Annotated in this window: 50 protein-coding genes (2 of these 50 cut by a window edge); 14 read left to right on the top strand and 36 right to left on the bottom strand. The window is 72.9% G+C overall.

Annotation, left to right across the window (positions count from 1 at the left end):
• The 5 genes from AOA12_RS05510 to glf form a co-directional block, all read right to left on the bottom strand.
• Nucleotides 1-1,800: the 5' portion of a glycosyltransferase gene (locus tag AOA12_RS05510; RefSeq protein ID WP_231637235.1), read on the bottom strand. Its footprint begins 99 nt before the window's first position; the window shows 1,800 of its 1,899 coding nt (coding positions 1-1,800); it begins with the start codon at nt 1,798-1,800; the stop codon falls past the left edge of the window.
• Nucleotides 1,801-1,908: 108 nt separating this feature from the next.
• Nucleotides 1,909-2,652, bottom strand: a complete 744-nt coding sequence (locus AOA12_RS05505; protein ID WP_054681010.1) for an ABC transporter ATP-binding protein — start codon at nt 2,650-2,652, stop codon at nt 1,909-1,911.
• On the bottom strand, nt 2,652-3,455 hold the full coding sequence (locus AOA12_RS05500; RefSeq protein ID WP_054681009.1) for an ABC transporter permease: 804 nt from the start codon (nt 3,453-3,455) through the stop codon (nt 2,652-2,654). The genes AOA12_RS05505 and AOA12_RS05500 overlap by 1 nt, the downstream gene beginning before the upstream one ends.
• A 43-nt stretch (nt 3,456-3,498) precedes the next feature.
• A complete protein-coding gene (locus AOA12_RS05495) occupies nt 3,499-5,520 on the bottom strand; it encodes an acyltransferase family protein (RefSeq protein WP_054681008.1) in 2,022 nt (673 codons plus the stop codon).
• On the bottom strand, nt 5,517-6,653 hold the full coding sequence (gene glf / locus AOA12_RS05490) for a UDP-galactopyranose mutase (RefSeq protein ID WP_054681007.1): 1,137 nt from the start codon (nt 6,651-6,653) through the stop codon (nt 5,517-5,519). The genes AOA12_RS05495 and glf overlap by 4 nt, the downstream gene beginning before the upstream one ends.
• A gap of 75 nt (nt 6,654-6,728) precedes the next feature.
• Between glf and AOA12_RS05485 the strand changes: the two genes are divergently transcribed.
• A complete protein-coding gene (locus tag AOA12_RS05485; RefSeq protein ID WP_082405986.1) occupies nt 6,729-7,178 on the top strand; it encodes a GtrA family protein in 450 nt (149 codons plus the stop codon).
• A complete protein-coding gene (locus tag AOA12_RS05480) occupies nt 7,171-8,169 on the top strand; it encodes a glycosyltransferase family 2 protein (protein WP_082405984.1) in 999 nt (332 codons plus the stop codon). Before AOA12_RS05485 ends, AOA12_RS05480 begins: the two co-directional genes overlap by 8 nt.
• A gap of 231 nt (nt 8,170-8,400) precedes the next feature.
• Here the strand turns inward: AOA12_RS05480 and AOA12_RS05475 are convergent, their stop codons facing one another.
• The 7 genes from AOA12_RS05475 to AOA12_RS05445 form a co-directional block, all read right to left on the bottom strand.
• On the bottom strand, nt 8,401-10,353 hold the full coding sequence (locus AOA12_RS05475; protein ID WP_054681004.1) for a DUF6541 family protein: 1,953 nt from the start codon (nt 10,351-10,353) through the stop codon (nt 8,401-8,403).
• A gap of 21 nt (nt 10,354-10,374) precedes the next feature.
• Nucleotides 10,375-11,667, bottom strand: a complete 1,293-nt coding sequence (locus tag AOA12_RS05470) for a nucleotide sugar dehydrogenase (RefSeq protein WP_054681003.1) — start codon at nt 11,665-11,667, stop codon at nt 10,375-10,377.
• Between the two features lie 96 nt (nt 11,668-11,763).
• On the bottom strand, nt 11,764-12,828 hold the full coding sequence (wecB, locus tag AOA12_RS05465) for a non-hydrolyzing UDP-N-acetylglucosamine 2-epimerase (RefSeq protein WP_054686811.1): 1,065 nt from the start codon (nt 12,826-12,828) through the stop codon (nt 11,764-11,766).
• 138 nt (nt 12,829-12,966) lie between these two features.
• Complete coding sequence (locus AOA12_RS05460; RefSeq protein WP_054681002.1) at nt 12,967-15,114, bottom strand: acyltransferase family protein; 2,148 nt, start codon at nt 15,112-15,114, stop codon at nt 12,967-12,969.
• Nucleotides 15,111-16,103 carry a Gfo/Idh/MocA family protein gene (locus AOA12_RS05455; RefSeq protein WP_082405982.1) on the bottom strand — a complete coding sequence of 331 codons (993 nt, stop codon included), beginning with the start codon at nt 16,101-16,103 and terminating at the stop codon, nt 15,111-15,113. The genes AOA12_RS05460 and AOA12_RS05455 overlap by 4 nt, the downstream gene beginning before the upstream one ends.
• 1 nt (nt 16,104) lies before the next feature.
• Nucleotides 16,105-17,202: a DegT/DnrJ/EryC1/StrS family aminotransferase gene (locus tag AOA12_RS05450; protein ID WP_054681001.1), complete on the bottom strand. Its 1,098-nt coding sequence runs from the start codon at nt 17,200-17,202 to the stop codon at nt 16,105-16,107.
• Nucleotides 17,199-17,789: an N-acetyltransferase gene (locus AOA12_RS05445; protein ID WP_054681000.1), complete on the bottom strand. Its 591-nt coding sequence runs from the start codon at nt 17,787-17,789 to the stop codon at nt 17,199-17,201. Before AOA12_RS05445 ends, AOA12_RS05450 begins: the two co-directional genes overlap by 4 nt.
• A gap of 744 nt (nt 17,790-18,533) precedes the next feature.
• Here AOA12_RS05445 and AOA12_RS05440 point away from each other — a divergent pair.
• Nucleotides 18,534-19,754 carry a cell wall-binding repeat-containing protein gene (locus AOA12_RS05440; RefSeq protein ID WP_054680999.1) on the top strand — a complete coding sequence of 407 codons (1,221 nt, stop codon included), beginning with the start codon at nt 18,534-18,536 and terminating at the stop codon, nt 19,752-19,754.
• Nucleotides 19,755-19,932: 178 nt separating this feature from the next.
• Complete coding sequence (locus tag AOA12_RS05435) at nt 19,933-21,120, top strand: cell wall-binding repeat-containing protein (protein ID WP_054680998.1); 1,188 nt, start codon at nt 19,933-19,935, stop codon at nt 21,118-21,120.
• A gap of 345 nt (nt 21,121-21,465) precedes the next feature.
• Here AOA12_RS05435 and AOA12_RS05430 read toward each other — a convergent pair whose 3' ends face one another.
• The gene (locus tag AOA12_RS05430; protein ID WP_054680997.1) at nt 21,466-22,539 is read right to left on the bottom strand and encodes a glycosyltransferase family 2 protein; all 1,074 of its coding nucleotides are present in this window, start codon (nt 22,537-22,539) and stop codon (nt 21,466-21,468) included.
• 2 nt (nt 22,540-22,541) lie between these two features.
• Nucleotides 22,542-23,522 carry a hypothetical protein gene (locus tag AOA12_RS05425; protein ID WP_054680996.1) on the bottom strand — a complete coding sequence of 327 codons (981 nt, stop codon included), beginning with the start codon at nt 23,520-23,522 and terminating at the stop codon, nt 22,542-22,544.
• A gap of 73 nt (nt 23,523-23,595) precedes the next feature.
• On the opposite strand from AOA12_RS05425, the gene AOA12_RS05420 reads away from it, so the two are divergent.
• The 3 genes from AOA12_RS05420 (at nt 23,596) to AOA12_RS05410 (ending at nt 26,965) form a co-directional block, all read left to right on the top strand.
• Nucleotides 23,596-24,747: a hypothetical protein gene (locus tag AOA12_RS05420; RefSeq protein ID WP_054680995.1), complete on the top strand. Its 1,152-nt coding sequence runs from the start codon at nt 23,596-23,598 to the stop codon at nt 24,745-24,747.
• A gap of 73 nt (nt 24,748-24,820) precedes the next feature.
• Nucleotides 24,821-26,611, top strand: coding sequence for an ABC transporter ATP-binding protein (locus AOA12_RS05415; protein WP_054680994.1), 1,791 nt, complete (start codon nt 24,821-24,823; stop codon nt 26,609-26,611).
• 138 nt (nt 26,612-26,749) lie between these two features.
• Entirely contained in the window at nt 26,750-26,965 is a 216-nt protein-coding gene (locus AOA12_RS05410) for a hypothetical protein (RefSeq protein WP_054680993.1), read from the top strand.
• Here AOA12_RS05410 and AOA12_RS05405 read toward each other — a convergent pair.
• Genes AOA12_RS05405 through AOA12_RS05380 form a run of 6 tightly spaced genes read right to left on the bottom strand, consistent with a single transcriptional unit; the run spans nt 26,952 to nt 33,044 of the window.
• The gene (locus tag AOA12_RS05405; protein WP_082405980.1) at nt 26,952-28,130 is read right to left on the bottom strand and encodes a glycosyltransferase; all 1,179 of its coding nucleotides are present in this window, start codon (nt 28,128-28,130) and stop codon (nt 26,952-26,954) included. The genes AOA12_RS05410 and AOA12_RS05405 overlap by 14 nt on opposite strands.
• The gene (locus tag AOA12_RS05400; RefSeq protein ID WP_082405978.1) at nt 28,127-28,585 is read right to left on the bottom strand and encodes a DUF2304 domain-containing protein; all 459 of its coding nucleotides are present in this window, start codon (nt 28,583-28,585) and stop codon (nt 28,127-28,129) included. The genes AOA12_RS05405 and AOA12_RS05400 overlap by 4 nt, the downstream gene beginning before the upstream one ends.
• Nucleotides 28,582-29,337: a glycosyltransferase family 2 protein gene (locus AOA12_RS05395; RefSeq protein WP_054680992.1), complete on the bottom strand. Its 756-nt coding sequence runs from the start codon at nt 29,335-29,337 to the stop codon at nt 28,582-28,584. The genes AOA12_RS05400 and AOA12_RS05395 overlap by 4 nt, the downstream gene beginning before the upstream one ends.
• A gap of 42 nt (nt 29,338-29,379) precedes the next feature.
• On the bottom strand, nt 29,380-31,374 hold the full coding sequence (locus tag AOA12_RS05390) for a DUF6541 family protein (RefSeq protein ID WP_054680991.1): 1,995 nt from the start codon (nt 31,372-31,374) through the stop codon (nt 29,380-29,382).
• Nucleotides 31,375-32,142, bottom strand: coding sequence for an ABC transporter ATP-binding protein (locus tag AOA12_RS05385; protein ID WP_054680990.1), 768 nt, complete (start codon nt 32,140-32,142; stop codon nt 31,375-31,377).
• Nucleotides 32,139-33,044: an ABC transporter permease gene (locus AOA12_RS05380; RefSeq protein ID WP_231637186.1), complete on the bottom strand. Its 906-nt coding sequence runs from the start codon at nt 33,042-33,044 to the stop codon at nt 32,139-32,141. The genes AOA12_RS05385 and AOA12_RS05380 overlap by 4 nt, the downstream gene beginning before the upstream one ends.
• A 132-nt stretch (nt 33,045-33,176) precedes the next feature.
• Here AOA12_RS05380 and AOA12_RS05375 point away from each other — a divergent pair, with 132 nt between their 5' ends.
• Nucleotides 33,177-34,244 carry a glycosyltransferase family 4 protein gene (locus tag AOA12_RS05375; RefSeq protein WP_054680989.1) on the top strand — a complete coding sequence of 356 codons (1,068 nt, stop codon included), beginning with the start codon at nt 33,177-33,179 and terminating at the stop codon, nt 34,242-34,244.
• A gap of 43 nt (nt 34,245-34,287) precedes the next feature.
• Here AOA12_RS05375 and AOA12_RS05370 read toward each other — a convergent pair whose 3' ends face one another.
• From AOA12_RS05370 to AOA12_RS05340, 7 genes are all read right to left on the bottom strand, one after another.
• Complete coding sequence (locus tag AOA12_RS05370; RefSeq protein WP_054680988.1) at nt 34,288-36,279, bottom strand: cell wall-binding repeat-containing protein; 1,992 nt, start codon at nt 36,277-36,279, stop codon at nt 34,288-34,290.
• 87 nt (nt 36,280-36,366) lie between these two features.
• Nucleotides 36,367-37,479, bottom strand: coding sequence for a glycosyltransferase (locus AOA12_RS05365; RefSeq protein WP_054680987.1), 1,113 nt, complete (start codon nt 37,477-37,479; stop codon nt 36,367-36,369).
• Nucleotides 37,480-37,481: 2 nt separating this feature from the next.
• Nucleotides 37,482-38,951 (bottom strand): LCP family protein, encoded by a 1,470-nt coding sequence (locus AOA12_RS05360; protein WP_054680986.1) that lies wholly within the window; start codon nt 38,949-38,951, stop codon nt 37,482-37,484.
• Entirely contained in the window at nt 38,948-39,415 is a 468-nt protein-coding gene (gene purE / locus AOA12_RS05355; protein ID WP_054686803.1) for a 5-(carboxyamino)imidazole ribonucleotide mutase, read from the bottom strand. The genes AOA12_RS05360 and purE overlap by 4 nt, the downstream gene beginning before the upstream one ends.
• Before the next feature lie 312 nt (nt 39,416-39,727).
• Nucleotides 39,728-40,870, bottom strand: coding sequence for a 5-(carboxyamino)imidazole ribonucleotide synthase (locus tag AOA12_RS05350; RefSeq protein ID WP_082405976.1), 1,143 nt, complete (start codon nt 40,868-40,870; stop codon nt 39,728-39,730).
• Nucleotides 40,871-40,943: 73 nt separating this feature from the next.
• Complete coding sequence (locus tag AOA12_RS05345; protein ID WP_054680984.1) at nt 40,944-41,516, bottom strand: PH domain-containing protein; 573 nt, start codon at nt 41,514-41,516, stop codon at nt 40,944-40,946.
• Between the two features lie 93 nt (nt 41,517-41,609).
• Entirely contained in the window at nt 41,610-42,377 is a 768-nt protein-coding gene (locus AOA12_RS05340; protein ID WP_054680983.1) for a biotin--[acetyl-CoA-carboxylase] ligase, read from the bottom strand.
• A gap of 1 nt (nt 42,378) precedes the next feature.
• Here AOA12_RS05340 and AOA12_RS05335 point away from each other — a divergent pair, with 1 nt between their 5' ends.
• Both AOA12_RS05335 and AOA12_RS05330 read left to right on the top strand, forming a co-directional pair.
• Complete coding sequence (locus AOA12_RS05335; protein ID WP_054680982.1) at nt 42,379-44,004, top strand: acyl-CoA carboxylase subunit beta; 1,626 nt, start codon at nt 42,379-42,381, stop codon at nt 44,002-44,004.
• Nucleotides 44,001-44,252: an acyl-CoA carboxylase subunit epsilon gene (locus tag AOA12_RS05330; RefSeq protein ID WP_054680981.1), complete on the top strand. Its 252-nt coding sequence runs from the start codon at nt 44,001-44,003 to the stop codon at nt 44,250-44,252. Before AOA12_RS05335 ends, AOA12_RS05330 begins: the two co-directional genes overlap by 4 nt.
• Before the next feature lie 247 nt (nt 44,253-44,499).
• Here the strand turns inward: AOA12_RS05330 and AOA12_RS05325 are convergent, their stop codons facing one another.
• From AOA12_RS05325 to AOA12_RS05310, 4 genes are all read right to left on the bottom strand, one after another.
• Nucleotides 44,500-45,510 (bottom strand): hypothetical protein, encoded by a 1,011-nt coding sequence (locus AOA12_RS05325; RefSeq protein WP_054680980.1) that lies wholly within the window; start codon nt 45,508-45,510, stop codon nt 44,500-44,502.
• Nucleotides 45,507-46,718 (bottom strand): sensor histidine kinase, encoded by a 1,212-nt coding sequence (locus tag AOA12_RS05320; RefSeq protein ID WP_054680979.1) that lies wholly within the window; start codon nt 46,716-46,718, stop codon nt 45,507-45,509. The genes AOA12_RS05325 and AOA12_RS05320 overlap by 4 nt, the downstream gene beginning before the upstream one ends.
• Nucleotides 46,708-47,364 carry a response regulator transcription factor gene (locus tag AOA12_RS05315; protein ID WP_054680978.1) on the bottom strand — a complete coding sequence of 219 codons (657 nt, stop codon included), beginning with the start codon at nt 47,362-47,364 and terminating at the stop codon, nt 46,708-46,710. The genes AOA12_RS05320 and AOA12_RS05315 overlap by 11 nt, the downstream gene beginning before the upstream one ends.
• Nucleotides 47,365-47,496: 132 nt before the next feature.
• Nucleotides 47,497-48,867: a class I SAM-dependent RNA methyltransferase gene (locus AOA12_RS05310; RefSeq protein WP_054680977.1), complete on the bottom strand. Its 1,371-nt coding sequence runs from the start codon at nt 48,865-48,867 to the stop codon at nt 47,497-47,499.
• Between the two features lie 116 nt (nt 48,868-48,983).
• Between AOA12_RS05310 and AOA12_RS05305 the strand changes: the two genes are divergently transcribed.
• Both AOA12_RS05305 and AOA12_RS05300 read left to right on the top strand, forming a co-directional pair.
• Entirely contained in the window at nt 48,984-49,634 is a 651-nt protein-coding gene (locus AOA12_RS05305; RefSeq protein ID WP_054680976.1) for a Maf family protein, read from the top strand.
• Between the two features lie 78 nt (nt 49,635-49,712).
• Nucleotides 49,713-51,509: an acetyl/propionyl/methylcrotonyl-CoA carboxylase subunit alpha gene (locus AOA12_RS05300; RefSeq protein ID WP_054680975.1), complete on the top strand. Its 1,797-nt coding sequence runs from the start codon at nt 49,713-49,715 to the stop codon at nt 51,507-51,509.
• Here the strand turns inward: AOA12_RS05300 and AOA12_RS05295 are convergent.
• From AOA12_RS05295 to AOA12_RS05285, 3 genes are all read right to left on the bottom strand, one after another.
• Nucleotides 51,502-51,861 carry a DUF6907 domain-containing protein gene (locus AOA12_RS05295; protein WP_156366398.1) on the bottom strand — a complete coding sequence of 120 codons (360 nt, stop codon included), beginning with the start codon at nt 51,859-51,861 and terminating at the stop codon, nt 51,502-51,504. The genes AOA12_RS05300 and AOA12_RS05295 overlap by 8 nt on opposite strands.
• A 98-nt stretch (nt 51,862-51,959) precedes the next feature.
• On the bottom strand, nt 51,960-52,244 hold the full coding sequence (locus AOA12_RS05290; protein ID WP_054686801.1) for a helix-turn-helix transcriptional regulator: 285 nt from the start codon (nt 52,242-52,244) through the stop codon (nt 51,960-51,962).
• Between the two features lie 90 nt (nt 52,245-52,334).
• On the bottom strand, nt 52,335-53,771 hold the full coding sequence (locus AOA12_RS05285) for an NAD(P)H-quinone dehydrogenase (RefSeq protein WP_442922272.1): 1,437 nt from the start codon (nt 53,769-53,771) through the stop codon (nt 52,335-52,337).
• 96 nt (nt 53,772-53,867) lie between these two features.
• On the opposite strand from AOA12_RS05285, the gene AOA12_RS05280 reads away from it, so the two are divergent.
• Both AOA12_RS05280 and AOA12_RS05275 read left to right on the top strand, forming a co-directional pair.
• Nucleotides 53,868-54,701, top strand: coding sequence for a purine-nucleoside phosphorylase (locus AOA12_RS05280; RefSeq protein WP_054680972.1), 834 nt, complete (start codon nt 53,868-53,870; stop codon nt 54,699-54,701).
• The gene (locus AOA12_RS05275; RefSeq protein ID WP_054680971.1) at nt 54,701-56,350 is read left to right on the top strand and encodes a phospho-sugar mutase; all 1,650 of its coding nucleotides are present in this window, start codon (nt 54,701-54,703) and stop codon (nt 56,348-56,350) included. Before AOA12_RS05280 ends, AOA12_RS05275 begins: the two co-directional genes overlap by 1 nt.
• 85 nt (nt 56,351-56,435) lie before the next feature.
• Here AOA12_RS05275 and AOA12_RS23520 read toward each other — a convergent pair whose 3' ends face one another.
• Together AOA12_RS23520 and AOA12_RS05265 are read right to left on the bottom strand one after the other, a co-directional pair.
• Complete coding sequence (locus AOA12_RS23520) at nt 56,436-57,140, bottom strand: GntR family transcriptional regulator (protein WP_082405974.1); 705 nt, start codon at nt 57,138-57,140, stop codon at nt 56,436-56,438.
• Nucleotides 57,141-57,248: 108 nt separating this feature from the next.
• Nucleotides 57,249-57,671 carry the 3' end of a sugar ABC transporter ATP-binding protein gene (locus AOA12_RS05265; RefSeq protein ID WP_054680969.1) on the bottom strand. Its footprint extends 1,092 nt past the window's final position, so only the last 423 of its 1,515 coding nucleotides appear in the window; the start codon falls outside the window, past its right edge; the stop codon is at nt 57,249-57,251.

Below are 57,671 nucleotides of genomic sequence, written 5' to 3'. Positions count from 1 at the left end.
GCGCGCGTGCAGGCGCACGGTGTCGACGAGCATGCGCCGGTACTTCGCGCGATCGCGCGTGAAGATCGACTTGCCGCTGCCGTCGGCAGCGCTCACGAGCGCGCTGTCGTAGAGCGGCACGCGCCACCACTGCGCGTCGCCCTTGCCGAACTCGGCCTCGGGCTGCGTGAGGTTCTGCGGCTTGGGCGTGTGGAACCAGTGCGCGACGAGGGTCGTCAGCGTGAACCAGCGCAGCCCGAGGCCCGTCGGGCTGTCGAACTCGTTGCGCTTCTGGATCTTGAACACCTGACGCCCGCGCCGCGACCGCAGCGGGATGCCGGTGTCCTTGTGCACGACGGTCTCGGGGTACTCCGCGGCGAGCGCGCGCGCCTCGGGCATCGCGGTCGCGAGGTTCGCGCGCATGTGCTCGGGGCCCGACAGCACGTCGCGCAGCGCGCGGTGCCGCAGCGCGACCGCGTAGTACTGCATCATCATCAGGTGCTTGAGGTCGACGCGGCGGCTGTGCCGGAGCAGCGTGCCGCCGCGCGGGGCGCGCTGGTGCAGCAGCGCCCCGACGAGGCGGTTGCGAATGTGGAAGTAGGCCTGCCAGTCGATCGAGTCGTCCTTGCCCATCCACGACACGTGCCACAGCGCCACGCCGGGCACCGAGACGGTCGGGAAGCCCGCGTCGCGGGCGCGCACGCAGAACTCCGCGTCGTCCCACTTGATGAAGGCGGGCAGCGACAGCCCGACGGCGCGGATGACGTCGAGCGGGAGCAGGCACATCCACCAGCCGTTGTAGTCGGCGTCGAGGCGCATGTGCAGGATCATCGTCTGCCGCAGGTTCGCCGTCGAGAAGTCGTGCGGCATCCGCTCCTGGTACAGGTTGCGCCACATGAACGGCTCGTCGTCGACGACCTCCGCCCACGCGTGCAGCTTGGGCCGGTCGAGCAGGTCGAACATGTGCGCGCCGACGATCGTGGGGATCGTCGCGAACTGGCCGAAGGTGATCGACCGGCGCAGCGACTCGGGCTCGATGCGCACGTCGTCGTCGAGCAGCTGCACGAAGTCGCTCTCGGGACGCTGCAGCGACTCGAGCATCGCGCGCGAGAAGCCGCCGGAGCCGCCCAGGTTGGGCTGCCGGATGATCTGCAGCGTGTCGCCGAGACGGCCCGCCACCTCGTCGTAGCCGTCTTCGTCGACGACGTTCTGCGTGCCCTGGTCGATGATGAAGACGCGGTCGATGAGCGCGAGCGCCTCGGGCGCGTCGGCGAGGCTGCGCAGCGTCTCGACGCAGTAGTCGGGCTTGTTGTAGGTCGTGATGCCGATCGACGCCTTGCCGGTGCGCACGGGCTCGTGGTCGGTCGTCCACTCGGCGCCGACGAAGGTCGCCGTCTCGTCGTCGGCGGCGATGTCGAACCAGATCCACCCGCCGTCGCTGTACTGGTTGAGGGTCAGCGGGATGTGCTGCTCCGACACGCCGGAGACCTCGCGCGTCTCCAGGCGCTGCCGGGCGCCCGCGCCGTTAGAGCGGTAGACCAGGATCGTCGCCCTGCCCTCGGTGCGCACCGTGAGGGTGATCTCGCGCACCGACGTCCAGTGCTGCCAGTACGAGGCGGGGAAGCCGTTGAAGTACGAGGCGAACGACACGCGGCGCCCCGCCGAGACGCGCGCCGAACGGCGGCTGAGGATGTTTCCCAGCTGGGCGCGCGCCGACACCCGCACGGCCTCCTCGTCGACGGAGGTCCAGGTCTCCGGGTCGGCGTACAGGGGCAGCAGGTCAGGGTCGCGATCCAGCGGGAAGACGACGTACTGAAGCACGTGAGCCAAGGAAACTCATCCTTCGATTCGTGGATGCCGGGAGCTGTCCGGCGAGCCGGGAACGGCCCGGAAGAGCATACCCTGCAAGCCTCTGAAGCTGCCGCAAGCCTACGCGCGCGCGCTGGTGTCGGCGTTGTAGCGGTCGAGCACGTCGCCGATGGGGCCGTCGAGCACGAGCCGCCCGCCGTCGAGGTAGAGCCCGCGCGTGCAGAAGCGGCGGAGGTCCTTCTCGTTGTGGCTCACGAAGAACAGCGTGCGGCCGTCGCGCAGCAGCTCGTCGATGCGCCGGTAGCACTTCTCGCGGAAGCCGCGGTCGCCGACCGCCAGCACCTCGTCGACGAGCAGGATGGGCTCGTCGAGCTGCGAGACGACCGAGAACGCGAGTCGCACCTTCATGCCGTTGGACAGGTGCTTGTACGGGGTGTCGACGAAGTCGGCGAGCTCGGCGAAGTCGATGATGTCGTCGAAGCGGCGCGCGATCTCGGCCTTCGGCATCCCGTGCAGCCCCGCCGTGAGCCGCACGTTCTCGCGCACCGTGAGATCGCCGACGAACCCGCCGGTGAGCTCGATGAGCGGGGCGACGCCGCCGTTCACCTCGACGGTGCCCTCGTCGGCGAGCAGCACGCCCGCGACGAGCTTGAGCAGCGTCGACTTGCCCTGCCCGTTGCGGCCGACGACGCCGATCGACTCGCCGTGCGACACGGTGAAGCCCACGTCGCGCAGCGCCCAGAACTCCCCCGGCCGCGCCCGCCGGTGCCTGCCGCCGAAGAGGTCCTTCAGGCTGCGCCGGCCGCGGCGCCCGCGCCGGAACAGGATGCCGAGACCGTCGACCCGGATCGCGTCGCCCGTCATCACAGCTCCTTGAGCACGGCCGGCTCCAGCCGCCGGAAGACGAGGAGGCCGAGCACGAGCACGAGCACGCTGACGACGGCGCTCACCGCGACGGCGACGCCGTTCCAGTCCTGGGCGAACAGCCCCGAGCGGTAGAGCGTGAAGATGCCCGCGAGCGGGTTGAGCATGGCGAGCTGCTGGATGATGCCGGGCGGCAGGTCGACGACGCCGTAGATCACGGGCGACGCGTAGAAGAGGGCGCGCAGCACGAGCCGCGTCGTGCGCTCGAGGTCGCCCCACAGCACGCACAGCGGCGCGATGACGAGCCCGAGGCCCACGAGCAGCACGGTCTGCAGCAGCACCCCGACCGGGAACAGCAGCAGCATCGCGTTCGGCTGCACGTGCGGCGTGACGACGAGCGCGAAGATCGCGAGCACGGGCAGCGAGAGCAGGAACTCCGTGCCCTTGCTCACGACGATGCGCCCCACCCAGATGGTGCGCGGGATCGCGGTCGAGCGCACGAGACGGGCGTCCTTGCTGAAGGCGCGGGTGAAGTCCGACACGCACGCGTTGAACCACACCCACGGCAGCAGCCCGGCGATGAGGAACACGATGTAGGGCTCGGCGCCGATGCTGCCGCGGTCGAAGACGATCGTGAACACGAACCAGTAGATCGCGCTCATCACGAGCGGATCGAGCACCGACCAGAGGTAGCCGAGGGCGCTCGTCGCGTACCGCACGCGCAGGTCGCGGGCCGACAGCAGCCACAGCGAGTGCAGGTAGCGCCGCGGGGAGCCCGGGGCGCCGACGACGGCGGTGGTCACGAGTCGATCCTACGTGCCGCCGTTTCGCCGGCGCAGCGGCCGCTCACCAGCGCAGGGCGTGCTGCAGCGCCTCGCGCAGGATCGGCGCCAGGCTCTCGGCATAGGTGCGCGTGATGTGGTCGTGGTCGATGTAGATGACGACCCCGCCGATCACGGGCGGGCAGGTCAGGTCGGGACAGAGGTAGTCGGTGAGGTCGACGACGTGCACGTCGTCGCCCTCGAACACGTCGGCCGGGTTCCGCGCCGCGAGCACCGCGCTGCGGTCGCGCGAGCACTCCGCGGCATCCGGTCCCCCCAGCTCGACGCACGCGAAGATGTTCTCGGCGAAGCGCGGGTTGTCGCGCAGCAGCACGAGCGGCGCGCCCGCGGCGCTCAGGTCGCGGATCGACACGTCGAGCCCCTGCAGCGCGCGCTCGTCGGGCGACTCGGGAACGGTCTTGGTGCCCATCAGCACGATGAGGTCGGGCTTGGCCTCGACGGCGTAGGCCGCGGCGGCGGCGCGCCACTCGTCGCAGTCGTCGGCCCACGGTGCGGGCTCGTCGGCCGCGAAGGCGCAGCCGCCCCGGAGCAGGGTCGTCAGCTCCCAGCCCTCCTCCTCGGCGATCGGCGTGAGCGCGCCGCCCCACTGCTGCGCGTGCGAGTCGCCGATCACAAGCACCGACCTGCTCGGCTGCTCGGCCGCGCGGTGGCTGCAGGTCTCGACGAGCACCGAGGCGAGCGCGTCGGCGGGGCACTCGTCGTACCACACCCACTCGGCGTCGAGCGATCCCGCATCCGGCAGCAGCGGCACCGCGTCGTCGGGCTCGACGATCAGCGGGTCGAAGAGGATCGCGGCGCCGGGATTGGGCACCTGCCGCGCGGCCTCGGCGACGGTCTGCGCCTCGACGCGCTGCCAGATCGTGAGCGGCACCGTGGTGAGGCCGATGAGCACGACGACGAGCGCGAGCGCGGGCGTGTTCCTGCTGAGCGGCTGCCACCGCTGCAACGGCTGCTCGATGCCGTACGTGATGACGATCGCGAGCACGAGCGAGAGCCCGATCACGGTCGCGCCGGCCCCGAGGGTCACCGACGGCGGATCGAACAGCAGCAGATAGGTGATGAGGATCGGCCAGTGCACGAGGTAGAGCGCGTAGGCGATCGTCCCGAGCCGCTGGAACGGCCAGGCCGACAGCAGGCGCGCCGGCCCGCCGCGGGTGTCGCCCTCGCCCGCGATGATCACGGCGGCGGCGGCCAGCGTGGGCCACAGCGCGAGGTAGCCGGGGAAGCCCGCGCGCACGTCGAGCAGCAGGCCGCACGCGATGAGCGCCGCGATGCCGAGCCAGCCGACGACGGCGGCGAGCACGCGCGGCAGCCGCAGCCACGGCGTGAGCAGCGCGAGCAGCGAGCCGATCGCGAACTCCCACAGCCGCGCGCCCGTGTCGAAGTAGGCGAAGGCCTGGTTCTCGGCGGTGATGTGGATCGAGTAGGCGAGGGATGCCGCGAACACGACCGAGAACACGGCGATGAGCGCCGGCCGCGGCCGCACCCGCAGCAGGCGCGCGACGCCCAGCGCGACGACGATGAGCAGCGGCCAGGCGAGGAACACCTGCCCCTGCACCGACAGCGACCAGAAGTGCTGGAAGGGGCTCGGCAGCACGAGGTCGCGCGCGTAGTAGTCGACCTCGGCGGCGGCGAGCGCCCAGTTCTCGACGTAGAACAGCGACGCCCAGGCCTGCTCCAGCAGGTCCGACCACGTCGAGCGCGGGAACCACATCCAGATCAGCCCGAGCGTGCCGATGATCGTCACGGCCGCGGCGGGCAGCAGCCGGCGGAACCGGCCCAGCCAGTACCCGCCCAGCCGCAGCGGCCTCCCGCCCTCGGCCTTGCGCAGGAACGACGCCGTCAGGAAGTACGCCGAGATCATCAAGAAGACGTCGACGCCACCCGAGACGCGCAGAGACCAGACGTGATAGACGACCACGAGCGCGATGGCGAGCGCCCGCAGGCCGTCGATGTCGAGGCGACGCGCGACGGTTTCAGGACGGCCTGGCGTTCGGGTCGCCGGGTCGTCGAGGACCTGTGTCACGCCAACTGATTGTTCCACATCGACAGCGCCGATCCGATCGCCATGTGCATGTCGAGGTACTGGTAGGTGCCGAGGCGTCCACCGAAGTGCACGTCCTTCTCGCCCTTCGCCAGCTCGCGGTAGGCGACGAGGCCCGAGCGGTCCTCGGGCGTGTTCACGGGATAGTACGGCTCGTCCTCGCGCGTCGCGAAGCGCGAGAACTCGCGCATGATCACGGTGCGGTCGGCCGGGTAGCGGCCGGCGCGCTCGGGGTGGAAGTGCTTGAACTCATGGATGCGGGTGTAGGGCACCTCGGCATCCGCGTAGTTCATGACGCTCGTGCCCTGGAAGTCGCCCACCTCGAGTACCTCCTCCTCGAAGTCGAGCGTGCGCCAGCTGAGCTCGCCCTCGGCGAAGTCGAAGTAGCGGTCGACGGGGCCCGTGTAGACGATCGGCACCCGGCCCACGGTCGCCGCCTTGTTCAGCGGCTGCGTCGCGTCGAAGAAGTCGGTGTCGAGGCGCACCTCGATGTTCGGGTGGTCGGCCATCCGCTCCAGCCACGCGGTGTAGCCGTCGGTCGGCAGGCCCTCCCACGTGTCGTTGAAGTAGCGGTTGTCGTAGGTGTAGCGCACGGGCAGGCGGCTGATCACCTCGGCGGGCAGGTTCTTCGGGTCGGTCTGCCACTGCTTGGCGGTGTAGTCGCGGATGAACGCCTCGTACAGCGGGCGGCCGATGAGGCCGATGCCGCGCTCCTCGAGGTTCTGCGCCTGCTTGGGGTCGAACTCGCCCGCCTGCTCCTGGATGAGCGCGCGCGCCTCGTCGGGCGTGTGCGCCGACTGGAAGAACTGGTTGATCGTGCCGAGGTTGATCGGCAGCGGATACACGACGCCGCGGTGGTTCGTGTACACGCGGTGCACGTAGTCGGTGAAGGTCGTGAAGCGGTTCACGTACTCCCACACCGCCGGGTTCGACGTGTGGAAGAGGTGCGCGCCGTAGCGGTGCACCTCGATGCCGGTCGACTCCTCGTTCTCGCTGTACGCGTTGCCGCCGATGTGGTGACGGCGGTCGATGACGGTGACCTTGCGGCCCGCCTCCGCGGCGCGCTCGGCGATGGTGAGTCCGAAGAATCCGGAACCGACGATGAGAAGATCCATGCGCACAACGCTACCCGGCGCGGCACGCCGCACCGTGCAGCCGCCATCCAGAACTCTCTGCAAGACTGTCCGTCGATGTCCCACCCCGTTCTTCGACAACCGGCGCGCGCCTGGACCCGGCTCTGGGGCTCGTCGGCCGTGCGCTACCTCGTCGTCGGCGGGGTGGCGTTCCTGTTCGACCTGCTGCTGCTGTGGATCGCGCACGAGGTGCTGCGCATCCCGCTCGCGATCGCGAGCGCGATCGCCTTCCTGGCGTCGTTCGTCGTGACGTACACGCTGCAGCGGGTCGTCGCGTTCGCCTCGGACGCCCGGGTGGCGCCGTCGGTCGTGCGGTACGCCGTGCTGGTGGGCTTCAACACCGTCGCGACGGCCGGCATCGTGTGGGGCGTCGACGCCCTGGGCGCGGGCTGGGTCGTCGGCAAGGTGCTGGCGGTCGTCGCCACCACCGTGTGGAACTACTTCATCTATCGCTACTGGGTCTTCCAGGCCCCTCAGCCCCCGAGGAGCACCACCGCCGATGTATAAGGGCGCTGTGATCGCGGCGGTCGTACCCGCCTACAAGGAAGAGAAGATGATCGCGCGGGTCATCGAGACGATGCCCGACTTCGTGGACCACATCGTCGTCGTCGACGACTGCAGTCCCGACGACACGAGCGGCGCCGCGACGGCGGTCGGCGACCCGCGGCTCACCCTCATCCGGCACGAGGTCAACCAGGGCGTCGGCGGCGCGATCATCACGGCGCACCGCGCGGCGATGGAGCTCGGCTCCGACGTCAACGTCGTGATGGCCGGCGACGCGCAGATGGACCCCGACCACCTGCCGGCGCTGCTCGACCAGGTGACCGACGAGGGCTTCGGCTTCGCGAAGGCGAACCGGTTCTACGGCCCGGAGTCGTTCCGCGGCATGCCGCGCTATCGCGTCTTCGGCAACATCGTGCTGTCGTTCATGACGAAGCTGGCGTCGGGGTACTGGAACCTCTTCGACCCGCAGAACGGCTACACGGCGGTGCGCACCGAGGTGCTGCGCCGCGTGCCGCTCGACCGCGTCGCGAAGCGGTACAGCTTCGAGAACGACCTGCTCATCCACCTGAACATCCTGCAGGTGCCGGCGACCGACGTGCCGATCCCGGCGGTGTACGGCGACGAGGTGTCGAGCATCCGGCTGCGCAAGGTCATCCCCGAGCTGCTCAACCGCCTGACGGTCGGCTTCTGGTCGCGCATCTGGTACCGCTACGTGCTGTGGTCGTTCTCGCCGATCGCGCTGCTGCTGTTCCTCGGCATCATCCTGTTCGTGTTCGGCCTGGGCGTGAGCATCTGGATGGTGTTCCAGATCGCCTCGTCGGTCGTCGCGACCGCCGCGACCGTCATGCTCGCCGCCCTCCCCCTGATGATCGGCACCCAGCTGCTCATCAGCTCCCTGCAGCTCGACATCCAGGCCACCCCCTCCCACCCCACCTACCGCCCGTTCCCCCGCGACGCCGGCCCCCGCGACGCCGGCCCCCGCGCCCGCGAGTAGCCGCCTCGGTCCCCCCTCCCGCGAGGGTGCCAGTTGTTCTCGCGAGGGTGCTAACTGTTCTCGCCAGGGTGCTAACTGTTCTCGCCAGGGTGCTAACTGTTCTCGCCAGGGTGCTAACTGTTCTCGCCAGGGTGCTTTCACGCTCGCGGCGAAAGCACCCTCGGTGAGACAACTGGCACCCTCGCGCAGACAGCTAGCACCCTCGGGCGCGGGGTGGGATGCGGGGCCGGGTCAGTCGCAGGCGGTGATGCGGTAGAGGCGGGCGGCGTCGCCCTCGCTGTCGACGAGCTCGGCGACGCCGGAGTCGGCGAGGTCGTCGAGCCCGGGATAGGGGTGGTCGCCGTTGTGGATCTCGCGCGCGCCGAAGTCGATGACCCAGAACGCCCGCGTGCGCTCGACCGCGGCGCACACCTCGGGGTCGTCCCATGCCTGGTTCAGCCGCTCGACGATGGTCGCCGTGTCGGGCGGCAGCACGTTGTCGAGATCGGCGTAGATGTGCGAGACGAGCGCCCCGCGCTCCCCCAGCGCGAACGCGAGCGAGGTCCCCGTCCACGGGCTGCCGACCGTGATCTCGTCCGCCGGCACGTGCTGCGGCAGCCGCTCCAGCAGCGCCCGTTCCTGGATCGTCAGCAGCGGCGACGTCGCCGTGATCGTGTACATCGTGCGCGCCGAGCGCGTGGATGCCGCCAGGGCCGGCGACAGCTGCGTGGCGACCGCCACGACGACGAGCACGATGGCCGCGACGATCGCGCTGTCGCCCGGCCGGCGTCCGCGCACCAGCCGCGAGACGAGCGCGACGACACCGCCGGCACCGAGCGCCGCGAGCGGCACGACCAGCGTCGGGAACAGGGCCGCGATGCGGAACGCGTCGCTGTACCACGTGCCCGTGAGGGCGTAGCGCCACCCCTCGACGTGGTCGGCGGTGATGTCGGCGGTGCACACGGCATAGATGAACGCGAGCGTGAGCCACGACAGCACGAGCCACCACAGCCGCCGCCACGCCACGATCACGGCGACGACGCCCGCGAACATGAGCACCGACACGGCGATGTTGAGCGGCGCTCCGACGAAGCCGTTGCCGGCGACGTGCGCGAGGGCGTCGCGCTTGGCGAACGTGGCCTCCCAGAACGCCTGCTGCTCGGTGGGCCGGGCGACCGCGACGACGACGCCGGCGATGACCCACGCGACGATCCAGGCGAGGATGCCCGCGACCGTGCCGATCCACGCCGCGCCGTCGCGCGCGCGCCGCACGATCCAGCGCACGAGCCCGTCGAGGGCGGGCCAGACGCCGATCCAGAAGAAGGCGATGAGCGTGCTCGGGTGCGCGAGCGCGATGGTGGGCACGAGCGCGATCAGCAGCGCCCAGCGCACGAGCGACGGCGGCTGTTCGCCCCGCGCGGCGCGGGTGACCGACACGAGCGCCGCGAGCGCCGACGGCAGCAGCGACAGCGACAGCACGTTCGGGTAGAGCACGCCGAAGTCGAGCATGAGCAGCGGGAAGGCGGGGATGGCGGCGGCGAGGACGCCCGCGGCCACCACGACCGTGCCGCGGTCGCCCGCGAGCTGCCGCGCGAGCCAGACGCACGACGTGGCCCACACGACCCCGGCGAGCACGAGGCTCACCGCGTTCACCGCGACGGGGATGCTCGCCCCGCTCAGCATCGCGACGGTCGCCGTGAGCGCGTGCCACAGGCTCGGGTAGAAGCCCGTGATGAGCTGCTGCGTGGGCGCGATCGCCCCCGTCTCCAGCACGTACCGCACGGCGTTGAGGTGGTAGATGTTGTCGAACGTCTGCGAGATCGAGGCCGGCTCGACGAACGCGTGCATGAGGCGCGGCACGAGCAGCGCGGCGGCGACGCCGACCGCGAGGAACGGGATCCATGAGCGGGTCGCCGGCACGACGGCCGCCTCGTCGGGCGCGCCCCGGCGCCGCGCGAGCAGGCCGATCGCGGTCGCGACGATCAGCAGCGCGACGACCGTGACGCCCCAGACGAGCGGCGTCCACGCGAACGGCACGACGATCGCCGCCATGCTCGTGGCGGCGAGGCCCGCCAGGCTCAGCGGCGCCGCGGCCGCGAGCATCCAGAAGCCGCGCAGTCCCGCCAGCAGCGCCGCCACGGCGCCGGGCGCCAGGATGACGAGGAGCGCGACCGTCACGGGCCACAGTGCATCGAACCAGCTCACGAGGAGATCCTCCCGCGGGGGTCAGCCGCGACCGACCACGACGCGCGGCGTTCCCCGCCATGCGGCGGCGTCGGTGCAGTCGCGGCCGTCGACGAGCAGACGGATGCCGGGGACGTCGGCGGGCGTGAGCGCGCGGTAGACGAGGTGATCGGTGTGCACGACGGCGACGTCGGCGGTCTCCCCGATCGTGTACGGCTCGAGGCCCAGCGCGCGCAGCTCGTCGTCGCTGTAGAGCGGATCGTGCACGCGCACGGTCGCACCGCGCTCCTGCAGCGCCGCGACGAGCGGGAACACGCCCGAGAAGGCGGTCTCCTTCACTCCCCCGCGGTAGGTCGCCCCGAGCACGACCGTCTGCAGCCCCTCGAGCGAGCCGAGCAGCTCGGCGGCGCGGCCGATGACCCGCTCGGGCATCGACGCGTTCAGCAGGCGGGCCGTGCGCACGATCTCGGCGTCGGGGTCGCCCGCGAGGTACAGGCGCGGATAGACGGGGATGCAGTGGCCGCCGACGGCGATGCCGGGACGATGGATGTGCGAGTAGGGCTGCGAGTTGCAGGCCTCGATCACGGCGTACACGTCGATGCCGTGGTCGGCGGCGAACAGCCCGAACTGGTTGGCGAGCCCGATGTTGACGTCGCGGTACGTCGTCTCGGCGAGCTTGGCCATCTCGGCGGCCTCGGCCGTGCCGAGGTCCCACACGCCGTTGGCGCGGGGCAGGTCGGTGCGCGCGTCGAACTGCAGCACCGCCTCGTAGAACGCGCGCGCCCGGCGCGCCCCCTCGTCGGACAGGCCGCCGATGAGCTTGGGGTACTTGCGCAGGTCGGCGAACACGCGGCCCGTGAGCACGCGCTCCGGCGAGAACACGACGTAGAAGTCGCGGCCCTCGACGAGCCCCGACTCGGCCTCCAGCAGCGGCTTCCAGCGTGTGCGCGTCGTGCCGACCGGCAGCGTCGTCTCGTACGAGACGAGCGTCCCCTCGCCCAGGTGCGCGGCGATGGAGCGCGTCGCGGCATCCATCCATGCGAAGTCGGGCTCCCACGTCGCCTCGTCGACGAACAGCGGCACGACCACCACGACCACGTCGGCGCCCGGGATCGCCTCGGCGTAGTCGGTCGTCGCGCGCAGCCGTCCCGTCGGGACGAGCTGCGACAGCTTCTCCTGCAGGTGCTCCTCGCCCGGGAACGGCTCGCGGGCGGCGTTCACCGACGCCACGAGCGCCGGATTCACGTCGACGCCGATCACCTCGTGCCCGGCATCGGCGAACTGCACCGCGAGGGGAAGGCCGATCTTGCCGAGGGCCACGACAGCGATACGCATGGATGCCAGTCTAGGCGCGCGAGCGGGACGCTCCCTGTGCGCGCGGGCCCGGCCCCGGCCGGGGACGCGGATCCGACGGACGATGGATGCGGCGGTTCAGCCGCGGGCGCGCAGCACCTCGACGACGCGCTCGGCGGCGTGACCGTCGCCGTAGGGCGTGGCGTCGGTCGGCGTGGGCGCGGGGCGCGTCACGGCGGCGGCGATCTCGGCGCCGGTGCGCGCGAGCACGTTCCAGCCCAGTTCGACGGTCTCGACCCACTCGGTCTCGGTGCGCACGGTCGTGCACGGCACGCGCAGCAGGAACGCCTCCTTCTGCAGCCCGCCCGAGTCGGTCACGACGCCGGCGCTCTGCAGCACCGACGCGATGAGGTCGGCGTAGGCGAGCGGCGCGTGCGCGTGCAGCGACCCCTGCGTGAGGCGGATGCCGTGGTCCGCCGCCTTCGCGACGACGCGCGGGTGCGCGAGCAGCACGACGGGCCGGTCGAGCGCGGCGAGGGCGTCCGCGATCTCGGCGAGACGGTCCGGATCGTCGGTGTTCTCGGCACGGTGGATCGTCGCGACGTAGTGCTCGCCGGCCGGCACGCCGAGCTCGGCGACGAGCGGCGACGGCCGGCCCGCGACCTCGTCGCGCACGCGGTGCAGGACGTCGGTCATGACGTCGCCGACGAGCACCGTGCGGCCCGAGAGCCCCTCGGTCGCCAGATGCTCGACCGCGACGCGCGTGGGGGCGAGCAGCAGGTCGGCGGCGTGGTCGGTGAGCACGCGGTTGTGCTCCTCCGGCATCCTCCGGTTGAAGCTGCGCAGCCCCGCCTCCAGGTGCGCGACCGGCAGGTGCAGCTTCACGGCCGACAGCGCCGCGGCGACCGTCGAGTTCGTGTCGCCGTACACCAGCACCCAGTCGGGCCGCTGCGCCGCGAAGACGCCGTCGAGCGCCGCGAGCATCGCGCCGGTCTGCACGCCGTGCGTGCCGCTGCCGACGCCGAGGTGCACGTCGGGCTGGGATATCCCGAGCTCGGTGAAGAACACGTCCGACAGCATCGGGTCGTAGTGCTGGCCCGTGTGCACGATGACGTGCTCGACACCGGCCGCGCGCATCGCGCTGTCGATGGGGGCGAGCTTGACGAACTGCGGACGCGCACCGACGACGCTGACGACTCTCACGGCCGTCAAGTCTAGAGGCGCGCGAGCCCCGACCGAGCACGTTCACCCGCGGCACAGTCCTTCAACCGCGGCACAATCTTTCAACCGCGGCACAGTGCGAGTTCCGCGCCGGCACACCCGCAACTCGCCGCGGTCGGACTACTCCGGCGACCTGCCCGCGGGCATGAGCCACGGCGCGGCGGCGGCGAGACGCTCGGCCAGCAGCGGCGCGAGGGTGCGGGCGTAGGTGGCGGTGAGGTGCGACTGGTCGCGGTAGGCGACGACGTTGCCGACGATGGGCTCGCACCGCTCGACGCCGCAGAAGCCGTCGGCCAGGTCGATGCCGATCACGTCGTCCGGGAGGTCGGCGCGCGCCTCCAGCGGCGAGACCTCCGCGTACACCTCGGAGCGCGCGAGGCCGCAGGCCGCGGCATCCTCGTTCTCCTGCAGGCACTCCGGCACGACGTGCGGGAAGCGGGGGCTGTCGCGCAGCGCGATCACGGGCACGCCCGCGTCGGAGAGCTGCCGCCACACCGCCACCTGCCCGTCGGGCACGTTCTCCGCGCCCTCGGCGCCCGACTCCGACCGGGTCTCGGTGCCGATCGTCACGACGGCGTCGGGATGCAGGCCGAGGATGACGTCGAGGGCCTTCTCGTTCCACGCGACGCACGAGGGGCGCCGCGGCACCAGCGGATCCTCCGCGGCGAGACGGCATCCGTCCTTGTCGACGACGACGAGGCGCCACCCCTGCGCGTCGGCGATCTCGCGCAGCGCCGGATAGAACTGCACCGCGTGCGAGCCGCCGCTCAGCACGACCGTGCGCGTGCCCGGCTCGTCGTCGCACACGAGCACCTCGTCGAGCCCGTCGCCGTCGCGCCAGTTCTGTATGCATCCACGGGAATATATGTCGGGCAGGTCGCGCACGGCGACCTCCGGCGCGGGCACGGGCGCCTCGTCCCACGGGCCCGCGATCCCCGATTCCGCCGTGCCCAGAGATTCGTCGGCACCCGGCACGAGCGCGGCCGCACCCGGATGCTGCGCGGCGTCGGCCTCGGTGCCCAGCGTCGCCTCGGCCCGCTGCCGCTCCCACGCCGCGCCCCCGGCGGCCGCGCCGCCCACGACGAGCGACCCGGCGACGAGCGCCGCGAGCACCCGCCACGCACCGGCGCGCGAGACCACGGCACGCCGCGCACGGCGCGCGACGACGTCGACGAGCCAGCGCTGCGTCGCCCACGCGGCCAGCAGCGAGACGACGAGGATGCCGGCGGCGCCGGCCGGGCCGACGCGGTCGTGGCCGTTCCACGCGAGGAAGTACACCAGGATCGGCCAGTGCCAGAGATAGAGGGGGTAGGCGATGTCGGCGAGCCAGGTGAGCGGGCGCAGCTGCAGCACGCGCGTGAGGCCCGCGCGCGGCGCGCCGCCCGACTCGCTGCCGGCGAGCATCGCGATGGTGCCCAGCACCGGCCACAGCGTCCACGGGCCGGGGAACGCCTGCGCGCCGTCGACGACGAAGCCGCTGCTGACGATGAGTGCGACGCCCGTCCACGCGAGCACGCCGCCGAGCGCCGGCGCGACCCGCACCCGGGCGAGCACGAGGGCCGCGAGGGCGCCCGCGCCCATCTCCCACGCACGCGCGGGGAAGGAGTAGTACGCGACCTGCTGGTCGACGCCGACGAGGTGCACGGCGTAGGCGAACGACGCCGCCGTGAGGATGCCGGTGACGACCGCGAACAGCGCGGACGACCACGTGCGCCGCAGCAGCGCGAGCACTCCCGCGAGCACGACGGCCAGCAGTGGCCACAGCAGCAGGAACTGCCCCTGCACCGACAGCGACCAGAAGTGCTGCAGCGGGCTGGCGCCGGGTCCCGCCGCGCCGTAGGCGAGGCCCGAGCCGGCGAGCTCGGCGTTCTGCGCCAGCAGCGCCGAGGCCGCGACCTCGCGCAGCAGCTGCTCCCAGCGCGACACGGGCAGGATCGCGAGGCCCGCGACGCCGACGGCGACGAGCACGAGCAGCGCGGCGGGCAGCAGGCCCGAGAACGTGCGCGCGTACCGCGCGACGAGCGAGAACCGCCCCTCGCGCAGGGCGCGATCGATCCCGCCCGTGAGCAGATACGCCGAGATGACGAGGAAGACGTCGACGCCGCCCGACACCCGCCCGCCGCCGAACAGGTGGAAGGCGACGACGAGCCCGAGCGCGACGCCGCGCACGCCGTGCACCTCGGTGAGGAACCTGCGCGTGCCGCCCGCCGCACCGGCGGACGGCGGCCCGGCCGGCGCGACGGTGCCGGCCGCGCCCCGCCGGCTCATGCGGTCAGCGTGGCCGCCGTGCCGGCGCGCGCCGAGTCCAGGGCCGTCTCGACGACCTGGAGCGTGCGCTGCCCCTGCTCCATCGTGACGACGTCGCTCGGCCTGCCCAGCACCGCGTCGCGGAAGGCCTCGTGCTCGACGCGCAGGGGCTCGCGCTTCGGGAACGCGTAGCGGATGACGTCGCCCTCGGAGACGCCGCGGAAGCTGGAGACCGACTCCCACTCCAGCGGGATCGTCCCGTTCGCGTGGAAGGTGAGGTCGCCGGTGGCCGTGTCGGCGACGAACGCGCCCTTCTCGCCGGTGACGATCGTGACGCGCTCCTTCATCGGGCTGAGCCAGTTCACGAGGTGGTTCACGATCACGCCGGATGCCAGGCGCCCGGTGATCGCGATCATGTCCTCGAACTCGCGTCCCGACTTGAACGCGGTCTGCGCGAACACGCGCTCGTAGGTCGACTGCGCGACCCACGCGGTGAGGTCGATGTCGTGGGAGGCGAGATCCTTCGCGACGCCGACGTCGGCGATGCGCGACGGGAACGGGCCCTGCCGACGCGTCGTGATCTGGTAGACGGCGCCGAGGGCGCCCGCCTCGAGCCGCTTGCGCAGCTCCTGCAGCGCGGGGTTGAACCGCTCGATGTGCCCGACCGCGCCGACCAGGCCCGCGGCGGCGAACGCGTCGACCATCCGCTGCCCGGCGTCCAGCGAGTGGGCGATGGGTTTCTCCACGAGCGTGTGCACACCGGCATCCGCCAGCGCGAGCGCCGCCTCCTCGTGGAACGCGGTCGGCACCGCGACGACGGCGATGTCGATGCCCACGTCGATGAGCGCCGAGACGTCGGGAAGGATCGGCAGGGTGCCCGCGACGCCGTGCGGGTCTCCCCCGGGGTCGGCGATCGCGACGAGGTCGACGCCCTCGATCTCGCGGAGCACGCGGGCGTGGTGACGGCCCATCATGCCCACGCCGAGCAGGCCCGCGCGCAGCGCCGCCACGTCAGGCCCCCGCCCCGGCGACCGCGTTCACGGCCGTCACGATCCGCTCCAGGTCGCCCTGCGACAGCGACGGGTGCACGGGCAGCGAGACGACCTCGCGCGCGGCGCGCTCGGTCTCGGGCAGCTCGAGCCCCGGCGCGTACGGCGCGAGCGACGGCAGCCGGTGGTTCGGGATCGGGTAGTACACGCCGCTGCCGACGCTGTGCTCCTCGCGCAGCGCCCGCACGAACCCGTCGCGGTCGTCGGCAACGCGGATGGTGTACTGGTGGTACACGTGCGAGGCGCCCTCGGCGACGGGCGGGATGAGCACGCCGCGCAGGCTCGCGTCGAGGAAGGCGGCGTTGCCCTTGCGCGTCGCCGTCCACGCGTCGACCTTGGTGAGCTGCACGCGCCCGATCGCGGCGTGGATGTCGGTCATCCGCGCGTTGAAGCCGACGACCTCGTTCTCGTACTGCCGCTCCATGCCCTGGTTGCGCAGCAGTCGCGCGCGGCGGGCGAGGTCGTCGTCGGCCGCCGAGATCATGCCGCCCTCGCCGCTCGTCATGTTCTTGGTCGGGTAGAGCGAGAACATCGCAAACCGGCCGAACGTGCCGACGGGGATGCCGTCGAGCGCCGCGCCGTGCGCCTGCGCCGCGTCCTCGTAGACCTCGATGCCGCGGGCGGCGGCCAGCGCCGTCAGCTCGCGCATGCGCGCGGGGTGCCCGTAGAGGTGCACGGGCAGCACGCCCCTCGTGCGATCGGTGATCGCCGCCTCGACGGCGGCGGGGTCGAGCGTGAAGGTCTCGGGCTCGATGTCGGCGAAGACCGGCGTCGCGCCCGTCAGCGCGACGGCGTTGCCCGTCGCGGCGAAGGTGAACGAGGGCACGATGACCTCGTCGCCGGGGCCGACGCCGGCCGCCAGCAGGCCCAGGTGCAGTCCGGCCGTGCCGGAGTTGACCGCGACGACGGGACGGCCCGCGACGAAGTGGCCGGAGAACTCGCGCTCGAACGCGGCGACCTCGGGGCCCTGCGCCACCATGCCGCTGCGCAGCACGCGGTCGACCGCCTCGCGCTCCTCGTCGCCGATGATCGGCTTGGCTGGCGGGATGAACTCGGTCACGCCGTCTCCTCGGTGAGTGTGTCGTCTGTCTCGATGTAGCGGGCGCCCGTCTCGGGGCAGGTCCAGATGCCGTCGCCCTCCGGCGCGAGGGGCACGCCGGCGCGTCCCACCCAGCCCAGGCGGCGGGCCGGGACGCCGGCGACGAGGGCGTGCGCCGGCACGTCCTTCACGACCACGGCGCCCGCCGCGACGGTCGCCCAGGCGCCGATCGTGACGGGGGCGACGCACGTCGCGCGCGCGCCGATCGACGCGCCCTGCTCGATCGTGACGCCGACGGGCTCCCAGTCGTGCGCGCTCTTGATCGACCCGTCGGGGTTGATCGCGCGCGGATACGTGTCGTTCGTGAGGACCACCGCGGGACCGATGAAGACGCCGTCGGCGAGCCGGGCCGGCTCGTACACGAGGGCGTAGTTCTGCACCTTGCAGTTGTCGCCGAGGGTGACGCCGGTGCCGATGTAGGCGCCGCGGCCCACGATGCAGTTCTCGCCCAGCACGGCGTCCTCGCGCACCTGCGCGAGGTGCCAGATGCTCGAGCCGCGGCCGATGCGGGCCCGGGGTGAGACGTCGGCCGAGTCGACGATACGCACAGAAGTGTCTGCCGCTGAGTTCACACGTTCCTCCAGGGGGAACACGCATCCCCGCTTTCGAGGCCTCAGTCTAGCGGCCAACCTTTTGCGGTCCCGAAGGCGCGGCGCACGTGCCGGAGGCCCGATTCCGGCAGGAGTCACACAGTATTTACTAGTGGCATCCCGCGCGGGCCCCGCTCCCGGCATCCAGACGCCGTTCATCCGCGCGTCATCTTGCGAAAAACACGCCGGTTCCGGCCGCAAACGCACGGCCCCTCGTTTGCTGACAGTTTGCTGACAAGGCGGGTGCGGACACCCGGCTCCCGCGCACCGTTCCGGGGCCCGCAGGCTCGAGGCGCTCGATTGCCATGGCATCTTGGTGCCACGGCGAACCGGATCGGACGCTTCGTCCGCATCACTGCAGGATGCGAGACGAAAGAAGCCGGGATGCCGGTAAATCCGCGCCAGAACCGTGAAATCGCGCCAGCCGCCCGACCCCCGGGAACGTCCGCGGGGGCATCGTCGCCCCGACGGACGCACGGCCCCGCGGACAGGAAAACACCCGGTCCGACCGCACCGGCTCTGTGACGATTTCTGACTTCTCCGCACGCCGGAACAACTTGCGAACCCGGATACCTACTGTTAGCTTCTTGTGAGTCCCATAGTTTGCGCAGCGCACTGAGTGCTTGTGAGCTACGAAGTTCAGCGAGCGGGAAACTACTTGGACGTTGTAACCCAAGAGAATCTACCTAGGAGACACAAACAATGGGTAAGAAGACCCGCCGCGGCGCTCTCGCCGCCGCCGTCGCCGTTGCCGCTTCCGCGTCGCTTGCGATCGCGCCTGCTGCAACCGCTGCTCCGAACATCGCTCCGGTCATCCCCGGCGCGCTCGACCAGACCATCGTCGGCAGCACGGGCAACCAGAGCACGTTCTTCCGCTTCGCTTCGAAGAACCGCGTCCTGACCGCCCTCTTCGCTGCGCAGAACACCGCGGGCTGGGGCGACGTCGCCATCCTGGCCTCGTCGGCCGACTACTCGGACGCTCTGGCCGCTGCGCCGCTGGCCGAGATCCTGCACGCTCCGATCCTGCTCGCGAACGCGGACGGCTCGCTTGACCCGCAGGTCAAGGGCTACCTCGCCGCGAACTTCGTCGGCGTCGTCATCGCCTCGGGCCCGGGTGTCATCCCCGAGTCGACCAAGGACGCGCTCAACGACGCGCTGTTCCAGGTGTCGGGCCCCTGGTACGCGGGTCTCAACACGGTCCGCATCGCCGGTGTCAACCGCTACGAGACCGCTGGCACGCTCGCCATCGCCTCGCTCCTGTTCAGCACCGAGGACTACACCTCGGGCGTGAACTTCCTGCTCGCCGACGGCCGCAACTTCCCCGACGCCCTCGCGTCGGGCCCGGCTGCTGCCAAGGCCAGCAACGGTGTGGTCCTGCTGACCGCTGGTGAGGACGGTGTGCCTTCGTTCACCGCCAACTTCCTCGCCGGCAACGCTGTGTCGTTCTCGCCCGCCACGCTCGCTTGGCTGCCCAGCCAGCTGCCCGGCGGTGTCGTCATCGACTGGAGCAACATCGGTGCGTTCAACCACCAGTCGATCACGGTCGTCGGTGGCGCTGCGAAGATCGCTGCGGACAAGGGTGTGCTCGGTTTCGCGACCGAGCCGGTCGAGTACGACGACGCTCTCGTCGGCGCCGACCGTTACGAGACCGCCGTCAAGGTCGCCAAGAAGTACTTCGGCCCCGGCGTCACGTACTACACCATCGCTTCGGGCGTGAACTTCCCCGACGCGATCGTCGCCGGTGGCTGGGCCGCCAACGCTGAGGGCCCGCTGCTCCTCACGCGTGAGGCTGCTCTCACCGCCACGACCAAGGACTACCTGGTCGAGACCGCTGACAACGGCGACCGCTTCGTGGTCTTCGGTGGCACCGGTTCGGTGACCCCGGCCGTCTCGCAGGAGCTCTTCGAGACGTTCCAGTGGTAAGACACCCCTGAGCTGACGATCTCGGGCGGCATGCCGCCTCGGATCTGACTCTCTCAAAGGCCCCCCTCTTCGGAGGGGGGCCTTTGGCGTGTCTGAGCGTCTCCTGAGCTACCCTGTAGACAATCGCCCTGCGCCCGGTGGATCCCCGCCCGGTGGGCACCGTCTCGAGGAGAACCCCATGCGTCGCGTTGCACGAACCGCCCTCACCGCCCTGGCTGCCGTCGTCACCGCGGGACTCGTCATGCCCGCCGCTGCCGCCCAGGTCACGCAGCTCCATGAGAGTGCGCGCGACCCTCAGGTCACGATCGGCTCGACCGGCTCGAAGGCGAACCTGTTCCGCTTCTACGACTCCGGCCGGGTCGCGACCGCCTGGTCGGCGGCCGTGCTCAGCGACTACGCCCCCTCGGGCACTCCCCTCGGCCGCGTCGCGCTGCTCGCCTCGTCGACCGACTACGCCGACGCGCTGGCGGCCGCGCCGCTCGCCGAGACGCTGAGCGCCCCCGTCCTGCTCGCCAACGCCGACGGCACGCTCACGACGGCCGTGACGCTGGAGCTCGCCACCTACGACACCGTCATCATCGTGTCGGGCCGCGGACACGTGCCCGACGCGACCGCGCAGACGCTGATCGACCGCAAGGTCGACGTCGTGCGCTACGCCGGCTCCAGCCGCTTCGACACCGCCGCGGCGCTCAGCCTCGCGTCGCTCTACTGGCACAGCGTGCGCGCGACCGGCGGCACGCAGCCGGGCACGTCGGTGCAGAGCTGGACCGCCTACCTCGCCAACGGCCGCGACTTCCCCGACGGTCTCGCGGCGGGCCCCGCCGCCGCGCGCGACACCAACGGCATCGTGCTGCTCACCGCGAACAGCGAGCTCGGCACGGTCACCGAGGCCGCGCTGCGCGGCAACTTCTCCGCCGTCCGCGGACTCGACGCGGCGGTGTACACGCCCCTCCTCGACTGGTGGAACCGCGCCGCGGCCGGCGCCGCGCTGACCACGTTCGCCGTCGGCGCCGACGCCGCGAGCGCGGCCGACGGCGCGGGCGTCACCGTCAGCACCGCGTTCGTCGGCAGCGACCGCTACGAGACCGCCGCGCTCGTCGCGCAGAGCAGCATCGCGCGCGGACTCGTGATCGGCAACTACACGGTCGCATCGGGCGAGAGCTTCCCCGACGCCGTCGTCGCGGGCGCCTTCGCCGGCAACATGGGCTCGCCCCTGCTGCTGACGCGCGCCGCCGCGCTCCCCGCCTCGACCGTGGGCGTGCTCGAGCCGTCGCTCGTCAACAGCAGCTTCGTCGTCGTCTTCGGCGGCCCCGGCTCGGTCTCCGACGCGGTCAGCGCCCACCTCGTCCAGCTGCTCAGCTGGTAGCCCGCCCGCGGCCCGCAGCCGCTGACCAGGGGGATTCTCCGACGAGTCCCCCGAGGCGCACGCCACCCCGCCCCCACCACACCGCTGGTCGAGTGCTCGCGGCGCAGCCGCGAGCGTATCGAGACCCCTGTAACGGACCGTGGGAAGGGTTTCGATACGCGCGCTGCGCGCGCTACTCAACCAGCGGGGGTGTTATGTGCACCACACACCGCAGAACGCCGCCCCCACATACCGCAGGACCCTGGCTCGCACACCGCTGGTCGAGTGCTCGCGGCGGAGCCGCGAGTGTATCGAGACCCTTGTAACGGACCGATACATGGGTTTCGATACGCGCGCTGACGCGCGCTACTCAACCAGCGGGGAGGTGGGGGTGCGGAGGAGGGTGAGGGCGAAGGCGGCGTCGATGCGGCCCGCGCCGTCGGGGCGCGTCCAGCCGCGCGCGTGCGCGGGGAGCAGCGTCGACGGGTGTCCGCGGCGACGGCGCGCCCGCGCCCGGCGATCCAGCTCGTCGGCGGGCGACGCGGGGTCCTGCGCACCGCGCAGCAGCCGCCGGTCGGCGATCGAGAACGCGCCCTCGGCGTCGCCGAACGCGCAGACGGCGTCCACGGCGCGCGCGAGCGTCGCGCGGTCGTCGGCGGTCCAGGCGCCCGCGTGCGCGGCGATCGCGCCGAAGACGTGCACCCGCATCAGCTTCGCCGCGATCGCGGCACGGTCGCGGGCGGGCAGCGCTCGCAGCTCGCCGTCGCCGGTGACCGAGGGCACGAACGCGAGCGTCTCGCCGAGGCTGCGTCCCGCCGTCGCCCGCTCATCGCCGTCGACGCCCACGAGGTAGGCGGGCGCCCGACCCGCCCATGCGATGCGCGCGCCCGAGAACCAGAGGCGCAGCGACGGCGCGATGTCCTCCCCCGTCAGGAGTCCCTCGACGGGACGCGCCCGCGCCACGAGATCGCGCGAGACCAGGCCCATCGTGCTCGTGCGGTAGGCCAGGCGGTCGGCGACGGGATCGACGATGGCTCGCCGGCGCGGCCGCAGCGGCGGAGTCGGGACCGCGCCGGGCCACGCCATGCGCGGCATGACGATCGCGGCATCCTGCCCCCGCGCGATCTCCAGCCACGCGTCCAGCGCGCCCGGCTGCAGCGTGTCGTCGGAGTCGAGCTTCGCGAAGAACCCGGCGTCCACGGCGTCCAGTCCGCGCGAGAGCGGTCCCGCAGGACTGCGCCGGCCGTCGCCGTACGGGATCAGCTCGATGCGGGGGTCGCCGCCGACCGCGCGCCGGATGTGCGCGGGGTCGACCTCGTGACACACGACGATCACGCGCACCCGCGCCCGCGTGCCCCGCAGCACGGAGTCCACGGCGCGTGCGATGGGTCGCGCCGTGGTGTGCACGGGGACGATGACGTCGACCTCGGCGGGCGCCATCGTCACACGTGCTGCCGGTAGATCGTCTCGAGCATCGGCACGAGCTGCGCGGGATCGTGGTGCGCGATCACCCACGCGCGCGCGCCGAGCCGCTCCGCCGTCGCCGCGGGGTCGCCGATCGATGCCGCGACCTGCGCGACGACCTCGTCGCGCGACCCGCGCAGCGTGGGCGGCTGGGTGCCGTCCTCCGAGGGGAGCCGTTCGCCGAGCGCCGCGACGGGCGCGCCGATGAGCATGGCCTCGAAGTCGCTGACCGAGAGGATGACGTCGGCCTGGCCGATCACGAGGTCGGCCGTGGCGAGCAGGTCGAGATATGCCTCGTGCGGCATGGTCGGCACGAGGCGCACGCCGGCACGCTCGGCGTCCTTCGCGCCCTCGCCCCAGTCGAGGCCGACGAGCTCGACGTGCGGCAGCGCGCGGTGCAGGTCGGCGGCGAGCCCCAGCTGTGCGTCGACGCCCTTGTCGGCCGACCAGCGCGGCGCGAAGACGATGCGCGGCGTTCCCGTCTCCCGCCCGCGCGGCCGCCATTGCGGCAGGCCGTGCGGGCTCACCGCCTGCGGCAGGTGGCGGGCGTCGGGACGCGCCTGCAGCGTCGTCTCGGCGGTGTCGAGGTTCGTGTACAGCACGACGGCCGCCTCGTCGATCGCACGCCGCAGCTGGTCGTGGAAGCGCGGGTCGTGCCACTGGGTGCGGATGTCGGTGCCGTGCAGCGACAGCACGTAGGGGCGGTGCGGCACGCCGCGCTGCCGCAGCAGCGACGCCGACGTGCCGTAGTGCACGTGCACGATGTCGCTCGCGCCGACGGCGCGGATGCGCCGGGCGACGTACGGCAGATAGCGCAGCCGGTCGAGCCCGCCGCGCGGCTGCGTGCGCGGGCGCACGAGGTCGGGTGTGAGGTGGCGCCAGTCGAGCCCCTGCGCCCGGGCCTCGGCGACGAGCGTCGCGGCGACGAAGGCGCAGTCATTGAAGTGGAGCACGCGCATGCCCTCCAGCCTACGTGCGCGGGCCGCGCCGGTAGGCTGGAGGATCTGGGCGACACAGAAGGGGCCACCGCCGATGGCGCGAGAGCGCGAACCCGAACGAGGCGCACGCCGCGTCGCCGTCATCTCGTTCTCGACGCTGCGCAGCGACCCGCGCGTGCTCAAGCAGCTCCCGCTGCTCGCCGGACACGAGGTCACGACGATCGGGCACGGCGAGGCGCCCGACGGCGTCGCCGCGCACATCCGCGTGCCCGACGAGGCGCAGGCCTGGCAGTACCCCCGCATCCCGGTCATCGCCCGCCGCTACCGGCACGCGTACGCGCACAACCCCGCCGTCGCGGCCGTGCGGGCGCAGACCGGGCCCGGGCGGTTCGACGCGGTCATCGCGAACGACCTGGATGCCGCGGGCGTGGCCGCGTGGCTGCGCGCCCCCCTCGGCTTCCATCTCGACCTGCACGAGTTCGCGCCCGAGCAGAACGCCGAGCTGTGGCGCTTCCGCACGTTCGTCGCGCCGTTCCTGCGCTGGCAGCTGCGCACCTACGCACGGCAGGCCCGCTCGACCTCGACCGTCGGCCACGAGATCGCGCAGCGCTACGCCCGCGAGTTCGGCCTCGACCCGGCCGTCGTCATGAACGCGTCGGCGTTCCAGGAGCGGGCGCCGCACGCCACCCCCGACACGATCCGCCTCGTGCACGCCGGCGCCGCACTGCCCAATCGCCGCATCGAGGAGATGATCGAGGCCGCGGGCGCGGCGGCCGCGGCGGGCGCCCCGCTCACGTTCGACGTGTTCCTCGCACCGAACCACCCCGCCTACGCCGAGGAGCTCGCCCGCCTCGCCGACCGCCATCCCGCCGTCACGGTGTGCCCCGCCATCCCGCACCGCGAGCTCGTCGCACGGCTCGCCGAGTACGACGTCGGGGTGCACCTGCTCGCGCCGACCAACTACAACAACCTCGTCGCCCTGCCGAACAAGCTGTTCGACTTCGTGCAGGCGCGCCTCGGCGTCGTCATCGGCCCGTCGCCCGAGATGTCGCGCGTCGTCGACGAGCACGGCCTGGGCGTCGTCGCGGGAGGCTTCGCCGCCGACGACCTGCGCAGCGAGCTCATGCGGCTCACGCCCGCGCGCGTCGACGCGTTCAAGCAGGCGGCGGACCGGGCGGCGTCCGCGCTCTCGTCGGAGCGCCAGTCCGACGTCTGGCGCGACCAGTTCGCGCGGCTGCTCGCCTGACGGCACCGGCATCCTCGAAGCGGCCACGAGTAGACTGGCCCGATCCGTATCCCGTCCGACAGGAACCGCTCGCTTGCTCACCACGTTCTCCACCGTGCGGCGGGTGCTGGCGGTCATGCCTCCCGGCGCGTCGCGGTTCTACACGATCTTCGTGATCGCCTCCAGCTCGCTCGCGATCCTCGACATGGTCTCGATGGGCCTGCTGGCGCTCGTGCTGACGCCCGTCCTCACCGGCAGCGAGATCGTGCTGCCCGTGCTGGGCGCCTTCCCGCCCGAGAGCGCGGGATGGTTCGTGCTGCTCGCGTGCGGTCTCATCATCGTCAAGGCGTTCCTCGCGATCGCCCTGCAGTGGCAGGTCACGCGGCGCTTCGCCCGCTACGAGCTGGCCGTCGGCGACCAGCTGCTCACCGCCTACACGGAGCTCAACTGGGACAGCCGCACCGCGATGTCGACCTCCGACGTCACGCGCATCGCCGACTCGGGCATCGCGAACACGATCATGGGCTTCCTGCTGCCGCTCGCGAGCCTGCCCGGCAACGTGCTGTCGTTCGTCGCCGTCGCCGTCGTGCTGTTCATCTCGCAGCCGGCGGGCGCCCTCGCGGTCACGGCCTATCTCGTGATCGTCGCGCTCGTGCTGCTGCTCATCGTCTCGCGCAAGACGATGCAGGCGGGCCGCGTCAATCGCGACTACGCCTACCGGGCCGCGTCGGTCATCACCGAGATCGTGCTCGCCCTGAAGGAGCTGACGCTGCGCGACGCGCTCCCCCGCGCCCGTGCGCACGTGCGCGAGCTGCGCTCGCACGCCGTGCGCGGACGCGCGAACATCTCGTTCCTCGCCGTCGTGCCCAAGCACGTCATCGAGGCGGCCCTCGTCGGCGGCCTGCTCATCGTCGGCGGCGTGGCGCTCATGGTCGGCGGCATCCACGACGCCGTCGTCGCGGTCGCGCTGTTCACCGCGACCGGCTTCCGCATGGTGCCCGCGCTCACGAGCATCCAGACGAGCCTCACCTCGGCGTCGGCGAACCTCGTCTACGCGCGCAACGTCATCGACGACATCGCCTCCTTCCGCACGGCGACGAACGACCGGGGGCCGGTCCAGGACGTCGAGCTGCCCGCGCGCCCGCGCTTGCTGCGCCTCTCGGGCGTCGGCTACCGCTACCCCGGCGCCGACCGCGACGCGCTCACCGACATCAGCCTCGACCTGCCGATCGGCGGCAGCCTGGGGGTCGTGGGACCCACCGGCGCGGGAAAGTCCACGCTCATCGACGTGCTGCTCGGCCTGTACCCGCCCACGAGCGGAACGGTGGAGATCGACGGCGTCGCGATCGAGAACGCGCAGCGCGCCTATCGCCGGCTCGTGGCCTACGTGCCGCAGCACGTCACGTTCCTGTCGGGCACGTTCGCGCAGAACGTCGCGCTCACCTGGGACGACGACTACGACGCCGAACGGGTCGAGAGCGCGCTGCGCCGCGCGTCGCTCGGGGATCTGCTCGACACGCTGCCGCACGGCATCCACTCGCGCATCGAGGAGGGCGGCAGCAACCTGTCGGGCGGCCAGCGGCAGCGCATCGGCATCGCGCGCGCCCTGTACTCCGAGCCGCTCATCCTCGTGATGGACGAGGCGACGAGCGCCCTCGACGTGCGCACGGAGGAGGACGTGACCCGGGCGATCGCGGCCCTGCGCGGCGACGTGAGCGTCATCGCGATCGCGCACCGGCTCAGCACGATCCGCGACCTCGATGAGATCTGCTACATGGCCGACGGGCGCATCGTCGGGCGCGGCGCCTTCGACGACCTGCGCCGCCAGCTGCCCGAGTTCGACGACCACGTGCGCCTCGCGGGTCTCGCCGAACGCGAGGGATGAGCGCGCCCGCGCGGCATGTCGTCGTCCACAATGCATCGCATCGGAGACCTGTCCACCGATCGGGGAGACGAGCATCCGGGTGCGACGCGAACAGACGATGCTGTTGCCCAGGCCGCAGGGCGCGGCAGAATAGGAGGTATGCACGTGTCCCCGGAGATCATCGCCACCGTCAGCTCCATGCTGACGGTGCTCGGCGTGTCGTGCGGCGTGTCCGTGTGGCTGCACCGTCAGACCGAGAAGCGGCTCGACCGCGTGGAGGCCAAGGTCGACGATCTGAAGGACGACGTCGTCGAGGTCAAGATCGCGATCGCGCGGCTCGAGGGGCTGCCGCCCCGTCTCATCACCGCGCGCTGAGCACGGCTGCGGCGGCGCGGGCGCCGACGGCGTCGAGGGATGCCGTCTCGCGCACCCACGCCGCCCGATCCGCACGCCGGGCCTCGGTCTCGCCGCTCGCGCGCGCCGCGAGCAGGCGCCGCATCGCGTCGGCGATCTCCTCGGGGGTGAAGCCCACCGCCTCGCCGAGGCCCGCGTCGCGCACGAGCGAGCCGCCCACCTCGGCGCCCGCGAACAGCACGGGCGTGCCGCACGCCGCGGCGGCGAAGGTCTTGGTGGGCCGGGCGAAGTCGTAGCCGATGCCCGGGACGATGCTCACGAGCGCCGCGACGGCCCCGCGGATCCACGCCGCCGACTGCGCCGGGCTCACGACCCCGCCGAACTCGACCCGGTCGAGCCCGAGCTCGGCGGCGAGCGCCCGCAGCGCCGGCTCCACGGCGCCCTGGCCGAAGAAGCGCAGGCGGAGCGCCGGATGCTCGTCGGCGATGAGCGCGAAGGCGCGCACGAAGACCTCGGGGCGCTGCCACTCCGACATCGTGCCCGTGTAGACGAAGTACTCCTCGCCGGGAGCGGCGGGGGCGACGCCGGGATGGAAGACGGTCGTGTCGATGCCGTTGCCGACCGTGACGACGCGCGCGGGCTCGGCGCCCAGGGCGACGAGCCGCTGGGTGACCTCGTCGGAGACCGAGAGGACGCACGCGGCACCGCGCAGCACCGCGCCCTCCATGCGGCGCATGAGCGCGACGACGGGCCGGGGCGCGCCCATCGACAGCACGCCGTCGGTCCAGACGTCGGCGGCGAAGTAGGCGTACGGACGGCGGCGCAGCCACGCCGCGAGGCGCACCACGAGCGCGGTCGTGGGCGGCGACTCGGCGACGGCGATGCTCCAGCGGCGTGCGAGCACGCGCGGCAGCAGCGGCCCGTCGAAGCTCGCGTACTGGACGTACCCGCGCACGTTGCCGCCGCGGTCGCGCAGCACGGGCCAGCGCGACACCCGCACGCCCTCGGGATCGGGCGTCGCCGGGGCATGCGCGGGCGGCGTCGTCGTGACGACCGTGACGTCGGCGCCCGCGGCGGCGAGCCCGCGGGCGAGGGCGCCCAGGCGGAACGCGCCCGCGCTGACCTCGGGCAGGAACAGCCGCGAGGCGATGAGCACGCCGTCGCGCCCGCTTGCGCGGGGGGTCACGGCCGCTCGTCCGATCCGTCGAGCGCGTCGCCGGCATCCGCGGCGTCACCGGCATCCCGCGCGTCACCGGCGTCCGCGGCGTCCGCGCCGTCACCGGCATCCGCTCGATCCTCCTCGAGCCGGCGCAGCCGCTCGTCGTGGAAGGCGGTCGACTCGGCGAGCGCACGCATCTTGTCCTCGATGCGCGTCAGCTCGGCCCCGTACTGCAGGCTCACGAGGAACAGCAGGCCGATCGCGAGGAAGAACACGAGGTTAGCGGGAACCGCGACGCCGAGCAGCCGGGCCGCCCAGGTGAGCGTCTGCGGGAACACGGCGACGACGAGCGCGAGCACGCCGCCCACGAGCCACCAGACGGCGTGCCGCTCGCGCAGCGTCGACCGGCGCAGCAGCTCGACGATCGCGGCGAGCGCGAGCAGCGCCGCGACGATCCCGAAGACGTAGGTGACGGTGTTCATCGCACGCCCCCCTCCGGCACGGCCCGTGCGGGCGCGGCGACCGCCGTGCGCGGGCGGAGCAGGGCGATGAGCACGGCGATGCCGGCCCGCAGCAGGTAGACCGTCGCCCGGCCCGTGCCGTGCGAGGGCTCCCCCGCCTGCCGCTCGCGCATCTCCACCGGCCGCTGCGCGATGCGCAGGCCCGACCGCGCGGCGATCACGAGCGCCTCGACCGTGTCGCCGAGCCATTCGGCCGGATAGGTCTGCGCGAACAGCCGCACGGCGCGCGGGCCCATCGCCTTGAAGCCGCTCGTGACGTCCGACAGCGGATGCCGGGCGACGGCGCTCACGACGCGCGCGAGCATGCGCATCGCCCAGCGGCGCGGACCGCGGGCGGCGTAGTCGCCGAGGCCCGCGAAGCGCGCGCCGATGACGATGTCGGCCTCGTCGAGGCCCGCGACGAGCTGCGGGATGAAGCGGGGGTCGTGCTGGCCGTCGGCGTCGACCTGCACCACGACGTCGTGGCCGTGATCGCGCGCGTACCGGAAACCCGTGCGCATCGCGCCGCCGACGCCCAGGTTGTAGGGAAGCCGCAGCACCGTCGCGCCCGCGGCGGTCGCGACGGCCGCCGTCGCGTCGGTCGAGCCGTCGTCGACGACGACGCACGCAACCCCGGGGAGCGCCCGGCGGATGTCGGTCACGACGACGCCGACCGACTCTTCTTCGTTCAGCGCCGGCACGACGACGAGGAGGTTTCGCGTACTATCCGGCACGACGGTCGATTCTACCGGGCGAGGTCCCGCATGCACGGGGCGTCATGCCGTGCAGGCCGTGATGCGCCACAGCGACGCATCCCCCTCCCGGTCGACGAGCTCGAAGCCCGGCCGGTCCTCGAAGCCCGTCATCCCGGGCATGACGTAGCGTCCGGGAGACGCCTCGCCCTCGCCGAAGTCGAGCACGTGGTCGGGCGACCCGAAGTCGGCGAGCGCCGCGCACACCGCGGGGTCGTCGGCGGCGTCGCGCAGCCCGTGCGCGATCGCGTCCCACGAGCCGCCGGGCGGCTGCCACGTGCGCGGGTAGACGTTGCGGCCGCTGAGCGCATAGCCGAACGCGGCGCCCGTCGACGGGTTCGCGATGATCAGGGCGTCCTCGGCCACGTTCTCGGGCAGCCGCTGCAGCAGCGCACGCTCGTCGGGCGAGAGGAAGCTCTGCGCCGTGCTCGCGTAGCGCGACTCCGGGTCCCACCGGTCCTCGAACACGCTCGGCATGACGAGCAGGGGCACGGCGACGAGCCCCGCGACGCCCACGGCGGCGACGCCCGCGATCGACCAGCCGGCCCCCGTCGCCTCGGCGGCATCCGTGCGGCGGCCCGACGGCGCCCCGACGGTCCGATTCCGCGACAGCGCGGCGGCGGCCCAGGAGACGATCGCGTGCAGCCCGATCGCCGCGAGCGGGATGACGGTCACCGGCGCGAGCGCCGCGAACCGGTACGGGTCGGCGTACCAGGCACCGAGCAGCCACGTGCGCACGAACGGCGAGCCGACGGACGCTACGGCGACGTACAGCCCCGAGAAGACCAGCCAGGCGGTCGCGAGCCAGCGCAGCTCGGCCCGCCGCACCGCGACGACGAGCCCCGCGACGCACAGGACGCTCACGCCGACGGCGGGCGGGAGCCACATGTGCGCGTTGAGCACGACGTCGGCCACGGCGGCGAGCCTGCCGCGGTACGGCTCCCAGTGCGCGCCGCTCGTCGTGCGCGTGAGCACGTACCAGAGCACGCCGAACGCCGCGCACGAGGCCGCGAGCGCGGCGTATGCGACGATGCGGCGCTCGCGCACCCGCGCGGTCCACCAGGTGAGCCACGCGAGGACGAGGAGCCCCCACGCGAGCAGCGTCGCCGGCTGCGCGAGCGCGAGCGCGCCCGCCGCGGCGAGGACGAGGATGCCGCCGCGGGCGGCCTCCCGCGCGCGCCCCGCGCCGCGCACAGAGCCCTCCGCGCCGGAGTCCCGCCCCGCGCCGCGCATCGCCTGCTCGGTCGCGATCACGACGGCGACGGCGGCGGGCAGCAGCGCGATCGAGAGCCCGTAGGGGTACAGCACGCCCCACTCGAGCATGAGCAGCGGGAAGGCGATGAGCGCCGTCGACAGCGCGGCCGCGAGCGCCGCGACGACGCGCGAGCCGGTCGCGACGCGGGCGAGCCACGCGATGCCGACGGGCCACGCGACGTACGCGACGGCGAACGACGTCGCGTTGACGGCGACGGGCAGCGAGGCGCCCGTCAGCAGGGCCGTCGCGGATGCCAGCGCGTGCCACGCGCCGGGATACATGTTGCGCGCGCCGAGCACGCCGCTGAGATGGAAGGACGAGGCGTTGCCGGTCTCCAGCACCCAGCGCAGCGCGTTCAGGTGGAAGATCGCGTCGTTGGTCTGCGAGATGGCGTCGGGGGCGCCGAGATAGATCCCGAACCGCGCGGCGCCGAGCACGATGCCGACGGCGAGGCCGGCGGCGAGCAGCACAAGGCCCCGCCGCTCGCGGGGCGCGGCCTCGCGGGGGCCGAGCGCGAGGCCCACGAGCCACGCGGCAGCCGCGAACCCCGCGCATCCGGCCACGATCGAGAGCGGCGACCAGGGCACGCCGACCGCGCCGTACACGATCGCGAGCGCCGCGAGGGCCGCCGTGCCGAGCACGGGGGCGAGCGCCCACAGGGCGAGCCCGCGCAGCCGCAGGCCGAGCCCCGCGAGCAGGCCGGGACCGAACAGCACCGCGAGCGCGACGACGAGCACCGGTGCCTGTGCGATCCAGGCCTGCATCTATCCCTCCACGAGCGCGGTCGCCGCCGCGATGTCGCCGTCGAAGACGACCCGTCCCTTGCTGATGACGATGCCGCGCGTGCAGAGCTGGCGCACCATCTCCAGGTCGTGGCTGACGACGAGCAGGGTCTTGCCCTGCTCGATGAGCTCCTCGAACTTCACCCGGCACTTCTCGCGGAACGGCGCGTCGCCCACCGAGAGGATCTCGTCGACGAGCAGGATGTCGAGCTCGACGTGGATCGCGACCGAGAACGCGAGCCGCATGAACATGCCCGACGAGTAGTGCTTGACCTCCTGGTCGATGAACTGCTCGATCTCGCTGAACGCGACGATCTCGTCGTAGCGCTCCTCGATCTCCTTGCGCTGCATGCCCAGGATCGCGGCGTTCAGGAAGACGTTCTCGCGGCCCGACAGCTCGGGGTGGAAGCCCGCGCCGACCTCGATCAGGCCGGCGACGCGTCCGCGGGTGAGGACCTGCCCGGCATCCGGCTCCATGACGCCCGAGACGAGCTTGAGCAGCGTCGACTTGCCCGAGCCGTTGAGCCCCAGGATCGCGACCGACTCGCCCTCGCCGATCACGAGGTCGACGCCGCTCAGCGCCTCGAAGACGCTCGTCGTCTTGCGGCGGCGGATCCACGACACGACGGTGTCCTTGAACGAGAAGGCGTGGTTGAGCAGGAACGTCTTCTGCACGCCGTCGACGATGATGCTCGGGCGCACGGGGGCGGGAGCGCTTCCCGCGCGAGGGGTCAGGGGCTCGGCGCTCATAGATCCTGGGCGAACCTTCCCTCGAGCCGGCGGAAGACCGCCTGGCCGATCAGCAGCGTCGCGACGGAGAGGAGCAGCGTCCACAGCGTGTTCCACCCGAGGTTCGGCGGCAGCTCGAGCATCGTGTCGGTCACGGGATACCAGAAGGCGAAGTGGAAGAGCTCGACGGCGTGCGTGAGCGGGTTGAGCAGGTAGACCTCCAGCAGCCACGAGGGCAGGCCGAGGTCGTGCAGCGCGTCGCGCACCATCGTCCACGCGTAGAGCACGGGCGAGGCCCACGTCGCGAGCAGCAGCAGCAGCTCGACGATGTTCTCGGCGTCGCGGAAGCGCACGTTGACGGCCCCGAAGAAGAGGCCCAGCCCGAGCGCGAAGATCATCACGATGACCATCGCCGCGAGCATCGCGAGCACGGACAGCACCGAGATGTGCGTGATCCAGCCCATGAAGAGGCACACGATCAGCAGCAGCGCCACCTGCGGCAGGAAGTGCACGAACGCCACGATGACGGCCGAGATCGCGAACAGCTGCCGCGGCAGGAAGACCTTGCGGATCAGCGGGGCGTTGCCGACGATCGACGTCGTGCCGTTCTTGAACGCCTCGCTGAACAGGTTGATGACCACGATGCCGCTGAACAGGTAGACGGCGTAGTTCTCGATGCCGCCCTTGTTGAGCTGCAGGAAGATCCCCAGCACGATGAAGAAGACGAGGAACTGCGCCGCGGGGCGCACGTACGACCACGTCCACCCGAGGATCGAGTTGCGGTAGCGCGTCGTGACGCCCGTGCGCACGAGCAGCGCCAGCAGGTAGTGCCAGCGGAACACGTCGAGCAGCCCGCGGCTGCGGCCGGGGATGTCGAACTCCGTGCGCGGCACGGAGGAGAACAGGTCGGGTCGATCGCTCACGGTCTCTGGAATCGCTGGAAGGGAGGGCTACGGGTGGGAGGATGCGGGGCGGGAGGGGCTCGGCGCAGCGGCCGGGTCGCCGCATGCAAACCCTAACAGTGTAGGAGACGGCGGGCTTGATACCCTCGCAGGGTGCGGATCCTCGTCGTGACGCCGTGGTACCCGACCGCGGATGCCCCCGAGTCCGGCGTCTTCGTCGCGCGCGAGGCCGAGGCCCTCGCCGAGGCCCACGACGTGCGCGTGCTGCACCTCGACTGGTCGGGACGCCCGGGTCGCGCGCCGGTGCCGGGACGTGCGACGGTGCGACGGCTCGCCCTGCGCCGGGCGAACCCGCTCGACTACGTGCGCGCCCGGCGGGCCGTGCGCCGGGCGTCCGCCGACGTCGTGCACACTCACGCCCTGACGGGCCTGATCCCGTGGCTCGTCGGCCGGCCCGCCCGCGGGCCCTGGGTGCATTCCGAGCACTGGTCGGCGATCACGTCGCCCGAGACGCGCCCCCGGCTCGAGCGGGCGGCGCTGCGCGGGCTGCTGCCCCTGCTGAGACGCCCCGCCGTCGTCGTCGCGGAGTCGTCGCGCCTCGCCGACGCGATCGCCCGGAGCCGCCGCGGCCCCCTCGCGATCGTGCCGTGCGTCGTCCCGCCCGTCGAGGTGCGACCGCTGCCGCGCCGGAATCGCCTCATCGGCGTCGGCGGGCTGATCGACCGCAAGGGACCGCTGACGGCCGTCGAGACGCTCGCCGCGCTGCGCGCGCGCGGCGTCGACGCCGATCTCACGTGGGTCGGCGACGGTCCCCTGCGCGACGCCGTGCGGCGACGGGCGGCCGACCTCGGCGTCCTCGACCGGGTGCATCTGACCGGCACGCTCCCGGGGCCGGAGCTCGACCGGCGCTACGAGGCCGCCGACCTGCTGCTGCTGCCCACCCGGGGCGACAACTTCTGCGTCGTCGCCGCCGAGGCGCTCGTGCACGGCCGGCCGATCGTCAGCGGAGCGCGCACCGGCGCGGTGGACTACGCGGACCCGGCCGTGAGCCGGTTCGTCGAGAGCGCCGACGCGGGCGCCTACGCGGACGCCGTCGCGTCGCTGCTGGCGGCGACCGCCGACCGCACGGCCGAGCAGGTCGCCGCGACCGTCGCGGGCCGCTTCGACCCGGCGGCCGTGCGCGCCGCGCTCGAAGAGGTCTACCGGCGGGCCGGCGTCTGACGGGTCCCGCCGACGCCGGCCGCGGTGTCGCCGGCGCCGGCCGCTAGCAGCGCTCCGACCGGGCGACGGCGTCGCTGAGCGATCCGGTGCCGCCGACCAGCGTGACCGTCGACGTGCCGCGCGCGAGGAAGAAGTCCTTCGCGGCATCCGTCATGCACGCCGCGGGCTGCGAGAACAGCGGCGCGCGGGTCGTGCCCGCCAGCACGGCGCTGGAGAGCGCGTCGGGGAAGTCGACGCCCGTCGCGACGTACGCGCGGGGCACGCTGCCGCCGTACGACGCCGCGTTGAGCAGCTGGCTCGTCGCGTAGCGGTCGGCGCCGCCGTGGCGCGTCACCGCGATGCCGGACGACGCCAGGGCGCTCTCCACCCCGCTGCTCACGGTGCCCGTGCCGCCCGCGATGACGGCGTTGCCGACGCTGAGGCTGCGCAGCGTGTCGAGCGTCGCCGCGTCGAGCCCGTCGGCGGCGCCGTCGACGAGGATCACGGGCGCGTTCTCGGCCCCGGCGACCGCCGAGGCGACGAGCGCGTCGGCGTACGTGCGCCCGGCCGCGACGTAGATCGTCGCCGCCGTCGACCGGCCCTCGCTCGCGAGCAGCCGGCTGGTCTCGTAGCGGTTCTCGCCCGCGATGCGCTGCACGTCGGCGCCCGGGAGCGCGGCGGCCACGGCGTCCACGACCTCGGCGCCCAGCACGCCCGTGCCGCCCACGAGCACGACCGACTGCGGCGCGAGGCGCTGCAGCTCGTCGCGCACCGCGGCCGACAGGCCCGTGCGGGATGCCAGCAGCAGCGACGCGTCGTCGCCCGCCGCCGCGGCCGCGGCCGCCAGGGCGTCGGGGAAGTCGGCGCCCGAGGCGAGGTAGACGACGTCGGCGCCGCCCGGGAACGCGGCGGCCGACGCGAGGGCCGACGTCGCGTAGCGGTCGTCGCCCGCGATGCGCGCGGTCGTGTAGGGCGGCGCGGGCTCCTCGGCCAGGAAGTCGCTGTGCATCCAGTAGGTGCTGCCGTCGATCGACACGCGCCACCACTGCCCGTAGACGCCCGTGCGCTTCGCGACCTGGCCGCGCGAGAACTGCACGACGTCCCTCGTGCAGTCGGTCGACGGCGCCTGGCGCGCGTTGATGAGGTCGGTGTCGACGATCACGGCGCCCGCGGCGTCCTGCACGTCGACCGGCACGGCGCAGGCGCCCGAGCCCGCCGGCTGCCCGACCGTGCCCGAGCCGTCGCGCCCGAACCAGTCGACGTAGTACAGGTAGAAGTTGCGGTTGCCGTACGACGAGCACCGGTCGCCCGTGCCGTAGCCGGCGGCGAGCGCCGCCGCGTTCGGCCGGTAGGGCGTGTAGTTGTACAGGTTGGCCGTGGCCTGGTTCTCGATGTAGACCTCCGACGTGCCGCAGCTCTTGTCCGGGCTCCACTGGATCGTGTTGGTCTGTCCCGCCTTGTAGCGGAACGAGCCCGGGTTCTGCACGTAGATCTGCTGCTGGCGAGTGCCGAGGCGCACCTGGTTCACGAAGCCCGCGGCCGCCGCGTCGCACGGCGCGTCGTCGGGGCACATCTGTCCCATCGCCGCGCGGTACGACCAGTCGGAGGGCTGCGACGAGAGCACGAGCCCCTGCTCCTTCTGCAGCATCACGAGGATGACCTTGGGGTTGATGCCGCAGGCATCGCCGACGCGCGCGATGATGTCGCTCGCGCGCAGCCCCGTGCCGCCCTCGATCGCGCCGCAGTACTTGTCCGCCGACACCGAGCCCATGTCGGCGCGGAAGTCCTTGAGGCACGGCGGCCCGCTCGTCGCCTTGCACGACGGCACCTTGCTCTCCAGGAACGCCTGGATCTCGTCGGAGGTCATCGTTCCGGTGCGGAAGAACTCGTCGTCGCTGATGATGTAGCCGCCGCCGCTGATGGAGTCGGGCAGCGCGGCCGCCTGCGCGGGAGCGGAGGTCGCGACGCTCGCGACGCCGGCGATCAGCAGGGCGGCCGCGGCACCGGCGAGGAGGCGAAACGAGCGCGTGAGGGAGGAGGGACGGCTGGGACGCATGGGGTCATTGTTACTGAAGTTGCGCTCAACTACCACCCGAAGACAGAATTCGTCTGCTGCGACACGCCGAGAAAAAACAAACTTCGGTCACAATTCGGCGTGCAGATGCCACACCTTCTCCGCGGCGCTCAGCCAGGAGAACGCGCGGCCGCGATCGGCCGACAGCACCTTCATCCGGCGCGCCTCGGCGCCCCCGAGAGCCCGTTCCAGCGCCGCGGCGAGCCCCTCGGCGGCGGGCTCGTCGGCGAGCGCTCCGCCGTCGGCGACGACGTCGCGATGCACGGCGCTGTCGCTCGCCACGACCGGCACGCCGAGCCGCAGCGCCTCGACGACGCGCCAGGGGAAGTCCGACGCCGTCGACGGCGCCACGAGCACGCGCGCGGCCCGCAGCACGGCCGCCCGGTCGAAGCGGTCGAGCGCCCCCCGCACGAACAGGCGGTCGTCGCCGATGCCGGCCTGCGCCGCGAGCGCACGCACCGCGGCCTCGTCGCCGGCGGGCACGCCGATGACAACGACGGGCTCGGCGCCGGCCGCGGCGGCGAACGCCCGGAACGCGTCGGCGAGCCGCGACGACGGCCGCGACGAGCCCGAGGTCAGCACGTAGGCGTGGGGCAGCTCGAGCACCCGCCGGCGGCCGACATCGTCGGCGGGAACGGCGAACTCCTCGGGCGGGGCGCCCGCGATGACGCGCACCCGCTCGCCGAACGCGCCGAGCTCCGCGACGCGCTCCGCCGTCGCGTGGGTGGGGACGACCACGGCATCCGCGTGCTTGACGGCCCGCTTGAGCATGCCGCGCTGCCACGCGACGAACGACTTCGGCAGCTCGTCGGGCCGCTCCCACGCCGCGAGGTCCCACATCGTCACGACCGTCTGGTCGGCGTCGTGCACGCGGTCGTGCCTGACGAGCGGCGCCATCAGGCTGGGGGCGTGCACGAGGCCGCCCGCCTCTCCCCCGCCCATGCCCATCTGCCACGCGATCGCGAGCTCCCGGCGCGGCAGCGGCGCGCGGCGCACGCCCGCGAGCCCGGGCACCTCGGCCTCGAGCGACGCGGCGTCGCCGGCGGGCACGATGCCCGCGACCTCGCACCCGTCCGGCGCCGTGCGCACGAGCGCCCGCGCCAGCTCGGCCGACGCGGCGGCGAGGTCCGGGTCGGTCGGGGCCGCGACCTGGTCGAGCACGATCCGCAGCGTGACCGTCACGGTCACTCCTCGGGGGCCGGCGGGTGCAGGATGTCGTGCAGCGTCTCGCGGACGACGTCCCAGTCGCCCGGATCGGGGTCGTCGGGGTCGATCCCGATGCCCTCGGGGGTGAGCTCGAGGGTCGTCACGGGCTGTCCCTTGGCGTCGAGCGCGAGCTCGGCGAAGTAGGGCAGCATCGAGGCGGGCAGGTCGGTGCTCACGAGGTCGCGCCCCGCGGACATCACCTCCTGGAACCGCAGCATCACGTTCATCGGGTTCATCTGCGCGAGGATCGCCTGCTGCAGCTCGCGCTGACGGCGCATGCGGTCCCAGTCGCTCGTCGTGTAGCGCGAGCGCGCGTACCACTGGGCGGTGTCGCCGTCCATGTGCTGCGTACCCTCCTCGATCCAGCCGATCGCCCACTCGTCGGCGGACTGGCCGTCGTAGGCGGGGCCGCCGCCCTTCGGCAGGCGCTCCTGCACCGTGATCTCCACGCCGCCCAGGGCGTCGATGAGGTCGGCGAACCCGTGCATGTCGATGAAGACGTAGTACGGGATCTCGATGCCGAGAACGCCCTCGGCCGCCTGCTTGGTCGCCTCGATCGCGGGCGACGAGCCGCGCGCCGCGGCATCCGGGAACAGTCCCGTGCCGCCGTCCTCACGGCACACCTCGACGGCGTTCATCAGCTGGTTGATGCCGGCCGTCCAGCCGCACGTCTCCGACTCGTACCCCTCGAAGCCGTCGGGGTAGAGGTCGTTCATGGGGCCCTCCGAGAACGGCGGGCCGTAGAGGTCGCGAGGGATGCCGACGATCGTCAGGGCACCGGTCTCGGCGTTGACCGACACGACCGAGATGGAGTCGAAGCGCATCGAGTCGCGGCCGTCGCCGCTGTCGGCGCCCAGCAGCAGGATGTTGTAGTGGCCGTCGGAGGGCGGCACGCTCGGCGCGCTCGTGGCGAAGAGCGTCGCGAGCGTGTCGCGCAGCGAGCCGACCCGCTGCCCCGCCCACACCGCCACGCCGCTCGTGACCACGAGCAGCACGACCGCGAGCAGCGCGACGGGCAGCCGTGCGGCGGCGCGCACGTGCACGAGGCGCGTGAGGCGCAGCGTGTCGATCGTCAGCACCGCCCACAGCAGCGCGTAGCCGAACAGCAGCGCCTGCAGCACGAGCAGCGGCACCGCGCGCAGCAGCCCGACCGCGTCGGGCACCCAGGCGCCCGCGTAGAAGCCGAGCAGCGACGTCCACGACGTGAGCGCCCACACAGCGTGCACGATCAGCAGCGTCCACAGCAGCAGGGTCGCGCCGAGGCCGAAGCGTCCGAGCCGGCGGCTCCCCGCGAGCACCTGCGCCGAGCCGGGCACGAGCACGTTCAGGATGACGAGCCACCAGGCCCGCCGCGTCATCACCTCCGGCGACGAGACGTCGGGCCGGCGGATCGGCGCGCCCGTCCCCGCCGCGACGTGCGGCGGGCGTGTCGGGGCGGCAACGCTCACAGGGATTCCTTGAGCCGGAGGTTCTTCTCCTCCACCTGCCCTTCGAGGGCCGCGGCGTACTGCTCGACGCGATCGCCCAGCCGCTCGTCGAACGCGCCGAGCAGGCGCGCGGCGAGCAGCCCGGCGTTCTTGGCGCCGTCGATGGAGACGGTGGCGACGGGGATGCCGGCGGGCATCTGCACGATGCTGAGCAGCGAGTCCAGGCCGTCGAGCGAGGCGAGCTTGACCGGCACGCCGATGACCGGCAGGGCGGTGACGGATGCCAGCATGCCCGGCAGGTGCGCGGCGCCGCCGGCGCCCGCGATGATGACCTTGAGCCCGCGGGCGCGGGCCTCGCGGCCGTAGCGGATGAGCTTGTCGGGCGTGCGGTGGGCCGAGACGACCTCGACCTCGTGCGGGATCGTGAAGTCGGAGAGCACCTGCGAGGCATCGCTCATGACGCGCCAGTCGGAGTCGGATCCCATGACGACGCCGACGAGGGGGGACGAGGAGGAGTGCAGCGGCCGGGTCACCCGTCAAGGGTAGGCCGTACGCCTGTGGATTCCCCCCAACGCCGCACCCCGGTCCCCACCCGCGGTCCCCACCCGCGGTCCCATCCCCCGCCCCGCCCCGTCCGGCCCCATCCACGGCTCGCGAGAGTGCATCTGCCGGCCGAGCATGCGAAGCACAGATGCGCTCTCGGCCGGCAGATGCACTCTCGGCCGGCAGATGCACTCTCGGCGCGCAGTTGCGCTCTCGGGGAGGGTGGGGCGGGGGCGGGGGAGACGGAGGTACGGTCAGTCGTCGAAGAAGGCGGCGGCGGCGCGGGCCTCGTAGGCGACGGCGTCCAGGTCGGTGCCGAGGGCGTTGACGTGGCCGACCTTGCGGCCGGGGCGCGGGTCCTTGCCGTACGTGTGCACCTTCACCGCCGGGTGGGCCTGCAGCACGGCGGGCAGGCGCGACGCGATCGTGTCGGTCTGCGGGCCGCCGAGGATGTTCACCATGACCGCCCACGGCTGACGCGGCACGGCGTCGCCGAGCGGCAGGTCGAGCACGGCGCGCAGGTGCTGCTCGAACTGGCTCGTCACGGCGCCGTCCTGGCTCCAGTGCCCGCTGTTGTGCGGCCGCATCGCCAGCTCGTTGACGAGCAGGCGCTCGTCGCTCGTCTCGAACAGCTCGACGGCGAGCATGCCCGTCACGCCGAGCCCCTCGGCGATCGCCTCGCCGATCTCGGCGGCGACCTCGGTCAGCCGCCCCAGGGCGTGCGGCGCGGGGGCGATGACCTCGGCGCACACGCCGTCGCGCTGCACGGTCTCGACGACCGGGTACACGACGCGCTCGCCCGACGGGCGGCGCGCCACCTGCTGCGCGAGCTCGCGCGTGAAGTCGACGAGCTCCTCCGCGAGCAGCGGCTCGCCGGGCTCGAGCCAGTCGGCGACCTCGTCGGGGCGCGACACGACGCGCACGCCCTTGCCGTCGTAGCCGCCGCGCGGCGTCTTCACGACCGCCCGCCCGCCGTGGGCGTCGAGGAACGCCTGCAGCCCCGCGGCGTCGTCGAACGCCGCCCACTCGGGCTGCGGCATCCCCAGCTCGTCGAGCCGCGCGCGCATGCGCAGCTTGTCCTGCGCGTAGAGCAGCGCATCGGGGCCGGGGTGCACGGCGACGCCGTCGGCGACGAGCGCGCGCAGCACCTCCTGCGGCACGTGCTCGTGGTCGAACGTCACGACGTCCACGTCGCGCGCGAACGCCCGCACGGTCTCCGGGTCGCGGTAGTCGCCCACGGCCGTCGCGGCGAGCGCCGCCGACATGCCCTCCTGCTCGGCGAGCACGCGCACCTCGACGCCGAGCTCGACCGCCGGAGCGATCATCATGCGTGCGAGCTGTCCGCCTCCCACGATGCCGACGCGCAGTGCCATGGCTCCCCTTTCGTCCGCGTCCATCTTCGCGCATGACGCGCGATCGCGGATGCCACGGCCGCGCAGCGCCGCGGCTGCGCGCTCACCGGCCGCGCGCTCACCGGTTGTCGGGCAGCACCGACGTCGCGTGGGCGTCGCGGTGGGCGAGGATCTGGCCGACCTCCACCTGGTCGACGAGCGTCTCGTGGACGAGCGTGACCGACGGGACGTCGACGATGCGCAGCGGCGGCTCGCCGCCGGGGTCGAGCAGGAGCGTCCCCGTGCCCCACATCCGCTGCACGGGCCCGAGACGCAGCGTCACGGCGTAGCCGCGCGCGTGCGCGACCTCGCGGCGCTGGCGGCGCAGCATGCCCGACTGCTCGACGACGCGGCGGGTCGTGATCGTGTAGGTGTGGCCGAGCCACCGCAGGTACGGGAGCACGACGAGCAGCAGCACGACGAGCCCCGCGAGCGCCCACATCACGATGTCCGCGAACGGCACGATCTCGGTCACCGCCCGCGGCAGGTTGCCCGAGTAGTAGCCCACGAGGGCGCTGACGGCGATCAGCACGAGCGCCGACCAGAACAGCCGGCGCGCGTGCCGGCGCAGCCGCACGAGCCGCAGCTCGGGCGCGACGGCGCCCGGAGCGGGCGCGGGCACGTGCCCGAGATGCGCGGTCGGCTGGGTCACAGCACCATTGTGCGCCAGATCGGCCGCCGCGTGCGCGATCGCCCACGGCGCGCCAGAACGGCGGACGCGCACCGCATCGGCGCGCGTGCCGGCTCAGCGCACGTGCACGACGTCGCCGGCCGACACGACGGTCCCCTCGTCGAGCACGAGGCGTCCCTGCTCGTCGAGCTCCTCGGCGATGCCGCGGGCCGCGGCGCCGCCCGGCAGCGACACCGTGACGTCGCGGCCGATCGTGAGGCACGCCCGCGAGACCTCGCCGTGCACCGCCGGGCCGCCGCCCACGGCGAGCCGCGCGATGCCGTCGCGCAGCTGCGTCAGGTAGTCGGCCAACAGCCGGTCGGCGTCGACGCCCCGGCCCAGCGCGGCGAACGACGTCGCGGTGGGCACGGGGAGCTGATCGGCGGTCATGAGCGTGTTCACGCCCGCGCCGACCACGACCGCCATCGGGTCGGCGTGCGAGACCTCGGCGAGGATGCCGCTGATCTTGTGCTCCTCGACGAGCACGTCGTTGGGCCACTTCAGGCCGGTCGTCAGCCCCGGCAGCTGGGCCGCGACGGCGCGCGTCATCGCGAGGCCCGCGACGAGGGGGATCCATCCGCGGTCGCGCACCTCGACGGCGTCCACGCGCAGCAGCACGGAGACGGCGAGCGCCGTGCCGGGGGGCGTCGTCCACACGCGCTCCTGGCGCCCGCGGCCCGCGCGCTGGTCGGTCGAGACCAGGACCGAGAGGTGCGGATGTCCCGCGGGATCGTCCTCGGCGTCGCGCAGCAGCTTCGTGTTGGTCGAGTCGACCGTCCCGGCCACCTGCAGGCGCGGCGTGACGGCCGCCGCGAGGGGATATCCGTTGTCGAAGGGCTCCATGATGACCAGCCTACGCACGGTCGCTAGGGTGGAACGCGTGACCGACCTGCCCGATATCTCCACCACCGCCGGCAAGATCGCCGACCTGCGCGCCCGCTTCCACGAGGCCGTCACCGGCCCGGAGCAGATTGCACAGCAGAAGCAGCACGCCAAGGGCAAGATGAGCGCCCGCGAGCGACTCGAGCTGCTCATGGATCCCGGCAGCTTCGTCGAGCTCGACGAGTACGTGCGGCACCGCACGACGGCGTTCGGCATGGACCGCACGCGCCCCTACGGCGACTCGGTCGTCACCGGCATCGGCCGCATCCACGGACGGGTCGTGGCCGCCTACTCGCAGGACTTCACGACCTTCGGCGGCTCGCTCGGCGAGGTCTCGGGCAACAAGATCATCAAGGTGATGGACTTCGCGCTGCGCAATGGACTGCCCATCGTCGGCATCCTCGACTCGGGCGGCGCGCGCATCCAGGAGGGCGTGCTCGCGCTCAGCAAGTACGGCGAGATCTTCCGCCTCAACACGCGCTCGTCGGGCGTCATCCCGCAGATCTCGATCATCATGGGGCCTGCGGCGGGCGGCGCCGTGTACGGGCCGGCCCTCACCGACTTCGTCATCATGGTCGACAAGACGAGCCAGATGTTCGTCACGGGACCCGACGTCATCAAGACCGTGACCGGCGAGGACGTCGGCATGGAGGAGCTCGGCGGCGCCTACACGCACAACACGCGATCGGGCGTCGCGCACTACCTCGCGAGCGACGAGGACGACGCGATCGACTACGCGCGCGCCCTGCTGAGCTACCTGCCCGACAACAACCTCGCGGAGACCCCCGAGTACGAGCACAGCTTCGAGTGGGAGACGACCGACGCCGATCGCGCCCTCAACGCGATCGTCCCCGACTCCCCCAACCAGCCCTACGACATCCACCAGGTGATCTCGGGCATCGTCGACGGCGGCGAGTTCCTCGAGGTGCAGCCGCTGTTCGCGCCGAACATCGTGATCGGCTTCGGCCGCGTCGAGGGGCGCTCGGTCGGCATCATCGCCAACCAGCCCTCGCAGATGGCCGGCACCCTCAACATCGAGGCGGGCGAGAAGGCGAGCCGCTTCGTGCGGTTCTGCGACGCGTTCTCGATCCCGATCGTGACGCTCGTCGACGTGCCCGGCTACCTCCCCGGCACCGATCAGGAGTGGACGGGCGTCATCCGGCGCGGCGCGAAGCTCATCTACGCGTATGCGGAGGCCACGGTGCCGCTGGTCACCGTCATCCTGCGCAAGGCCTATGGCGGCGCCTACATCGTGATGGGCTCCAAGCAGCTGGGCGCCGACGTCAACCTCGCCTGGCCGACGGCCGAGATCGCGGTCATGGGCGGTCAGGGCGCCGTGAACATCCTCTACCGCGGCGAGATCAAGAAGGCCGAGGAGGCCGGCGAAGACGTCGCGGCGGTGCGCACGCGCCTCGCGAACGAGTACACCTACAACGTCACGTCGCCGTTCCTCGCCGCCGAGCGCGGCGAGATCGACACCATCATCGAGCCGGCCGGCACGCGCGTCTCGATCGCCAAGGCGCTGCGCGCGCTGCGCGGCAAGCGCGCCGAGCTCCCCGCCAAGAAGCACGGGAACATCCCCCTGTGAGCGGGCCTGCGAACGGGCCGGACAGCGTTCCCGACACCGAGCCCGCACCACGCGTCGAGGTGCTGCGCGGCGCCGCGACGCCCGAGGAGATCGCGGCCGTCATCGCGGTCGTGAGCGAGGCCTACCGCGTCGAGGAGGCCGGCGCCGTCGCCGAGGACACGGCGGGGAGGTCGGCGTGGGAGGTCTCGGCGCGCGCGCTGCGCCGCCCGCTGCGGCGCGAGCTGGGCTGGCGCGGGTTCACCGGCTGAGCACGGCGCGGGGCCGATCCTTGTCCCCCAAAATACCTACAGACAGACCCGTGCGACTCGACAAGACTGGGTACGTGGACAATCCCCCGTTTTGCCGCACCCCTTCTTAGTTCGGGTCGCGTGCGGCAGTGCGAGCAGGTTTTCGGGTAACCGCTCGCGTGGCGAGGGGCGGCATCGCCGCCCCTCGCCCCCTTCTTTCCCGGGCCGTCCCGGCGACGGGTCCTCCGAGGCGCGGGCTCCCTCGCCCTCAGCGCGCGATCTCGTGCCAGAGCGCGACGTCGTCGTCATCCGCGTCGCCGTCGCGGCCCACGACCGTCACCGCGATGTCGGGATGCGTCGACGTGCGCACCCACAGGCGTCCCGCGGTCGTGCGGGCGAGCGTGTCGACGAGCTCCGCGCGCACGGCCGCGAGGCGCTGCTCGTCGAGGTCTTCGAGACCGCCCTCGTCGAGCACGCTGACCTCCGCGCCGCGGCGGCGCGCCGCCGCGAGCTCCGCGCGCACGTCGTCGTCGAGCAGGCGTGAGCCGCGCAGCTCGTCGCGCAGCGTCTCCTCCGCGATCAGCGCCGCGGTCCGCTCCTCGGGATCGAGCCGTCCCGCCATCTGCACGGCCCGCGTCAGCACGGGTCCCGCGATCGACAGCGCCCGCCGGACGAGCGCGCGCCGCTGCCGCTGAGCGGCCTCGTGCGAGGCGAGCCGCTCCGACACCGCGCGCTGCAGCGCGGTCAGCTCGGCGGCGTCGCGCTCGGCACGCCGCACCAGGCTCACGATCAGCTGCGCCGTGCCCACCCAGATGAACGCGCCCAGCAGGCCGCGGGCGAGCGCCTGGCCCGGGCCGATCGCGGCGATCGAGACGACCGAGAGGAGCGCGACACCCGCCCACGCGGCCCACGGCCGTCCCCGCACGACGACGATCGTCATGATCGCGCCGACCTCGCCGATGGAGCGCGTCGCGACGGGATCGATCCTCGACTCGGGCGCCACCGCGAACCAGCTCAGCGCGGGCACGACCACGGCGGCGGCCAGCGCGACCGCCACGAGCCACCACGGCAGCCGCGTCGCGCGGCGGGCGCCCTCGGCATCCGCGCCGCGCGTTCCCCACAGGATGCACGCGGTCGACACGACGAGGAACAGCAGCACCGCGGTCACGAGCACGCCCGGATGCTCCGGCGGCTCGGGCCACATCAGCGCGCCGACGGCGAGGTACAGCGAGAAGGCGAGCGCGAGCCCCGTGAGCACGGGACGGATGCCGACGGTCACCGCTCCTCCTCCCACGACATCGTGACGGTCGTCCCCGTCGCGTCGCTGCGGATGCCGGTGCGTCCCGCGATCGCCGCGATGCGGGCGACGATCGAGCCGCGGATGCCCAGGCGGTCGTCGGGGACGGCGTCGACGTCGAACCCCGCGCCCGTGTCGGAGACGACGACGTGCACGGCGCCGGCATCCGCGCGCACGCGCACCGCCAGGCCCTCGCCGCCGGCGTGCTGCACGGCGTTCGCGATCGCCTGGCCCGCGGCCTGCGCGAGCGCTCGCGCGACGGGTCCGGGCACGACGAGGCTCTCGCCGGAGACCTCGCACGCGACCCGGATCGCGGCGCCGTGCTCCCCCGCGAGCCGGGCGATGCCGTCCGCGAGCTCCGTCACCGGCACCGCGGCGGTCGCCGGGGGGACGTTGCCCCACTCGGCGTCGGCGAGCCGGGTCAGGGCGTCGCGCGACATGGCCGCCGCGAGCGCCGCCTCGCGATCGCTGTCGACGCGCGAGACGGCGATCAGCGCCGCGAGCACGCTGTCGTGCATGACGGCGGCGACGGCGATGCGCTCCTTCTCCGCGGCGTCCGCGGCGGCGGCCTCGGCGAACGTCGCGTTCGCCTCGGCGCGCGCCCGGTCGACGCCGCGGGCCATCGTCCGCAGCATCCAGCCCAGGGTCAGGAGCACGCCGCCGAGGATCAGCGCGAAGACGACGTCGAGGAGCGTGCGCTCGAGGTCCTCGCCCGCCGTGTCGATCGCCCGTGCCACGCCGTACAGCACCGGCACGCCGATCGTCCAGCCCACCTGCAGCGGCAGCGGGAAGACGACGACCGCGGCGGCGGTCGCGACGTTGAGCAGGTACCAGAACCACGGCGGGTCGTCGACGAGGCTGACGGGTCCGAGGCCGAGCACGGGCCAGGCGGCGAGCGCGAGCGGGAAGACGATCGCGAAGCCGGCCGTCGCGCCCCGCACGAGCCGCCCCGACAGGCACGCCGCGATCATGAGGGCGAGCGAGGCGAAGACCGCCACGGCGATCACGACGTGCGCCGGAGCGTCGGCGACGGGGGCCGCGAGCGACACGAGGAACGCCTGCACCGCGAGCACCGCGCTGCCGACGCCCGCGACGAACGCGACGATGCGCTCGATGCGCACCGCCGTGAACGTGTCGGCGCCCGTCAGGATGTTGCGCAGCTGCGGCGGGGCCGGCGCGTCAGCCGCCACCGTGCTCCTCCGGAACGATCCCGTCCTCCATCGCGCGCCGCAGCAGGTCGACCTTCGTCGGCGCGGGGCGCCCGACCTCGACGTACTTGATGCGCACGCGCGCGATGTTCTCCTTCGCCGTCGAGTACGAGATGCCGAGACGCTGCGCGACCATCTTGAGCGGCAGGCCCGTCGCGTACAGGCGCATGACCTCGCGCTCCCGCGCCGCCAGCTGCGCGTCGGCGAACGCGCGGTCGCCCTCGACGGCGCTCGCCCACTCGACGTTGTCGAGCGGCTCGCCGCGCGCGACGTGGCCGAGCGCGGCGATGACCTCGTCGATGCGCGCCGACTTGCGCACGATCCCGGCCGCGCCCGCCGCCAGCGCCTCGCGGATCGCGGCGGGTCGGTCGGCGACGCTGTGCACGAGCACGGGAGAGCCGTCGCAGATGAGGCGCTGCACGTTGTCGGTGACGGTGGCGCCGTCGCCGAGGGCGAGGTCGAGCACGACGACGTCGGCCGGCGCGGCCTGCGCCTCGCGCCGCCAGGCGACGTAGTCGGCGACGCACGTTCCGGCGAAGACGACGTCGAACGAGCCGTCGCGGGCGCACGCGGCCTCGAGCCCGAGCCGCACCGACTCGTGGTCGTCGATCAGCGCCACCCGCGTCATGCCCCCAGCCTAAACCGCCCGCCAGACCGCCCCCAGACCGCCCGCCGAGTCAATACCCCTCCGCCGAGTCAATACCCTGTCCACGCGGAACAGGTATTGAGTCGGCGCGGGAGACTTGGCTCGGCGAGGGGATCACAGCTGGCGGGTGAGCACCGCGACGGCCTCGACGTGGTGGGAATGCGGGAACAGGTCGAGGCCGCGCACGCTCGCCAGCCCGTAGCCGTGCGCCGCGAAGATCTGCACGTCGCGCGCCAGCGCGACGGGATCGCACGCGACGTAGACCACGCGGGCGGGCGCGAGCGCGGCGAGGCGCCGCACGACGTCGCCGCCGGCTCCGGCACGGGGCGGATCGAGCACGACGACGCCGCGCGCCAGCCGCGCGCGCTGCGTCGCGGTCGCGGCGGCGTCGAGCTGCGCCAGCCAGCGATCGACGCGGCCGGTCTCGGCGCGGGCGCCGATCCACTCGGCGAGGTTCTCGCCCGCGTGCTCGGTCGCGCGCGGGTCGGACTCCACCGTCGTGACGCGCGTGGACGCGCCGCCGCGGGCGGCGAGCGCGGCGGCGAGCAGGCCCACGCCGCCGTACAGGTCCAGGTGCCAGGCGTCGGGGTCGACGTCGCCCGCCGCAGCCGTGACCGCGTCCGTCAGCGTCGAGGGCGCCGCGCGGTGCACCTGCCAGAAGCCGCCCGCGTCGACCCGGAACTCGCGGTCGCCCACGACCTCCGTCACCACCTCCCGTGCGGCCGGATCGACCGGCGCGGGCCGGCGTCCGCCCCGGCGCGGGCCGCCCGGGGTCTCGGCGCGCGGGATGACCCGCACCCGGCCGTCGGCGGGCTGCACGAGGTCGAGCCGCCCCGGACGCACGTGCCGGTCGCGCAGCGCGGCCCGCTCGATCGCCGCGGTCGCGAGCGGCAGCTCGTCGACCTCGACGACGCGATGGCTGCGGGCCGCGTAGGGGCCGATGCGCCCGTCGTCGTCGACGTGCAGGCTCACGCGGGTGCGCCATCCCGTTCCGTCGGCGCTCTCCCCCGCGACCGGCTCCACGGTCACGTCGACGTCGATCCCCGCGAAGCGCTGCAGCGCCTCCCCGACGATCCGTGCCTTCAGCGCGCGCTGGTGCGCGAGGTCGATGTGCCCGAAGTCCGCGCCCCCGGGGCGCCGCTCGGGCGGCGATCCGACGTCGGCGGCCGCCCACACGTGCGGGCGCCGGTGCGGTGACCGCGTGAGCACGTCGAGCACCTCGCCGCGCCAGAACGAGCGCTTCGACGTGTCGGTGAGCCGCACGCGCACCCGCTCGCCGGGGATCGCGTCGGGCACGAACACGACACGGCCGCCCCGCGCCGCGCCACCGGCCGCGGTGCCGCTCCCCGCATCGGCGCCGCGCTCCGCATCCGCCGCACCGCCCGCATCCGCACCGCTCCCCGCGTCCGCACCGTGCCGCCCCACGAACACGCCGCCGTGCGCGGCCCCGGTCACGTCGAGCTCGATGATGTCTGCGGCATCCATCCGTCCACGCTAACGCTGTTCACAACTCAGGAAGAACGCGCCGCCGGGGCCGCGGAAGCGCGTCGCGGGCCGTCTCCTCCTGAGTTGTGAACCGCGGCAGCGGCTAACGTGGGGGGATGCGCGTGTGCCTCGCCTCGACCTCGCCGGCCCGACTCATGCTGATGCGACAGATCGGGGTCGAGCCGCTCACCCGTGCGCCGCGCGTCGACGAGGAGGCGGCGATCGCGCGCGTCGAGGAGAGCGAGGGCCGCACGCTCCCGCCCGACGAGCACGTGCTGCTGCTGGCGCGGCTCAAGGCCGCCGACGTCGCCGGGACGCTCGCCGCAGAGGGCTTCGAGGGCGTCGTCATCGGCGGGGACTCGATGTTCGAGCTCGACGGCGAGGTCCTCGGCAAGCCGTACACCCCCGAGGTCGCGACGCGGCGCTGGCAGGCGATGCGCGGGCGCACGGGAGTGCTGCACTCCGGGCACAGCGTCGTCCGGCTCTCGCCGGGCTCCGAGCCGCGCGAGGCGCACGCCGTCGCGGCCGCGTCGGTCTCGTTCGCCGCCGACCTGACGGATGCCGAGATCGACGACTACGTCGCGACCGCCGAGCCGCTGCAGGTGGCCGGCGCGTTCACGATCGACAGCCTCGGCGCGCCGTTCATCGAGCGCATCGAGGGCGACCCGTCGACGGTCGTCGGGATGTCGCTGCCGACGTTGCGCCGGCTGCTGCGCGGGCTCGGCGTCGCACTCGCGGACATCCGGGACACGACCCGCTCTTCGTAGCCTCCCGCACACGAAAATCGGCGGATCTTGTGCGCGCCTCCCAAAAAACCGGTCGGGCGCGTGAGTAGGCTGGCATCCATGTCTCAGACCTCGACGACCCCCGCATCGAGGAAGCCCATCACGAAGGTGCTCGTCGCGAACCGCGGCGAGATCGCGGTGCGCATCATCCGCGCCGCCCGTGACTCGGGGCGTTCTTCCGTCGCCGTCTACGCCGATCAGGACCGGGATGCCATGCACTCCCGGCTCGCCGACGAGGCGTACTCACTCGACGGCGCGACGAGCGCCGACACCTACCTGTCGATCGAGAAGATCCTCTCGGTCGCCCGCCGCTCCCAGGCCGACGCCGTGCATCCCGGCTACGGCTTCCTCGCCGAGAACGCCGACTTCGCCCGCGCCGTGATCGCCGCGGGCCTCGTGTGGATCGGACCGTCGCCCGAGGCCATCGAGGCCCTCGGCGACAAGGTGACCGCGCGCCACGTCGCCGAGAAGGTCGGCGCCCCGCTCGCCCCCGGCACCCCGGGCCCCGTCGAGGGCGCCGACGAGGTCATCGCCTTCGCCGAGCAGCACGGGCTGCCCATCGCGATCAAGGCCGCGTACGGCGGCGGCGGCCGCGGCCTCAAGGTCGCCCGCGAGCTCGACGAGGTCGCGGAGCTGTTCGAGTCGGCGACGCGCGAGGCGGTCGCCGCCTTCGGCCGCGGCGAGTGCTTCGTGGAGAAGTACCTCGACAGGCCGCGCCACGTCGAGACCCAGTGCCTCGCGGACGCCGCGGGCAACGTCGTCGTCGTCTCCACGCGCGACTGCTCGCTGCAGCGGCGGCACCAGAAGCTCGTCGAGGAGGCGCCCGCGCCGTTCCTGACCGACGAGCAGAACCGCGTGCTCTACGCGGCCTCGAAGGCGATCCTCGCCGAGGTCGGCTACGTCGGCGCGGGCACGTGCGAGTTCCTCGTCGGCGGCGACGGCACGATCTCGTTCCTCGAGGTCAACACGCGCCTGCAGGTCGAGCACCCCGTGTCGGAGGAGGTCACGGGCATCGACCTCGTGCGCGAGCAGTTCCGGCTCGCCGAGGGCGAGGAGATCGGCTACGACGACCCCGAGCCCGTCGGCCACTCGATCGAGTTCCGGATCAACGGCGAGGACCCGGGCCGCGGCTTCCTGCCGCAGCCCGGCCGCATCCACCAGTTCAAGACGTTCGGGGGTCCCGGCATCCGCCTCGACTCCGGCGTGACGGCGGGCGACAGCGTCTCGGGCGCGTTCGACTCGCTGCTCGGCAAGCTGATCATCACGGGCCGCGACCGCGCCGAGGCGCTGGAGCGCTCCCGTCGCGCGCTCGACGAGTTCGAGGTCTCGGGCATGCCGACCGTGCTGCCGTTCCACCGCCGGGTCGTGCGCGACCCCGCGTTCACGGCGGAGGACGGCCGCTTCGGCGTGTACACGCGCTGGATCGAGACCGAGTTCGACAACGACCTCGCGCCGTGGGACGGCGAGGCCGAGGCCCCGGCCGCCCCCGAGGCGCGCCACGTCGTCGTCGTAGAGGTGTCGGGCAAGCGGCTCGAGGTGAGCCTGCCCGACCGGCTCTCGCGCACGACGGCGAAGCCCGGCCGGCCGCTCGTGGCCCCTCCGGCGCGCCGCTCGCACACGTCGACCGCCTCGGCGGGCGCGTCGGGCGACGCGGTCAAGTCGCCCATGCAGGCGACGATCGTCAAGGTCGCCGTCGAGGAGGGCCAGAAGGTCGTCAAGGGCGATCTCGTGATCGTGCTCGAGGCGATGAAGATGGAGCAGCCGATCCAGGCGCACAAGGACGGCACGATCGGCGCAATCGGCGCCGCGGTCGGCGAGACCGTGTCGGCCGGCCATCAGCTGCTCACGATCAGCTGACCGCGCTCCCCCGTGGCGCGGCGCCGCGCTCCTCGGCCAGCAGGCGGGTGAGCGCGGCCGCCAGCTGGGCGGCGCACTCCGCGGTCAGCTCCCACCCGCCCCGCTGATCGTCGCCGATGTAGAACCACGTCGTGGCGTCGCCGTCGACGCGGTGCCGCCCGAGGATGAGCTCCCGCCCCCGGATCGTGCGCGCGATGCGATCGCCGCGGGTGTGCGTCTCGCGCACGAGGACCGGCACGAAGAGGCCGTCGTCGACGTGCGCGCGGTCGTCGGGGTGGTCGTCTTCCGCGTGCACCCTGCTGCACCACGGCGGGCAATCGCTCTGCTGCCAGCCGGGTCGTTCTCGGTCCATGCCACCCCTCCGATTCAAGAGAACGGGCACATCACGAGAGTTAACCAGCGGGGTCGGACATCGCGGTTCTCGGCCGGTCGTGCCCGGGCGGCTGCGGCCTATCGGCGCCCCTCGCGCAGATCCGGCCACTGCGGCGGCAGGATCTCGTCGAGACCGACGCCCAGCACCTGGGCGATCGCCATGACGTTGCGAAGACTCGGATTGGCGGGCGTGCCCGGCATGGACTCGCCCTTCTCGAACTTCTGATACGTGTACCGACTGAGCCCGGCCTCGTAGGCAACCTGCTCCTGACTGAGGCGACGCTCCGTGCGCAGCCGCAGGATGTTCACCCCCAGCTGCGCCGCAAATCCAGCCCACTCCCCCGTCGGTCGCTTTCGTGACATCCCTTCAGTCTCGCGAACGGTCCCCATTATATGGCCTCTCGTATGTGGCAATCGCATTCGGGGCGCATCCGCGAGTCCCTCGCCCCCTCGCTAGCCGCCGTGGACGCGGTGCATCGCGCGCGTCGCGTCGGTGATCGAGCCCGTCAGCGAGGGGTACACCGCGAACACGCGCGAGACCTGGTCGACCGTCAGCCGGCGCTCGACCGCGATCGCGACGGGGTAGATCAGCTCCGAGGCCCGCGGCGCGACGATCACGCCGCCCACGACCGTGCCGCTGCCCTCCAGCGCGAAGAGCTTCACGAAGCCCTCGGAGACGCCGATCATCTTGGCGCGCGGGTTCGCCGCGAGCGGGAGCTTGTGCGCATAGCCGGCGAGCCCCGACGACTCGAGGTCGCGCTCCTGCAGCCCCACCGTCGCGATCTCGGGCGCGGTGAAGATGTTCGCCGCGATACGGCCGCGCTCGGGCGGGATCGCGGTGTCGCCGAGCGCGTGGAACACGGCCGTGCGGCCCTGCATCGACGCGACCGAGGCCAGGGGCACGAACGTGGTGCAGTCGCCGGCCGCATAGACGCTCGGGATCTCGGTGCGCGCGACGCGGTTCACCGGGATGTGACCCGACGGCGTCAGGCGCACGCCCGCCTCCTCCAGGCCGATGCCGGCCGTGTTGGGGATCGACCCGACCGCGAGCAGGCAGTGGCTGCCGGTGACCGTGCGCCCGTCGGCGAGCGCCACGACGACCTCGTCGCCCGTGCGCGTCACCGATTCGGCTCGCGCCTTCGACAGCACCGTCATCCCGCCGCGGGCGAACACCTTCTCCAGCACCTCGGCGGCGTCGCCGTCCTCGCCCGGCAGCACGCGGTCGCGGCTGGAGACGAGCGTCACCTGCGCGCCCAGGTTCATGTAGGCCGACGCGAACTCGGCGCCCGTGACGCCCGAGCCGACGACGATCAGGTGCTCGGGCAGCGCCTTCATGTCGTACAGCTGCGTCCAGGTGAGGATCCGCTCGCCGTCGGGCCGGGCCGAGTCGAGCTCGCGCGGCGAGGCGCCGACGGCGACGACGATCGTGCCGGCCTCGATGCGGTCGAAGTCGACGCCGCCCTCTCCGGTCGAGGCGACGAGGGCGTGCGGGCCGTCGAGCCGGCCGTGGCCCGAGATGATGCGCACGCCCTCGTCGACGAGCTGCTGGCGCATGTCCTCGGACTGCTGGGCGGCGAGCGCGAGGATGCGGTGGTTGACGGCCGCGAGGTTGATCGCGATCTCCGGGCGCAGCGGCGTGCCCGCGTCGTTGCGGGCGAACAGCTGCACGCCGAGGTCCGATGCCGCGGCGATCGCGACGGCCGCGTCGGCCGTCGCGATGAGGCTCTTCGAGGGCACGACGTCGGTCATCACGGCGGCGCCGCCGACCCCCGCCCGCTCGATGAGCGTGACCTCGGCGCCCAGCTGTGCGGCGGCCAGCGCGGCCTCGTAGCCCCCCGGTCCTCCGCCGAGAACGGCAACGGTCTGTGTGCGCGCGAACCCCTGTGACATGGCATCCATTCTGGCAAGGCCGCCTCCCCGTCGCGACACGTCGCGGAGGAGAGCCGAATGCTGACACGCGCGGCGGTATTTCCTAGAGTTGTCACCATGCCCCACTCCAGCGCGCACCCCCTCGACGATCCGCTCGCCGATCCCTTCGACATCGCGGCGCAGGCCGCCGCGGACATCGCCCGCCTCAGCGGCATCGAGCGTCATGACATCGCCGTCACGCTCGGCAGCGGCTGGGGCGAGGCGGCCGGCCTCATCGGCACGACGAACGCCGAGTTCCCCGCCACCGAGGTCACCGGGTTCAGCCGTCCCGCGCTGGAGGGCCACGTCGGCTCGCTCCGCTCGATCACGACGCCCCGCGGCAGGAACGTGCTCGTGATCGGCGCGCGCACGCACTTCTACGAGGGGCACGGCGCACGGCGCGTCGTGCACAGCGTGCGCACGGCGGCGGCGACGGGCGCCCGCATCATGGTGCTCACCAACGGCGCGGGCGGCATCCGGCACACCTGGCGTCCCGGCCAGCCCGTGCTGATCAGCGACCACATCAACCTCACGGGGGCCTCGCCGCTGGAGGGCGCCACCTTCATCGACCTCACCGATCTGTACTCGCTGCGGCTGCGCGACATCGCCCACTCGATCGACCCGTCGCTGCAGGAGGGCGTGTACTGCCAGTTCCGCGGTCCGCAGTACGAGACGCCGGCCGAGGTCAACATGGCCAAGCTGATCGGCGGCCACATCGTCGGCATGTCCACCGCCCTGGAGGCGATCGCGGCGCGCGAGGCGGGCATGGAGGTGCTCGGCCTCTCTCTCATCACGAATCTCGCGGCGGGCATCAAGGCCACGCCGCTGAGCCACCAGGAGGTCATCGAGGCGGGCAAGGCCGCAGGCCCCGTCATCTCGTCGCTGCTCGCGCGCGTGATCGAGGCGATCTGATGACAGCCGTCGCGGCGGCGGAGGCGTGGCTCGAGCAGGATCCCGACGACGTCACGCGCACCGAGCTGCGACAGCTGATCGACGCCGCCGCGGCAGGCGACGCCGCGGCGGGCGCCGAGCTCGACGACCGCTTCGGCTCGCGTCTGGCGTTCGGCACGGCGGGCCTCCGGGGACGCCTCGGCGCCGGCCCGAACCGCATGAACCGCGTGCTCGTGGCGCAGGCCGCCGCGGGCCTCGCGGCGTTCCTGCGCGAACGGGCGGCGACGGACGCCGCGCCGGTCGTCGTCATCGGATACGACGGACGCCGCAACTCCGACGTGTTCGCCCGCGACAGCGCGGAGCTGATCGCGGGCGCGGGGCTGCGCGCCGTGCTGCTGCCGCGCATGCTGCCGACGCCCGTGCTCGCCTTCGCCGTGCGGCACCTCGGGGCGGCCGCCGGCGTCATGGTCACCGCGAGCCACAACCCGCCCGACGACAACGGCTACAAGGTGTACCTCGGCGGCGCCGACGAGGGCGCCCAGATCGTCTCGCCGACGGATGCCGCGATCGCGGCGCACATCGACGCCGTGGCCGCGGGCGACGTGCGCGACCTGCCGCGCGGGCGCTACGAGACGGCCGACGAGTCCGTCGTCGACGCGTACGTCATGGCGACGGCATCCGTCGCCCCCGCCCCGCCGGCGGCGCGGGACATGTCGTGGGTCTACACGGCGATGCACGGCGTCGGCCACGAGACCCTGCGACGCGTGCTGGACGTCGCGGGCTACCCGCAGCCGGTCGTCGTGACCGCCCAGATCGAGCCCGACGGACGCTTCCCCACCGTCGCCTTCCCCAACCCCGAGGAGCCGGGGGCGATGGACCTCGCGTTCGAGACGGGCACGGCCGCGGGCGCCGAGTTCGTGCTCGCGAACGACCCCGACGCCGACCGGCTCGCGGTCGCCGTGCCCGACGGGGACGGCGACTGGCGGCAGCTGACGGGCAACGAGGTGGGCCTGCTGCTGGGCTGGCGGGCCGCGCGCACGGCGACGACGGGGTCGCTCGCGTGCTCCCTCGTCTCGTCGCCCGGGCTGCAGGCCGTCGCCGAGCGCTACGGGCTCGGCTTCCACGCGACGCTCACGGGCTTCAAGTGGATCTCACGGGCCCCCGGGCTCGTCTACGGCTTCGAGGAGGCGCTGGGCTACCTCGTCAACCCCGGGACGGTGCGCGACAAGGACGGCATCTCGGCGGCCGTCGCGATGCTGGAACTGATCGCCGACGCGCGCGGCGAGGGCCGCTCGCTCGCCGACCTCGTCGACGAGTTCCGGCAGACCTTCGGCTTCTTCTCCTCGGGCCAGGTGTCGGTGCGGGTCGACGACGTCGCGATCATCCGCCGCGTCATGGCGGCGTTGCGCGCCACCCCGCCCGCCGCTGTCGGCGCCGTCGCCGTGGCCCGCGCCGAGGACTTCCGGGAGGGGGTCGACGGGCTGCCGCCCAGCGACATCCTGCGGCTGTGGCTCGCCGACGGGTCGCGCGTCATCGTGCGGCCGAGCGGCACCGAGCCCAAGCTCAAGGTGTACCTCGACGTGCGCGGCGACACCGCCGCCGAGGCCGCCGGCCGGCTCGCGGCCCTCGACGCGGGCGCACGGGCGCTCGTCGCCACAGCGCAGGCCTGAATCGAGCAGCAGCGCAGGCCTGAATCAGCAGCAGCGCAGGCCTGAATCAGCAAACGCGGGCCTGAATCAGCAGCAGGGCGATCCCTCAGCGCGAGCCCGGCGACACGTGCGCCGCCCAGTACCAGAGCGAGCCGGGCGTCGACGTCGTGGGCAGGCTGTGCATCTCCTGGAACGCGAGCTGCACGGCGACGGGATCCCCGTCATCGACGCCGCGGCGCATGCGGCTCCAGGCCGCCCTCGGCACCTCCCAGTCGTAGATCTCGGCGTTGCGCAGCATGCCGATCTGGAAGCCGTAGGTGTTGCGGATCGACCTCGCAACGTCCCGCAGCGTCGCGTTCGGGCAGTGCGCGACGAGCAGGTCGTACACCTGCAGCAGGACCACGATCTGCTCGCGCACCGAGCGCAGCTCGGTGGCGCGCAGGCCGCCCTCGAACAGGCCGGTCAGCATCTGCCGCCCGTCGTCGTCGAGCGCGGGCAGCACGACCCGGAAGACGCCCCCGAACACGGCGCCGAGCACCTGCACCGCGTCGTACGCCTGCTCGGGGTCGGGCTCGATGACGCTCGTGTGGCTCTGCGCGCGGATCACGACGAGGTTCTCGGCCGCGAGCTGGTTCAGCGCCTCGCGGATCGGGGTGCGCGAGATGCCGAGCCAGTCCTGCAGCTTCTTGTCTTCGAGCCGCTCGCCGCACGCCAGCGTGCCGTCGAGAATGGCATCCCTGATGCTCTCGTACGCTTCCTCGCGCAGCAGACGGCGCTTCACGCCCGCCCTCGGCGAATCGGGAATGGGCATCGTCACCTCCGCGTCCGGTACACACAGTAGCGCAGTCCCCCGCCCGGGAGTCGGATGGGGGACTGCGCTCGTCGATCGGCGCGCGCGGCGATCCGGCGCGCGCGGCGATCAGTGCACGGCGGCGAACATGAGCCCCTCGTCGTCGACCTCGTCGGGATCGAACTCCGCGACGATCGTGCCGCCGCGCGCCACGAGGATGCGATCGGACAGCGCACGGATCTCGGGGAGGTACGACGAGATCACGACCACCGCGACGCCGTCGTCGGCGAGTGAGCGCACGATGGAGTGCAGCTCCGGGATGGTGCCGAGGTCGACGCCGCGGGTGGGCTCGTCGATGATCGCCACCTTGGGCTGCTTCGTGAGGCTCTTCGCGAGCACGACCTTCTGCTGATTGCCGCCGCTGAGCTCTTCGAGCCTCGCCCGGCTCGGCTCCAGCGTGCGCACGTCGAACCGCTTCACGAACTCCGCCGCGAGCGCGTTGAGCCTGCCCAGCCGCAGCCGGAACGGCAGCCGGCGCTCGGCGCAGACGTC

This window comes from Microbacterium sp. No. 7, assembly GCF_001314225.1.
GTDB lineage: Bacteria > Actinomycetota > Actinomycetes > Actinomycetales > Microbacteriaceae > Microbacterium.
This window is presented reverse-complemented; position numbering and strand designations above follow the sequence as displayed.

Coding starts and splice junctions, on each gene's coding strand:
- AOA12_RS05505 (WP_054681010.1), bottom strand. CDS start 2,652: ATGACGGGCGACGCGATCCGGGTCGACGGTCTCGGCATCCTGTTCCGG.
- glf (WP_054681007.1), bottom strand. CDS start 6,653: ATGGATCTTCTCATCGTCGGTTCCGGATTCTTCGGACTCACCATCGCC.
- AOA12_RS05485 (WP_082405986.1), top strand. CDS start 6,729: ATGTCCCACCCCGTTCTTCGACAACCGGCGCGCGCCTGGACCCGGCTC.
- AOA12_RS05480 (WP_082405984.1), top strand. CDS start 7,171: ATGTATAAGGGCGCTGTGATCGCGGCGGTCGTACCCGCCTACAAGGAA.
- AOA12_RS05470 (WP_054681003.1), bottom strand. CDS start 11,667: ATGCGTATCGCTGTCGTGGCCCTCGGCAAGATCGGCCTTCCCCTCGCG.
- AOA12_RS05460 (WP_054681002.1), bottom strand. CDS start 15,114: ATGAGCCGGCGGGGCGCGGCCGGCACCGTCGCGCCGGCCGGGCCGCCG.
- AOA12_RS05440 (WP_054680999.1), top strand. CDS start 18,534: ATGGGTAAGAAGACCCGCCGCGGCGCTCTCGCCGCCGCCGTCGCCGTT.
- AOA12_RS05435 (WP_054680998.1), top strand. CDS start 19,933: ATGCGTCGCGTTGCACGAACCGCCCTCACCGCCCTGGCTGCCGTCGTC.
- AOA12_RS05430 (WP_054680997.1), bottom strand. CDS start 22,539: ATGGCGCCCGCCGAGGTCGACGTCATCGTCCCCGTGCACACCACGGCG.
- AOA12_RS05425 (WP_054680996.1), bottom strand. CDS start 23,522: ATGCGCGTGCTCCACTTCAATGACTGCGCCTTCGTCGCCGCGACGCTC.
- AOA12_RS05420 (WP_054680995.1), top strand. CDS start 23,596: ATGGCGCGAGAGCGCGAACCCGAACGAGGCGCACGCCGCGTCGCCGTC.
- AOA12_RS05410 (WP_054680993.1), top strand. CDS start 26,750: ATGCACGTGTCCCCGGAGATCATCGCCACCGTCAGCTCCATGCTGACG.
- AOA12_RS05400 (WP_082405978.1), bottom strand. CDS start 28,585: ATGAACACCGTCACCTACGTCTTCGGGATCGTCGCGGCGCTGCTCGCG.
- AOA12_RS05390 (WP_054680991.1), bottom strand. CDS start 31,374: ATGCAGGCCTGGATCGCACAGGCACCGGTGCTCGTCGTCGCGCTCGCG.
- AOA12_RS05385 (WP_054680990.1), bottom strand. CDS start 32,142: ATGAGCGCCGAGCCCCTGACCCCTCGCGCGGGAAGCGCTCCCGCCCCC.
- AOA12_RS05370 (WP_054680988.1), bottom strand. CDS start 36,279: ATGCGTCCCAGCCGTCCCTCCTCCCTCACGCGCTCGTTTCGCCTCCTC.
- purE (WP_054686803.1), bottom strand. CDS start 39,415: ATGGGATCCGACTCCGACTGGCGCGTCATGAGCGATGCCTCGCAGGTG.
- AOA12_RS05350 (WP_082405976.1), bottom strand. CDS start 40,870: ATGGACGCGGACGAAAGGGGAGCCATGGCACTGCGCGTCGGCATCGTG.
- AOA12_RS05340 (WP_054680983.1), bottom strand. CDS start 42,377: ATGGAGCCCTTCGACAACGGATATCCCCTCGCGGCGGCCGTCACGCCG.
- AOA12_RS05335 (WP_054680982.1), top strand. CDS start 42,379: ATGACCAGCCTACGCACGGTCGCTAGGGTGGAACGCGTGACCGACCTG.
- AOA12_RS05315 (WP_054680978.1), bottom strand. CDS start 47,364: ATGACGCGGGTGGCGCTGATCGACGACCACGAGTCGGTGCGGCTCGGG.
- AOA12_RS05310 (WP_054680977.1), bottom strand. CDS start 48,867: ATGGATGCCGCAGACATCATCGAGCTCGACGTGACCGGGGCCGCGCAC.
- AOA12_RS05305 (WP_054680976.1), top strand. CDS start 48,984: ATGCGCGTGTGCCTCGCCTCGACCTCGCCGGCCCGACTCATGCTGATG.
- AOA12_RS05300 (WP_054680975.1), top strand. CDS start 49,713: ATGTCTCAGACCTCGACGACCCCCGCATCGAGGAAGCCCATCACGAAG.
- AOA12_RS05295 (WP_156366398.1), bottom strand. CDS start 51,861: ATGGACCGAGAACGACCCGGCTGGCAGCAGAGCGATTGCCCGCCGTGG.
- AOA12_RS05290 (WP_054686801.1), bottom strand. CDS start 52,244: ATGTCACGAAAGCGACCGACGGGGGAGTGGGCTGGATTTGCGGCGCAG.
- AOA12_RS05285 (WP_442922272.1), bottom strand. CDS start 53,771: ATGTCACAGGGGTTCGCGCGCACACAGACCGTTGCCGTTCTCGGCGGA.
- AOA12_RS05280 (WP_054680972.1), top strand. CDS start 53,868: ATGCCCCACTCCAGCGCGCACCCCCTCGACGATCCGCTCGCCGATCCC.
- AOA12_RS05275 (WP_054680971.1), top strand. CDS start 54,701: ATGACAGCCGTCGCGGCGGCGGAGGCGTGGCTCGAGCAGGATCCCGAC.
- AOA12_RS23520 (WP_082405974.1), bottom strand. CDS start 57,140: ATGCCCATTCCCGATTCGCCGAGGGCGGGCGTGAAGCGCCGTCTGCTG.